The organism is uncultured Selenomonas sp. (assembly GCF_963528755.1).
Taxonomy (GTDB): Bacteria; Bacillota; Negativicutes; order Selenomonadales; family Selenomonadaceae; genus Selenomonas.
This window is the reverse complement of sequence record NZ_CAURXA010000003.1, coordinates 115344-170793: the sequence shown is the minus strand read 5'-3', so window position 1 is coordinate 170793 and position 55450 is coordinate 115344. Positions and strand designations below refer to the sequence as shown.

At 58.7% G+C, this 55450-nt stretch carries 59 protein-coding genes and 1 tRNA gene (2 of these 60 only partly in view); 47 read left to right on the top strand and 13 right to left on the bottom strand.

Annotated elements, in window-relative coordinates; translation table 11 throughout:
• The 5 genes from RWS31_RS04775 to RWS31_RS04755 all read left to right on the top strand — a co-directional run.
• Positions 1–1115: the 3' portion of a phosphoribosyltransferase domain-containing protein gene (locus tag RWS31_RS04775; RefSeq protein WP_314596461.1), read on the top strand. 10 nt of this gene lie to the left of the window's left edge; the window shows 1115 of its 1125 coding nt (coding positions 11–1125); its start codon lies beyond the left edge, outside the window; it ends in the stop codon at positions 1113–1115.
• Positions 1112–2185 carry a cysteine protease StiP family protein gene (locus tag RWS31_RS04770; RefSeq protein ID WP_314596460.1) on the top strand — a complete coding sequence of 358 codons (1074 nt, stop codon included), beginning with the start codon at positions 1112–1114 and terminating at the stop codon, positions 2183–2185. The genes RWS31_RS04775 and RWS31_RS04770 overlap by 4 nt, the downstream gene beginning before the upstream one ends.
• Before the next feature lies 1 nt (position 2186).
• Complete coding sequence (locus tag RWS31_RS04765) at positions 2187–2939, top strand: HAD hydrolase family protein (RefSeq protein ID WP_314596459.1); 753 nt, start codon at positions 2187–2189, stop codon at positions 2937–2939.
• A 109-nt stretch (positions 2940–3048) separates the two neighbouring features.
• Positions 3049–3582: a GNAT family N-acetyltransferase gene (locus tag RWS31_RS04760; protein ID WP_006192741.1), complete on the top strand. Its 534-nt coding sequence runs from the start codon at positions 3049–3051 to the stop codon at positions 3580–3582.
• Positions 3579–4772 carry a phosphopentomutase gene (locus RWS31_RS04755; RefSeq protein WP_314596458.1) on the top strand — a complete coding sequence of 398 codons (1194 nt, stop codon included), beginning with the start codon at positions 3579–3581 and terminating at the stop codon, positions 4770–4772. Before RWS31_RS04760 ends, RWS31_RS04755 begins: the two co-directional genes overlap by 4 nt.
• On the opposite strand, the gene RWS31_RS04750 is transcribed toward RWS31_RS04755, so the two are convergent.
• Positions 4769–5044, bottom strand: coding sequence for a type II toxin-antitoxin system YafQ family toxin (locus tag RWS31_RS04750; protein WP_314596457.1), 276 nt, complete (start codon positions 5042–5044; stop codon positions 4769–4771). The genes RWS31_RS04755 and RWS31_RS04750 overlap by 4 nt on opposite strands.
• Entirely contained in the window at positions 5037–5264 is a 228-nt protein-coding gene (locus RWS31_RS04745) for a hypothetical protein (RefSeq protein WP_314596456.1), read from the bottom strand. The genes RWS31_RS04750 and RWS31_RS04745 overlap by 8 nt, the downstream gene beginning before the upstream one ends.
• 268 nt (positions 5265–5532) lie before the next feature.
• On the opposite strand from RWS31_RS04745, the gene RWS31_RS04740 reads away from it, so the two are divergent.
• The 11 genes from RWS31_RS04740 (at position 5533) to RWS31_RS04690 (ending at position 15239) form a co-directional block, all read left to right on the top strand.
• Positions 5533–6918 (top strand): S-layer homology domain-containing protein, encoded by a 1386-nt coding sequence (locus RWS31_RS04740; protein ID WP_314596455.1) that lies wholly within the window; start codon positions 5533–5535, stop codon positions 6916–6918.
• A gap of 135 nt (positions 6919–7053) precedes the next feature.
• On the top strand, positions 7054–7278 hold the full coding sequence (locus tag RWS31_RS04735) for a DUF1659 domain-containing protein (protein WP_009646611.1): 225 nt from the start codon (positions 7054–7056) through the stop codon (positions 7276–7278).
• A 69-nt stretch (positions 7279–7347) separates the two neighbouring features.
• Complete coding sequence (locus RWS31_RS04730) at positions 7348–7560, top strand: DUF2922 domain-containing protein (protein ID WP_006192745.1); 213 nt, start codon at positions 7348–7350, stop codon at positions 7558–7560.
• A 149-nt stretch (positions 7561–7709) separates the two neighbouring features.
• A complete protein-coding gene (locus RWS31_RS04725; RefSeq protein ID WP_314596454.1) occupies positions 7710–8852 on the top strand; it encodes a hypothetical protein in 1143 nt (380 codons plus the stop codon).
• A gap of 228 nt (positions 8853–9080) precedes the next feature.
• Positions 9081–9467 (top strand): response regulator, encoded by a 387-nt coding sequence (locus tag RWS31_RS04720; RefSeq protein WP_006192748.1) that lies wholly within the window; start codon positions 9081–9083, stop codon positions 9465–9467.
• On the top strand, positions 9457–10314 hold the full coding sequence (locus RWS31_RS04715; protein WP_314596453.1) for a hypothetical protein: 858 nt from the start codon (positions 9457–9459) through the stop codon (positions 10312–10314). The genes RWS31_RS04720 and RWS31_RS04715 overlap by 11 nt, the downstream gene beginning before the upstream one ends.
• A 139-nt stretch (positions 10315–10453) precedes the next feature.
• On the top strand, positions 10454–10855 hold the full coding sequence (locus tag RWS31_RS04710) for a hypothetical protein (RefSeq protein ID WP_314596452.1): 402 nt from the start codon (positions 10454–10456) through the stop codon (positions 10853–10855).
• Between the two features lie 239 nt (positions 10856–11094).
• Positions 11095–12606, top strand: a complete 1512-nt coding sequence (locus RWS31_RS04705; RefSeq protein ID WP_314596451.1) for a Na+/H+ antiporter NhaC family protein — start codon at positions 11095–11097, stop codon at positions 12604–12606.
• Between the two features lie 93 nt (positions 12607–12699).
• On the top strand, positions 12700–13362 hold the full coding sequence (locus RWS31_RS04700) for a TatD family nuclease-associated radical SAM protein (protein WP_314596450.1): 663 nt from the start codon (positions 12700–12702) through the stop codon (positions 13360–13362).
• Between the two features lie 707 nt (positions 13363–14069).
• The gene (locus RWS31_RS04695) at positions 14070–14918 is read left to right on the top strand and encodes a fumarylacetoacetate hydrolase family protein (RefSeq protein ID WP_314596449.1); all 849 of its coding nucleotides are present in this window, start codon (positions 14070–14072) and stop codon (positions 14916–14918) included.
• Between the two features lie 180 nt (positions 14919–15098).
• The gene (locus RWS31_RS04690) at positions 15099–15239 is read left to right on the top strand and encodes a YvrJ family protein (protein WP_006192773.1); all 141 of its coding nucleotides are present in this window, start codon (positions 15099–15101) and stop codon (positions 15237–15239) included.
• 10 nt (positions 15240–15249) lie between these two features.
• Here RWS31_RS04690 and RWS31_RS04685 read toward each other — a convergent pair whose 3' ends face one another.
• Positions 15250–15708, bottom strand: coding sequence for a nitrous oxide-stimulated promoter family protein (locus RWS31_RS04685; RefSeq protein ID WP_314596448.1), 459 nt, complete (start codon positions 15706–15708; stop codon positions 15250–15252).
• A gap of 199 nt (positions 15709–15907) precedes the next feature.
• Between RWS31_RS04685 and RWS31_RS04680 the strand changes: the two genes are divergently transcribed.
• The 6 genes from RWS31_RS04680 (at position 15908) to RWS31_RS04655 (ending at position 21236) form a co-directional block, all read left to right on the top strand.
• Entirely contained in the window at positions 15908–17185 is a 1278-nt protein-coding gene (locus RWS31_RS04680) for a sensor histidine kinase (protein ID WP_399553739.1), read from the top strand.
• Positions 17182–18714: an aminotransferase class I/II-fold pyridoxal phosphate-dependent enzyme gene (locus tag RWS31_RS04675; protein WP_314596592.1), complete on the top strand. Its 1533-nt coding sequence runs from the start codon at positions 17182–17184 to the stop codon at positions 18712–18714. Before RWS31_RS04680 ends, RWS31_RS04675 begins: the two co-directional genes overlap by 4 nt.
• A gap of 46 nt (positions 18715–18760) precedes the next feature.
• Positions 18761–19600, top strand: a complete 840-nt coding sequence (gene rfbD / locus RWS31_RS04670; RefSeq protein WP_314596446.1) for a dTDP-4-dehydrorhamnose reductase — start codon at positions 18761–18763, stop codon at positions 19598–19600.
• Positions 19601–19671: 71 nt separating this feature from the next.
• Entirely contained in the window at positions 19672–19953 is a 282-nt protein-coding gene (locus RWS31_RS04665; RefSeq protein ID WP_313972939.1) for a type II toxin-antitoxin system RelB/DinJ family antitoxin, read from the top strand.
• Positions 19934–20191: a Txe/YoeB family addiction module toxin gene (locus RWS31_RS04660; RefSeq protein ID WP_264917965.1), complete on the top strand. Its 258-nt coding sequence runs from the start codon at positions 19934–19936 to the stop codon at positions 20189–20191. The genes RWS31_RS04665 and RWS31_RS04660 overlap by 20 nt, the downstream gene beginning before the upstream one ends.
• Positions 20192–20303: 112 nt before the next feature.
• Positions 20304–21236, top strand: a complete 933-nt coding sequence (locus RWS31_RS04655; RefSeq protein ID WP_314596445.1) for an NAD-dependent epimerase/dehydratase family protein — start codon at positions 20304–20306, stop codon at positions 21234–21236.
• 115 nt (positions 21237–21351) lie between these two features.
• Here RWS31_RS04655 and RWS31_RS04650 read toward each other — a convergent pair whose 3' ends face one another.
• On the bottom strand, positions 21352–21696 hold the full coding sequence (locus RWS31_RS04650) for a cupin domain-containing protein (RefSeq protein WP_314596444.1): 345 nt from the start codon (positions 21694–21696) through the stop codon (positions 21352–21354).
• 104 nt (positions 21697–21800) lie between these two features.
• Between RWS31_RS04650 and RWS31_RS04645 the strand changes: the two genes are divergently transcribed.
• From RWS31_RS04645 to RWS31_RS04590, 12 genes are all read left to right on the top strand, one after another.
• Complete coding sequence (locus tag RWS31_RS04645; RefSeq protein WP_314596443.1) at positions 21801–22559, top strand: YdcF family protein; 759 nt, start codon at positions 21801–21803, stop codon at positions 22557–22559.
• Between the two features lies 1 nt (position 22560).
• Entirely contained in the window at positions 22561–23898 is a 1338-nt protein-coding gene (locus RWS31_RS04640) for an MATE family efflux transporter (RefSeq protein WP_314596442.1), read from the top strand.
• A gap of 133 nt (positions 23899–24031) precedes the next feature.
• Positions 24032–24823, top strand: coding sequence for a hypothetical protein (locus RWS31_RS04635; protein WP_314596441.1), 792 nt, complete (start codon positions 24032–24034; stop codon positions 24821–24823).
• 364 nt (positions 24824–25187) lie between these two features.
• Complete coding sequence (locus RWS31_RS04630) at positions 25188–26303, top strand: trypsin-like peptidase domain-containing protein (RefSeq protein ID WP_314596440.1); 1116 nt, start codon at positions 25188–25190, stop codon at positions 26301–26303.
• Positions 26300–26779 carry a 23S rRNA (pseudouridine(1915)-N(3))-methyltransferase RlmH gene (rlmH, locus tag RWS31_RS04625; RefSeq protein ID WP_314596439.1) on the top strand — a complete coding sequence of 160 codons (480 nt, stop codon included), beginning with the start codon at positions 26300–26302 and terminating at the stop codon, positions 26777–26779. The genes RWS31_RS04630 and rlmH overlap by 4 nt, the downstream gene beginning before the upstream one ends.
• A gap of 431 nt (positions 26780–27210) precedes the next feature.
• Positions 27211–29223, top strand: coding sequence for a penicillin-binding transpeptidase domain-containing protein (locus RWS31_RS04620; RefSeq protein WP_314596438.1), 2013 nt, complete (start codon positions 27211–27213; stop codon positions 29221–29223).
• A 171-nt stretch (positions 29224–29394) separates the two neighbouring features.
• Positions 29395–31098: an EAL domain-containing protein gene (locus tag RWS31_RS04615; RefSeq protein ID WP_314596437.1), complete on the top strand. Its 1704-nt coding sequence runs from the start codon at positions 29395–29397 to the stop codon at positions 31096–31098.
• Between the two features lie 6 nt (positions 31099–31104).
• On the top strand, positions 31105–32217 hold the full coding sequence (locus tag RWS31_RS04610; protein WP_314596436.1) for an aldose epimerase family protein: 1113 nt from the start codon (positions 31105–31107) through the stop codon (positions 32215–32217).
• Positions 32218–32305: 88 nt separating this feature from the next.
• Complete coding sequence (locus tag RWS31_RS04605) at positions 32306–33874, top strand: ClC family H(+)/Cl(-) exchange transporter (RefSeq protein WP_314596435.1); 1569 nt, start codon at positions 32306–32308, stop codon at positions 33872–33874.
• 238 nt (positions 33875–34112) lie between these two features.
• Positions 34113–35150 carry a methionine ABC transporter ATP-binding protein gene (locus tag RWS31_RS04600; protein WP_314596591.1) on the top strand — a complete coding sequence of 346 codons (1038 nt, stop codon included), beginning with the start codon at positions 34113–34115 and terminating at the stop codon, positions 35148–35150.
• On the top strand, positions 35140–35793 hold the full coding sequence (locus RWS31_RS04595; protein ID WP_006193884.1) for a methionine ABC transporter permease: 654 nt from the start codon (positions 35140–35142) through the stop codon (positions 35791–35793). Before RWS31_RS04600 ends, RWS31_RS04595 begins: the two co-directional genes overlap by 11 nt.
• 74 nt (positions 35794–35867) lie before the next feature.
• Positions 35868–36668, top strand: coding sequence for a MetQ/NlpA family ABC transporter substrate-binding protein (locus tag RWS31_RS04590; protein WP_314596434.1), 801 nt, complete (start codon positions 35868–35870; stop codon positions 36666–36668).
• Positions 36669–36748: 80 nt separating this feature from the next.
• Here the strand turns inward: RWS31_RS04590 and RWS31_RS04585 are convergent, their stop codons facing one another.
• Complete coding sequence (locus RWS31_RS04585) at positions 36749–37456, bottom strand: response regulator transcription factor (protein WP_314596433.1); 708 nt, start codon at positions 37454–37456, stop codon at positions 36749–36751.
• Positions 37453–38955: a HAMP domain-containing sensor histidine kinase gene (locus RWS31_RS04580; protein WP_314596432.1), complete on the bottom strand. Its 1503-nt coding sequence runs from the start codon at positions 38953–38955 to the stop codon at positions 37453–37455. The genes RWS31_RS04585 and RWS31_RS04580 overlap by 4 nt, the downstream gene beginning before the upstream one ends.
• 232 nt (positions 38956–39187) lie before the next feature.
• Between RWS31_RS04580 and RWS31_RS04575 the strand changes: the two genes are divergently transcribed.
• Entirely contained in the window at positions 39188–39871 is a 684-nt protein-coding gene (locus tag RWS31_RS04575; RefSeq protein ID WP_314596431.1) for a hypothetical protein, read from the top strand.
• Between the two features lie 36 nt (positions 39872–39907).
• Here the strand turns inward: RWS31_RS04575 and RWS31_RS04570 are convergent, their stop codons facing one another.
• Both RWS31_RS04570 and RWS31_RS04565 read right to left on the bottom strand, forming a co-directional pair.
• Positions 39908–40489: a GNAT family N-acetyltransferase gene (locus RWS31_RS04570; protein ID WP_314596430.1), complete on the bottom strand. Its 582-nt coding sequence runs from the start codon at positions 40487–40489 to the stop codon at positions 39908–39910.
• Between the two features lie 108 nt (positions 40490–40597).
• Positions 40598–41428: a hypothetical protein gene (locus RWS31_RS04565; RefSeq protein ID WP_314596429.1), complete on the bottom strand. Its 831-nt coding sequence runs from the start codon at positions 41426–41428 to the stop codon at positions 40598–40600.
• Between the two features lie 295 nt (positions 41429–41723).
• On the opposite strand from RWS31_RS04565, the gene gap reads away from it, so the two are divergent.
• The 5 genes from gap to RWS31_RS04540 all read left to right on the top strand — a co-directional run bounded on the left by gap (position 41724) and on the right by RWS31_RS04540 (position 47362).
• The gene (gap, locus tag RWS31_RS04560; RefSeq protein ID WP_264917544.1) at positions 41724–42737 is read left to right on the top strand and encodes a type I glyceraldehyde-3-phosphate dehydrogenase; all 1014 of its coding nucleotides are present in this window, start codon (positions 41724–41726) and stop codon (positions 42735–42737) included.
• Between the two features lie 163 nt (positions 42738–42900).
• Positions 42901–44118: a phosphoglycerate kinase gene (locus RWS31_RS04555; protein WP_314596428.1), complete on the top strand. Its 1218-nt coding sequence runs from the start codon at positions 42901–42903 to the stop codon at positions 44116–44118.
• Between the two features lie 143 nt (positions 44119–44261).
• Positions 44262–45014 carry a triose-phosphate isomerase gene (gene tpiA / locus RWS31_RS04550; RefSeq protein WP_314596427.1) on the top strand — a complete coding sequence of 251 codons (753 nt, stop codon included), beginning with the start codon at positions 44262–44264 and terminating at the stop codon, positions 45012–45014.
• A 118-nt stretch (positions 45015–45132) separates the two neighbouring features.
• Positions 45133–46665 carry a 2,3-bisphosphoglycerate-independent phosphoglycerate mutase gene (gpmI, locus tag RWS31_RS04545; RefSeq protein ID WP_314596426.1) on the top strand — a complete coding sequence of 511 codons (1533 nt, stop codon included), beginning with the start codon at positions 45133–45135 and terminating at the stop codon, positions 46663–46665.
• Positions 46666–46738: 73 nt separating this feature from the next.
• Complete coding sequence (locus RWS31_RS04540) at positions 46739–47362, top strand: DUF5105 domain-containing protein (RefSeq protein WP_314596425.1); 624 nt, start codon at positions 46739–46741, stop codon at positions 47360–47362.
• A gap of 96 nt (positions 47363–47458) precedes the next feature.
• On the opposite strand, the gene fliD is transcribed toward RWS31_RS04540, so the two are convergent.
• The 3 genes from fliD to RWS31_RS04525 form a co-directional block, all read right to left on the bottom strand.
• Positions 47459–48271: a flagellar filament capping protein FliD gene (fliD, locus tag RWS31_RS04535; RefSeq protein WP_314596424.1), complete on the bottom strand. Its 813-nt coding sequence runs from the start codon at positions 48269–48271 to the stop codon at positions 47459–47461.
• A gap of 112 nt (positions 48272–48383) precedes the next feature.
• Entirely contained in the window at positions 48384–48656 is a 273-nt protein-coding gene (locus RWS31_RS04530) for a DUF4160 domain-containing protein (protein WP_009646633.1), read from the bottom strand.
• Positions 48628–48906 carry a hypothetical protein gene (locus RWS31_RS04525; protein WP_314596423.1) on the bottom strand — a complete coding sequence of 93 codons (279 nt, stop codon included), beginning with the start codon at positions 48904–48906 and terminating at the stop codon, positions 48628–48630. The genes RWS31_RS04530 and RWS31_RS04525 overlap by 29 nt, the downstream gene beginning before the upstream one ends.
• A 195-nt stretch (positions 48907–49101) precedes the next feature.
• Between RWS31_RS04525 and rpsF the strand changes: the two genes are divergently transcribed.
• Genes rpsF through RWS31_RS04505 form a run of 4 tightly spaced genes read left to right on the top strand, consistent with a single transcriptional unit; the run spans position 49102 to position 50928 of the window.
• Positions 49102–49440, top strand: coding sequence for a 30S ribosomal protein S6 (gene rpsF / locus RWS31_RS04520; protein WP_314596422.1), 339 nt, complete (start codon positions 49102–49104; stop codon positions 49438–49440).
• An 18-nt stretch (positions 49441–49458) separates the two neighbouring features.
• A complete protein-coding gene (locus RWS31_RS04515; protein ID WP_006193907.1) occupies positions 49459–49896 on the top strand; it encodes a single-stranded DNA-binding protein in 438 nt (145 codons plus the stop codon).
• A gap of 18 nt (positions 49897–49914) precedes the next feature.
• Positions 49915–50148, top strand: coding sequence for a 30S ribosomal protein S18 (rpsR, locus tag RWS31_RS04510; RefSeq protein WP_013741033.1), 234 nt, complete (start codon positions 49915–49917; stop codon positions 50146–50148).
• Positions 50149–50205: 57 nt separating this feature from the next.
• Complete coding sequence (locus RWS31_RS04505; protein ID WP_314596421.1) at positions 50206–50928, top strand: thiamine phosphate synthase; 723 nt, start codon at positions 50206–50208, stop codon at positions 50926–50928.
• Between the two features lie 847 nt (positions 50929–51775).
• On the opposite strand, the gene RWS31_RS04500 is transcribed toward RWS31_RS04505, so the two are convergent.
• Both RWS31_RS04500 and gltX read right to left on the bottom strand, forming a co-directional pair.
• Positions 51776–51850 (bottom strand) — tRNA-Glu (locus tag RWS31_RS04500).
• Positions 51851–51871: 21 nt separating this feature from the next.
• Positions 51872–53332: a glutamate--tRNA ligase gene (gltX, locus tag RWS31_RS04495; protein ID WP_314596420.1), complete on the bottom strand. Its 1461-nt coding sequence runs from the start codon at positions 53330–53332 to the stop codon at positions 51872–51874.
• 205 nt (positions 53333–53537) lie between these two features.
• Between gltX and RWS31_RS04490 the strand changes: the two genes are divergently transcribed.
• The 3 genes from RWS31_RS04490 to RWS31_RS04480 form a co-directional block, all read left to right on the top strand.
• Complete coding sequence (locus RWS31_RS04490) at positions 53538–54254, top strand: SIMPL domain-containing protein (protein WP_314596419.1); 717 nt, start codon at positions 53538–53540, stop codon at positions 54252–54254.
• 346 nt (positions 54255–54600) lie between these two features.
• Positions 54601–55206 carry an AAA family ATPase gene (locus tag RWS31_RS04485; protein ID WP_009646647.1) on the top strand — a complete coding sequence of 202 codons (606 nt, stop codon included), beginning with the start codon at positions 54601–54603 and terminating at the stop codon, positions 55204–55206.
• Between the two features lie 12 nt (positions 55207–55218).
• On the top strand, positions 55219–55450 hold the 5' portion of the coding sequence (locus RWS31_RS04480; RefSeq protein WP_314596418.1) for a glycoside-pentoside-hexuronide (GPH):cation symporter. It continues 1190 nt past the right edge of the window; the window shows 232 of its 1422 coding nt (coding positions 1–232); its start codon is at positions 55219–55221; its stop codon lies beyond the right edge, outside the window.

Sequence of the window (55450 nt, the reverse complement as noted above, 5' to 3'; positions counted from 1 at the left end):
CGGCAGACGAAGTGCTGCGCGTGGCGAGGCGGCACAGGAACGAAAAGCGCGGCTATCTGCTCGTCAACCCGCTGCAGGGAAAGCACATGCCCGTCGCGCCGCACGAAGCGCTCGACCTCATGGAAGCGCTCGGCGAGAAGGTCAAGGCAGCCGTGCCTGCGGCAAGGATCGTCATCGGCTTCGCCGAGACGGCGACCGCCATCGGCGCCGTCGTCGCGAAGTCGCTCGCGGATTCGTGCCTCTACGTGCAGACGACGCGCGAGGAATTGCCGTCCGGCGTGCGCACGATCGAGTTTTTGGAGGAGCACAGCCATGCACCCGAGCAGCGACTCGCCGTCGATGTGCTCGAAGCGCAGCTCGCCGAGACGGATACGGTCGTCTTCGTCGACGATGAGATCTCGACGGGCAGGACGCTCTCTAATATCGTCGAGCAGATGAAGGAGAAGCTGCCCGCGCTCCGCGAGAAGAGGCTCGTTGCGGCGTCCGTCTTGAACCGCCTGACGGCGTCCGATCGTGAGCGGCTCTTGGCATGCGGCGTCGAGTGCGTCGCACTCGTGGAGCTTGCGCCCGAAGACTACGAGGCGCGCGCGGCGGCGTTTCAAACGCGCGGGGCGGCGGACTGCTGCGTGCCGTCGCGGCGTTACCCCTACCGCACGCTTGCGCTCGGCGAGTACGCGACGCCGCGCACGGGCGTCGCGATCGGCGACTATACGATCCTCTGGCAGGGCGCGGGACTCGTCCTCGCCGAGCGCATTTCGTGGGCGAAGCACGAGTCGATCCTCGTGCTCGGCACGGAGGAATGTATGCTGCCGGGTCTTATGGTCGGCAGGGTCTTGGAGCGGAAGGGCTGGGAGAACGTCTTCTTCCATGCGACGACGCGAAGCCCCATCGGCATCTCGGAGGAAGCGGGCTATCCCATCGAAGCGGGCTGGCAGGTCAAGAGCTTCTACGGCGATGAGCGTGCGACGTACATCTACAACTTGCGGCCCTATCACCATGCCGTCATCGTCTCGGACACGGCGCACGAGGCGCATGAGGCGGTCGAGAGTATCGCCCGCGCCCTGCGCGAGAGCGGCTGCACGGACATCGTCTATCTGATGAGCCGCGACGAATGACGAGGAAGGAGCGGGCGATGTTCAGTACATACAAGAAGGACGACGTGACGATCCTTTTGAAAGACATCACGGGAAAGCTCGATCCTCTGCCGACGGCAGAGAGGGAAAAGCTCATTCAGTCGGGCAGGCATTATTCGGAGATGCTGCCCTTGGAATACGAGCCGTCGGAAAAGTACTTGAAGGCGTATTTCGATGCGCTCTCGCGCTATGCCGAGATCACAGCTCATGCGGCGGCGAGTCTCGCCGAGAAGATTTACGAGGAGAAGGGCGCATCCGCCGCGCTCGTCTCGCTCGCCCGTGCGGGTACGCCCATTGGCATTCTGCTCAAGCGCTATATCAAGAGGCGCTTTGGCGCGGACGTCGCGCACTACACGATTTCCATCATTCGCGGCAGGGGCATCGACAAGAACGCCATGGCGTACATCCTCGCGCGTCACGCGCCCGAGGCTCTGCAGTTCGTCGACGGCTGGACGGGCAAGGGCGCGATCGCGCGCGAGCTCGCAAACGACGCGGCAGAGTTTCGCGGCGTGAGCGCGGGGCTTGCCGTCCTGTCCGATCCCGCCTATGTGGCGGAGAAATGCGGCACGCACGAGGACTTCCTCATCGCGAGTTCATGCCTGAACTCGACGGTGTCGGGGCTTCTGAGCCGCACGGTGCTGCGTGATGATTTGATCGGCGAGGCGGACTTTCACGGCGCGGCCTTTTACGAAGGACTGCGCGATAAGGATCTGACGTATGACTTCATTGAGGCGGTGGAAAGGCGCTTCTCTGAGGAAGCGCCGCCGGTGCGCGAGGAGGGCGCGGTGCATCGGTCGGGGCTTGCCGAGGTCGAGCGCATCGCGGGCGATTTCGGCATCCGCGACATCAACCTCGTGAAGCCCGGCATCGGCGAGGCGACGCGCGTCCTCCTGCGCCGCCTGCCGTGGAAACTTCTCGTCAAGAGCCGCACGGACGAAGCGCGGCTCGGTCATCTCTATCAACTGGCAAAGGAGAAAGGCGTCGAGGTCGTGGAGTACCCGCTGGAGAATTATCTCGCATGCGGACTCATACGCTCGCTCGCCGACAACTGAAATGAAAGACATCGTATTCGCTTCCGATCTCGACAACACGCTGCTCTACTCGCGCAGTCACAAGCGCGAGGGCGATATTTGCGTTGAGCATATCAAGGGCAGGGCGCACGGCTTCATGACACCGCTCGCTGTCGAGCGTCTGCGCGAAGTCTCGCAAAAAGTGCGGTTGATTCCCGTGACGACGCGCTCGATCGAGCAGTATCGGCGCATCGAGTGGCCGGAAGGCACAGCGCCCGAATACGCCGTGACGACGAACGGCGCGGTGCTTTTGCACGGCGGCGAGGTCGATGCCGCGTGGTGCGAGGCGCACGACGCTTTGATCGCCCCTGCACGAGAGGAGATCGCGCGCTGTCACGCGCTCTATCTGGGCGATGCCGCGTTCATCCGCTGCCGCATCGTCGACGACGCCTACCTCTTCGTCTACTGTGCCGACAGCGTGGACGCGCAGGCGATGGCGGACGAGTGCCAAAAGCAGACGAGCCTTCGCGTCGAGCCGTCGGGCAGGAAGATCTACTTCTTTCCGCCGAAGCTCACGAAGGGCGCGGCGCTCCGTGAGCTGCGCCAGCGCTTCTCGCCGCGCAAAGTTTACGCCGCCGGCGACACGGCAATTGACGCGCCGCTCCTCGCCGCAGCCGACCGCGCCTTCGCCGCCAAGACACTCGCGATGGAAGACGCCGCGCACATCCGGCGGCACACAGGCGAAGGCGTATTCGCCGAATGGCTGCTCGGCGAGATCTTGCGCGAGCTTGACTGAAAGAAGCGGCTTCTTGTGGTATAATAAAGGAAGAGCAGCGAAAGGAGCACACGCATAGGAGCTTGGCCGCATGCACAGTCTGCTTTGACACGATAGAAAGGAGCATCGTATGCAGGGCATTGTGAAGAAAGGACCGCGTCTGCAATTTCGACAGGCGGAGGAGAAGGATCTCGACTACATCCTCGAAGTGGAATTTCGCCCCGAGAACGGCAAATTCGTCATTCCGTGGGAGCGCGAGGTGCATAGCCAGACGCTCAACACCGAGGGCGCGATTCATCTCGTCATCGAGCGCATAGACACTTTGGAGCCGGTCGGCTTTCTGATGATCGCAGGGCTCAACAATCCGTCGAAGGAGATCGAGTGGACGCGCATCATCCTCGACAAGAAGGGCGAGGGATACGGGCACGAAACGCTCAAGCTCCTGAAGTCGTGGGCATTCGATGACCTCAAGTTTCATCGCGCTTGGCTCGACTGCAAGGACTACAATGCGCGCGCGCTGCACGTCTACGAGTCGGAAGGCCTCGTGCGCGAGGGACTGATCCGCGAGACGATTCTGACGGACGGCGTCTACGAAAACCTCGTGATCCTCGGCATCCTCGACCGCGAGTACTTCGCACGCAAGGAAAGGGGCGAAGAGCTTTGAAAAAGATCAAGCGCGTATTCCTCATCGTGCTCGACAGCCTCGGCGTCGGCGCCGCACCCGATGCCGCCGACTTCGGCGACGGCGCGTGCAACACGCTCCTGAGTCTCGTGCGTTCGGAAGGATTTTCTGCGCCGCATCTCGCCTCGCTCGGGCTCTTCTCTGTCGACGGCATCAAGGACGCAGCGGAGGCAGCCGCGCTTCGCGTGCCTGCGCCGCGCGGCGCGTTTGCACGGCTGCAGGAAAGCTCGCGCGGCAAGGACACGACGACGGGGCATTGGGAGCTGGCGGGCGTCGTCGGCGAGCACCCGATGCCGACGTATCCCGAGGGATTCCCGCCCGAGATCATCGCCGCGCTTGAGGCGAGCATCGGCAGGAAGCTCATCTGCAACAAGCCGTATTCGGGCACGCAGGTCATTCATGACTACGGGCGCGAGCACATCGAGACGGGAGCGCTCATCGTCTACACGTCGGCGGACAGCGTGCTGCAGCTCGCGGCGCACGAGAATGTCGTGCCGCGCGAGGAGCTTTACGAGGCGTGCCGCAAGGCGCGTGCCATTATGCAGGGCAAGCACGGTGTCGGCAGGGTCATCGCGCGTCCCTTCATCGGCGAGTATCCAAACTACGAGCGCACGGCAGGACGGCACGACTTCTCGCTTGAGCCGCCGGCGACCGTGCTCGACGCCTTGAAGGATGCGGGATTCGCCTCCATCGGGGTCGGCAAGATCTCCGACATCTTTGCAGGGAAAGGGCTCACAAAGAGCCTTGGCACGAACGAGGACAATGCCGACGGCATGAAAAAGACGAGATCGCTCCTCGGCGAGGACTTTACGGGTCTCGCCTTTGTCAATCTCGTCGACTTCGATATGGTCTTCGGCCATCGCCGCGATACGGCAGGATATGCACGCGCCGTCATGGAGTTCGACGCATGGCTCGGCGGCTTCCTCGCGGCGATGAAGGAGACGGACGTGCTCATGATCACAGCCGATCACGGCTGCGATCCCGGTGCGCCCGGCACCGATCACACGCGCGAATACGTGCCTCTCCTAGCCTATGGCGCGGCGGTACGCGCGGGCTGCGATCTCGGCACGCGCCCCGCATTCGCCGACGTCGGCGCGACCATCGCCGAGATCTTCGGCGTGGAGTTTGTGACGCGAGGGCGGAGCTTCTGGCGTGAGATTGCGAATTCCTAAAAGAGGTCGCTGTGTGACACTGTGCGGGTCAACGTCAGGGTGAGGATATCGGATTCGATTTTGTAAATCAAAAGCCAATCGGGAAGAATGTGGCATTCCCTGTGTCCGATATAGTTTCCCGTCAGGGCGTGGTCACGGAATTTTTCGGGCAGCGGCGCTTCTTCTACAAGCAAGGACAGCACTTCTTGGAACCGTTCTTGCGTATGTCCCGGTTGCTTAAGGGCACGCCGAAAATCCTTCTTGAACTGCTTACGGTAGCGAACCCTAAGCATTGAGTTCCTCCATGAGCTCTTCTATTGTATTGAACGTGCGGCTGAGATTTCGTCCGTTGTTTACATCGTCGATGGCCTGCATGGTTTCTGCATTATAGCAGCCGGCTTGTTCGACCAGGATGTTGCGCGCAAATTCTTCCAGGGAGATATGTTGGCTTGCAGCGCACGCAGCGAGGGCTTCTTTTGTAGGCTCTTCCAGCTCGATGGCAAGAGTGGTCATGAAAATCGACTCCTTTCTGTCTGAGATGGTCGAGGGACTTGGCTCTTTGCTATCAGTTTAGCATAGGAAAAATGTGATGTAAAGACGGTGCAGGGAGCAGGTTGAATGCCGCACGCGAAGGAGCGCGTCCCTGCAACAAGTTTCATCGCATGTACCCCTTTACGACTTGCGTACATAGAGCCTGAACGCCTCGAAATCGTTGTATTCGAGGCGTTTTTTTCGTATGATGAAAGAGGAGGATGCATCATACGGAAAGGAAGGGACAGGGATGAGATTCTACAAGAAGAGGACGGCGCTCCTCGCCTTGGCGTTCACTGCGCTGAGCGCGACTGCATTCGCCGCCGATGGTGCGGACAGCTTCAGCGATGTGCCCAAAGATCATTGGAGCTACGAAGCGCTCGACTACCTCGCGAAGAACGGCGTCATCGAAGGCTACACAGATGGCACGTTCCAAGGCAACCGCACGATGAGCCGCTACGAGATGGCGGCGATCACCGCACGCGCCATGCAGGCGTCGAACCTCGATATCGGCGCGAGGTCGGTGCTCGAAAAGCTGGAAAAGGAGTATGGCTCGGAGCTTGCCACGCTGCGCGCCCAAGTCGAGCAGAACACGGAGGACATCCGCAAGAACCGCGAGGCGATCGAACGTTTCAAGGTGCACGGCTTTGTGCGCACGCAGTACGACTACGACAAGAACACCGATGCCGATACGCTCGACCGCAGTGCGAACCGTTTCTACATGGATCTGCGCCTCGACATGAAGGTCAACGACATCTGGACGGTCAAGGCGCAGAGCGAGACGAACCGCCACTACAACAATGGCCACCTGCGCAGTGAAAATGCCCTGGGCACGGACACTTGGCAGCAGACATGGTCGGGGCACGACGGCAACTTCCAGCGCATCTGGGTCGAAGCGCAGCAGGACGGCAGGTGGCTGAACCTCGGACGTGCGTGGCGCGGTCTCGGCTTTCAGAATGTGCTCTTCGGCAATGAGTCGGACGGTTTCCAGTTCGGCATTCCCATCAAGGGAACGAATCTCACGGCGAGCGGCTTCTGGATGGCGTCGACGGGCGCAGGCAACAAGGAGAGCCTTTACGGCGTCGGCCTTTGGGGCGCGGTCGGACACAACTTCGACATCAACGTCGCCTATGCGAGGAGCAGCCTTGGCAAGAACGAGAGCTATACCTCGGGTCTTATCGACCACTACGAGGCGGATCCGGTGACGCACCGCGTCTTCCCTGTCTACAGGGACAACGACAGGACGAATCCCAGGAGCTACGGCTACGTCGTCAGCGCGGCGACGAACGTCGCGAAGAACGTGCGCGTTATCGGCGACTACGTCCAGACCGACGCCGACGAGCAGAACAAGAGCGTTGCGCTGCGTCTCAACTACAAGGGCACAAAGCTTGACGACGTCGGCAGCTTCGGCGTCTACGCGCGCTATGTGCGCTACGGCGCGAACGGCTGGCTCGCGGGCGACGACGAATGGGGCTCGACGTGGAACGGCACGAAGGGCTGGATCGTCGGCTTCAAGTATGTGCCGTGGAAAAACGTCGAGTGGGAGACGCTCTTTTCCAGGCAGAAGCGCGACTATGGCACGAGCGCGGAGTACAACCGCTCGCTCCTGCGCACCCAGTTTGACTATCACTTCTGACGGATGAGGAAAACAGAATAGAAAACGAGGGCAGCCGCACGGGATTCCTGTGCGACTGCCCTCGTTTTCTATTGAATCTGCATGATATATCGCGCTTCCTCGCCGCATGTATAGGGGCGAAAGGGGGTGAGAGACATGGCAGTCAAGAAAACGGGAGCGGCGACGAAGCTGATTCTCAAGGTTCAGACGGGCACGGACAAGAAGGGCCTGCCGACCTACGGCCAGCGCATGGTGCAGAACGTGAACCCGGCGCTCGGCGACGAGGACTTCCTCGCCATCGGCAAGAGCCTCGGCGGCCTCCAGTCGCACACGCTGAAGGACGTCATGCGCCAGGACGCAGCCGCGCTGACGGAAGAGTAAAGGAAGCGGTTTCGCGGGCGGCCTTGCCGTCGCTCCGAAACCATCGCTTGCAGGGAGGAGGTGAAGGAAATGGCAAAGGCGCTGAAGATGGTCTTCAAGCTCTCGGATACGCAGACGGCGACCGTGAGCCTCGCCGATCCCAAGGCGGGACTGACGAAGGCAGAGGCCGAAGCGGTCATGACGGACATGATCGCGAAGAATGCGCTCGTCGTCAAGGGCGTCAATCCCAAGGCGATCAAGGCGGTCTACATCCGTTCGAGCGAGGATCAGGAGCTTGCCTGAGTAGGGCGAAAGGACGCGGAGCGACACAGCTCTGCGTCCTTTTTTGCGTTTGTGTCTGACCAATACGCGTATTTAAGAAAAAAGACGATGATTCGATATAAGAAACGAAGGGTTTCAACTTGAATTTCAATTCCAAGGAGGGAAGCTGCATGAAGATCCAAGGAAACGGCGATGCATCCATCGGGATGAAGAAAGGCTTGCTGCAGGGTGAGCGGCTTGTTGGAAATAAAGGGCATGAGTCAACGATTGTCGCACCGCAGAAGCAAAAGGAATATGTGGGCGAGCCGGAAAAATCCGCTGGATCGCCGGCTTATCATGTATCGATCAGCAAGGAGGGCAGGGGGCTTGCCGCCTTGCATGGAACAGCGGCGCAAAGCGGCAGCGAGACTGCTATGCAGGATGCTGTGGCGAAGCAGAGTGTAGAGCAGCTGGACATGTCCGGCACTGTCCCGTTGAAGCCGCTTCGAGCGGAGGATCTTGACTGGGCGACCGAATATGAACGGGCTTCGCTGGCAGAAACCATGAGAGGAATCGAGAGCGGCATCGGCGCCGTCTTGCGTGGCGCGGCTGAAAATCCCCTCGCCGTTGGCGCCGACATCCAGATGTATCTCGTTCGTCAGCTCAACGCCTATGGTCATCACCAGAAGGCCTTGGGGCACAGCTTGGCAGGCGATCCATATCTGAGCAGCGTTCTTGAGCGCTTGGACGCACTTGACCCCAAAGGCGAAAATCCTCTGGTAAGCGAGATCCGTTCTCTCGTCAGCACGACGATGAGCGGCAAGAACATCGAGCTTTTTGAAAAAGATGGACACAGCGATCTCGTCCGGCGATATTGCGCCTACCTTGGCATCCACATGGGCGATGCAATGAAGGTCAAGGACAAGGCGGGCGATTATTTCAACGATAAGACAGCGATATACGCCTTCTTTCAGGAAATGAGCCGCAAGGCGAAGTGTACGGAAGAGCTGCTTGAAGCCATGCTTGGAGATCGTGCGGGCGAGAAAGAGGAGGAGGGGGAACGTTCTTCAGACCTTTCGCAGCTGATCACCGAGAGGAAGAGCGACCTTGAGGATGGCATGACCGTGTACAAGGAGAGCCTGCGCAAACTGCATCGTACCGATGGCGACGCAGGCGAGGGCGCAGATGGCAAACTTTCGGAGAGGGAGAGAGCGGAAGAGAAAAAAAGTCTGATTCCGAGCGTCACAGCCTACGACTGGCAGCGCATTTCAGAGAAGTATTTGCATGAAAATCCGGAACTTGCCGCCATTTTTGCCGAGAACGACATGGGTTGAGTGAAGGGCGTACATCTGCGCTTGCAAGGTGCTGCCTGCTGTAACAGCGGGCAGCACCTTTTCCTTTACGAGATTGTTTCAATGACTAAGAGAAACTTCTTGCAAACTTTACCGTAGAATATTCTCATATAAGAGAAAAATATGCTATAATGATAGAAAAGTGGTTTCATGGGAAGAGCCTTCCTGCCCTTTCGGGTGCGGCGGGCGGACTGATGGGAGGCGTTTTGATTGGCAAGAAAGTGCAAGATCCTCATTTCCGATGATTCCAAGCTTCTGCGCAAGCAGCTGCGCGAGGAGCTTGAGGCGCTCGATTGTGAGGTCATAGAGACGGAGAACGGCAAAGAGGCGATCGCCGAGAGCCTTGGCGACCGTCCCGACGGCGTGATCTTGGACATCGTCATGCCCGAGGTCAACGGCGTCGAGGTGCTGCGCGTCATCAAGGAAATCGACGATACGATTCCCGTCGTCATGCTGTCGTCAGCGGGCACGCCCGAGAAGCTTATGGAGACGCTGAAGCTCGGGGCGCTGGACTTCATCCAGAAGCCCTATACGCCCGAGCAGATCAAGAATGCCATCACGCGCATTCGAAAGAAAGCAGGGCTGGATGAGCAATGATCTGCTTTTCCCACAATTTCTCCTGAATCGCGGTGTCTTAGATGCGGCTGAGGTTCGCATCTTCCTCGAAAGGATGCTCACGGCGAAGGTCGACGTGCCTGTGCAGGCGCTCTTCCACGGCGTGGCGACGGCGGTCGACCTGGCTTCGCTCGGCGCGCTTTCGGGCGCGGAGTTTCGCGCGTCTGCGGAGAGGGAGGGCGTCCTCACGGCATCGCAGCTTTACAACCTCGGCGAGGCGATCGCAGGCGAGGGCTGCCGCTTCGCGCAGGCTTTGTTGGACGCCGGAAGGCTCGACTACAAGGAGTTGGAGAGGCTCTTGGGAGACTTCAAGCGTGCGGGCGAGCATCCTTTGTCCGAGGCGATCCAGCGTGCGGCAGAAGGCAGGCTCGCCGAGGAGCTGCCGCTCTACACGGAGTACGTTGGCGTCGCTATGCTCGCTTTCAAGCGCTTTATGAAGATCGCCTGCGTCGTCGTGCCGCAGACGGAGTCTTTTGCCGAGGGCGTGTCGTGCCGCATCGTCTCGCAGGCCATCACGGGCGGCGTCTCGCTCGTCGCGGGGCTTGAAGCGCCCGATGCGGTATTTCTGGCGCTCGCTCGTCGCTACAGTCACGAGGATTTTTCGGAGCTTGACGATCTCGCGGTGGATAGTCTCGCGGAGTTCCTGAACGTCTTGGACGGCTTCTTCGCCGTGCGTCTCGGCGAGCGTGATCTGGAGCTTGATCTGGAGATCCCGCGGACGGCGCACGCCTTGAATGCGAAGGCATGCCCGAGCAAGTTCCTGCGGCTGCATCTCGAAAGCCCCGTGGGCGCGTTCGGTCTTCTTCTGGCGACGGATGAGTTCCTCTGAGGTGTGGACGTAGTTTCATTGAAATTTCACCTCTCATTGAAAGGGGCGGAATGATTCCAACCAGCCCTTGACGAATCTCTGTCTATTCCCTATAATAAGGAAGTATTTTTATTCTTGAATTTAGGAAAGAGACGATTCGATGCGAGAATTTACCTTGATGTTGAGCATGACAGCGTTGCTCCTTCTCCTCGCAAACTCCGTGTGCTTTGCCGGGGACGAGGGGCGGCGTTTTGTGGATGCTCGCGGTGATACGGGATATTTCGTGGATGTCACGACGATTTCCATCGACAGCAATCATGAATATACGGCGGATGTCGCCATCATCAAGGCGAAGGAGAACCGTCTCTTTTCCTATCGCATGCATTTCGACTTTGCCGCGCGCACCTACCAGATTCTTCGCTCTGCAACAATGACCTATGATACACGTGAGGTGTCCCAGAGCGTGAAGACGCCCTTGCCTGCAACACAGTACGTGCCGGGATCGCCGATTGCAGCCATCGTTGACTATCTCTACGCATGGCAGCGAGGTCTTGAAAAATGAGCGGTGCGCCCGCCTGCTTTTCTTCTGCGCGTGCGCGGGCTGCTGCAGCCGCCTTGTGGAGAGGCTGATCGGGTGCAGTTGGGATCAGAGAGAGCTCTGTTGGGGCGAAGCGGCTATTCGCCCCGTGACTGCATGCAGGAGAATAGGGCGGTGGGAAACCACCGCCTTTTTTGATTGCCACGGAAAATAATCTGTATTATAATGAAGAACATAATTGCCAATGGAAGGGAAGGGATTTTATGGCAGAAACGGCATGGGCTGTTCTTCCGCCCGTCATCACCATCGTGCTGGCGCTCGCGACGAAGGAAGTCTATATGTCGCTGATCATCGGCATTTTCTCAGGAGCCATGCTCTACGCGAATTTCAATGTCCTCGAAGCGATCCTCACGATGTTCGCAGTCATGGAGACGAAGGTCGGGGCGAATGTCAACATCCTCGTCTTTCTTGTCATTCTCGGTATTCTCGTCGCCGCCATCACGCGCTCGGGTGCGACGAAGGCTTATGGCGACTGGGCGGTGCGCACGATTCAGGGTAGGCGCAGTGCGCTCGCGATCACGGCGCTCCTCGGCATCGTCATTTTCATCGACGACTACTTCAACTGCCTGACAGTCGGCACGGTCATGCGCCCTGTGACGGACAAGTTCAAGATCGCACGCACGAAGCTCGCCTACATCATCGACGCGACGGCGGCGCCTGTGTGCATCCTCGCGCCCATATCGAGCTGGGCGGCAGCCGTCGGCTCGTCTCTGCCTGAAGGCAGCAGCATCGACGGTTTCGGTCTCTTCCTGCAGACGATCCCGATCAATCTCTACGCATGGCTGACGCTCATTTTCATGTGCTTCCTCGTGTGGTCGGAGAAAGATTTTTCCGAGATGGGCGCCTCTATCCGGAAGAATGAGCGAGAGTTCTACGTTCCGCCCGAGTATGCCGATGTCAAGGAGGAGAAGATCGAGGGCAAGGGCAAGATCTACGACCTCTTGCTTCCGCTGGCAGTGCTCATCGCCGCGTGCATCTACGGCATGCTCTACACGGGCGGCATCCACGATGGACTGAGCATCGCTGAGGCTTTTGCGAACTGTGACTCGTCGAAGTCGCTCGTGCTCGGTTCTTTCATCGCTTTCATCTTCACGGGACTTCTCTACTTGCCGCGCCGCGTCGTTTCCTTCAATGATTTCTGCACGAGTTTCATCCTCGGGTTCAAGGCGATGTCGCCCGCGCTCTTCATCCTGTGCCTCGCGTGGACGCTCTCGGGCATCTGCAGCGACAAGTACCTCGACCTCGGCGGCTACGTCGGTCAGCTAGTCAGTGCAAATGCGGGCGTCATCACGTTCCTGCCCGTCATCTTCTTCCTCGTCGGCGCAGGCCTCGCCTTTGCTACGGGAACGTCGTGGGGCACGTTCGGCATCCTGATCCCGATCGCTATCGCCATCGTCGGCACGGACAGCCCCGTACTCGTGCTTTGCGTCGCGGCGATCCTCTCGGGCGCTGTCGCAGGCGATCATGCGTCGCCGATTTCCGATACGACGATCCTCGCGTCTGCGGGTGCACAGTGTCACCATATCGACCATGTATCGACGCAGATTCCTTATGTGCTCGTCGTCGTCGGTGTCTGCGTCGTCGGCTACATCGTCGATGGCCTCACGATGAACGGATGGCTGGGACTTGCTGTCGCGATGGTGATCCTCGCCGTCGTCATGGCCGTCGTCTATTGGAAAGTCCCCGTGCCGCTCAAAGACCGCAGTGCGGACTGAGAAAGCTGCAAAGCAAACAGCTGCCGTACGTTTGCGGCAGCTGTTTGCTTTACGGAGTGGAATTTATCCACATTTTTGGAAAGGAAAATATCTATGCTTGTCTACATGGTCGATCGCGGCAAGTACCTCTTGCCCGAAGAAAGCCTCAAGCGCCGCCCCGAAGGGAAGCGCGGCCTCTACGTCAATATCACGAATGAATGTCCGTGTGCGTGCACCTTCTGCCTGCGCACGATGAAGGATATGCCCGAGGACATGAGCCTGTGGCTCGGCGGCAAAGAGCCGACGGTCGAGGAAGTCAAGGCGGCTCTCCTCGCCGCGCCTTGGGACTCGGTGAAGGAAGTTGTCTTCTGCGGCTTCGGCGAGCCGACGATGCGCCTTGCCGACCTCATTGAACTGCTGCGCTTCGTCAAGGAGCAGCATCCCGACTTGCCGACGCGCGTCAATACGAACGGCCTCTCGGATCTCGTCTACGGACGTGACACGGCGGCGGACTTCGCGGGCGGCATCCTTGATACCGTTTCCATCAGCCTCAATGCGTCGAACGCCGAACGCTATTTGGCGCTGACGAGAAGCGAGTTCGGTATCAAATCCTTCGAAGCGATGCTCGCTTTCGCTGAGAAGATGAAGGCCTATGCGAGGCACGTCGTCTTGACGATCGTCGAAAAGGTCGAGGGCGCGGAAGAAATCGCAAAGTGCCGCGCACTGTGTGAGGCGCGGGGGCTTGATTTGCGCGTGCGCACGTATGAGGGAAGCTGACAGCAATAAACCCGCCGCAGGAGTCTCACGGGACTTCTCTCGGCGGGTTTATCTTTTGATCGTCATATACCCTTTTTCCTTCGTATTCAATTGTCTTGCATGGCGCTCCGCGATGAAGCCTCCATGCTGTATGAAGCGGTTCGATCGAACGGTTGTGATGGAATATCACAGATTGATGCATCACTCGTCATCGTTCAAAATCCCGGGCTCGGCAGGTATCTCGGTTCCGATCTGGGGACTGCGCAATCTACTGAATGACCCTCGCGTACGCATCGACAAGGTGAAAGTTGCCACGGGCTTCTCCACGCTGTTTCCGACGTTGTGCCTTTTTCCGCAATGCCTTCGGAGCTGCCAGGCCGCTGCCCATTCGTCAGTCCGTCGTTGCGGGATTCGTATGCAAAGTGTGCACTTCCTAGCCGGAAACCCTCAGGTGGAGAAGGAAAAGCTTATTCCTCAATAAACCTCACACCTTTCGTGTAACCACATTGAGAAGAGCCTGTTTCGGCTGACCGGCACTTGCCCTGCCCGCGGAGTCCGACCTGCATGCAGGCTTGTCCTCGTCGCTGGCGTTGCCCGTCCTTTCTCCTCTTTACGGCTTCATTATATCATGATAGGAGACAAAATACAATATCGGTTTTGAATTTTCTAAAATATTTTTTGCAGGAACGGGAAGAAGTCTGTCGTATATAGGAAGCAGGAAAGGGGAAATGATCGTGAAACTCTTGAATTTCTATGCCGAGGACGGCGCCGTGCATATCGGTGCGAGCGACGGAGAGAAGACTGTCGATGTCAGCGCCGTCGGCTATAGCTGGGGTTGGCAGGAAATCTTTGCCGATTGGGAGAAGATTCGGCCGCAGATCGAAAGCGTTCTGCAACACGCGAAGCCTTTGGCGCACGGACTGCGCTTTGCGCCCGCCGTGACGGCGCCGGGCAAGATCCTCTGCGTCGGATTGAACTACGCGAGCCACCGTGCGGAGGTTCCCTTCGGGGCGCCCAAATATCCGGCGCTCTTCAGCAAGTTCAATAACGCACTCAACGCTTCAGGCGGCGAGGTGCGCCTGCCCACGGGCGCGAAGGAGCTTGACTACGAGGCGGAGCTTGTCGTCATCGTCGGGAAAAAGGTCAAGGATGCAGCTGAGGAAGAGGCCGCCGCCGCCATCTTTGGCTATACGGCGGGTAACGACTTCACGGCACGGGACTTGCAGCGCCGCACCTCGCAGTGGCTGCTCGGCAAGACGCCCGACGGCTTCGCGCCGCTCGGCCCCTATATCGTGCCCGCCGCAGAGATCGATGTCTCGCATCTCGCTGTTCAGACGTTTGTCAACGGCGAGATGCGCCAGGATGGGACGACGGCGGACATGATCTTCTCGCCCGCCGCCATCGTCAGCTATATTTCGAAGTGCATGACGCTCGATCCCGGTGATGTCATCTTCACGGGCACACCGCACGGCGTGATCTTCGGTCTGCCCGAGAAGGAGCGGCGCTGGCTCAAGGCAGGTGACGAGATCGTCGTGAAGATCGAGGGCATCGGCGATCTTCGGAACGTGATCGCTTAGAAGGAGCGCCGTTTTATCCTTGCGTCCTCCTAAGCGAGAGGCGGCATGTGCCGTTTGGGAACGCGGGTGTGTCGGTGAGCTTTGCGCAATGCAGTCGGTTGGACATGCTGCGGATTCGCGCATCTGCAGTGATATGAAAAAGCCCCCTCGCCGCATGTATGCGTGCGAGGGGGTGATGAGATGAACGATCTTCTGGCGGCGTTCGGCAGCTACGGTTTCCCGATGGCGGTCACGGCTTTTTTGCTCGTGCGCATCGAGGGTAAGCTCGGAGCCTTGAACGACAGCGTGCGGGAGCTTTCGGGCATCATCGCGAAGAAGTGAGGGGAGATCCTCACTTCTTTTTTTTGCTGCGCGCTTCCTCGCGGCGCTTCGCCGCCTTCTCCTTCGCATCGACCTTCTGCTGCTCCTTCTTCGCGCGTTCCTTGAGCGCATAGTCGACGCCCATGCTCGCGAGCTTGTGCTTGATCGTCATGATCGGGTGGCGCAGCAGCATGCTCTTTTGGTTCGCCGTCATGATCTTGCGGAATTCGATGTTCTGGCTCTTCGAGAAGCACGGGTTTTCGCAGCGGTCGCAGATCGGCTTTGTGATGCCGTAGGGACAGCGGTTCATCTTCATCAGCACGGTGGCAAGGAGCGCCGTGCACTTGGGGCACAGCTTGTCGCCCTCCGTGCCGTGCTCCTTGTGACAGTAGATGCCGAACGTCTTCTTGATGTTCGCCTTTTCCTTTGGAATATTGTTCTTGATTTCCGGCTGCTTCTTCTTGGGCAGGAATCTGGAAAAAATGCTCATATCTGATCTCCCTCGCGATTTTTATAATAGATTAGATAAATAGAAAAGCGCTTCTTCTTAGTTTAACGGCAACAGGATGGAAAATCAAGCGATTTGTGCTATATGCGTTGATGTTTGCATCAAACTCCTTGAATATGAGGCCGCGTCTGTTATATAATGAAATGAATATCTTTAGTGGAAAAAGGGGGCGGCGATGTTTATGGAGCAGGAGAAGAGCGGATCGGAGTTTCCTCGCACTCAGATCGACAAGCTCAGCGCCAAGTCGCTGGATAATATTCTCAAGAGTACGGTCAGCACGATCGAGACGAATAAGACGCAGATCTTCGATATCTACGAGGCGGCGCGCGGCGAGGTCGAGTCGAGCCGGCGCACGCTTGAGGATCTGCGCGAACTCACGCGCCAGACGATCGAGAAGGTCGATGAGCTTTCGGAAATCGAGCAGAGAGAGAAAAAGAAGCTCGCCGAGACGAGCAGTGACTTCGGCAATTATTCGGAGGAGCGCATACGCGAGCATTACGAGTCGGTCAAGGACATTCAGATCGAGCTGAGCGTGGCACGGGAGAAGGAGAACCAGCTTCGTGCGCAGCGCGACGCCTTGGAGCTTCGCCTGCACGGTTTGAAGGAGATCTTGAGGACGGCGGAGCATCTGGCGATCTGCATCGGCTCGGTCTTGAGCTATCTGAGCGATCAGATCAACGGCGTCGTCTGGCAGATCGAGGAAGCGCAGAAGAGCAAGTTCGTCGGTGCGCAGATCATCAAGGCGCAGGAGGAGGAACGCCTGCGCGTTTCTCGTGAGCTGCACGACGGCCCAGCGCAGGACATTGCGAACCTCATCTTTCAGACTTCGATCATCGAACGCATGGTCGACCGCGATCCCGAAGAGGCGAAGCGCGGTCTGCAGGAACTTCGCCAGCACATTCGCGGCTGCCTGACGGATATGCGCCAGATCATTTTCGACATGCGCCCGATGTCGCTCGACGATCTCGGCCTTGAGCCAGCGCTGCGCCAGCTGATCAGCAAGATGCGCGAACGCGGCATGCTCGATGCTTCCATCGCCGTGGAGGGCGAGGAGCAGAAGCTCGCGAAGTATGCTGAGGTCAGCATCTTCCGCATCGTGCAGGAATCCCTGAACAACGTCAGCCGCCACGCGGGCGTCAAGAAGGCTGAGGTGCGCATTCTCTACACGGCTTCGGCACTCGCCATCACGGTCAAGGACGAGGGCAAGGGCTTCGATCCCGATGCGGAAGAGGACGCCGTGCCGAGCGAAGAAGAGCAGTTTGACGACGACCGCGATGTCAACGATCCCATATCGAGGAACGCTTACGGCCAGTACGGACTCCTCGGCATGAGAGAGCGCGCCGCCATCATCGGCGCGGAACTCAACATCATTTCGGAGATCGGCAAGGGAACGTGCATCCATCTGCGCATGCCGTTCCGCCCGAACGTGCTCGCGCCCGAAAAGGCTGCGAAGAAGTGACGGCGGACGAAAGACAAAGACGCGCGCCGCTCGCCGCCGCCATGTGTGCGTATCGGGAAGCAGGTGCTCTCGCCTTTCATACGCCCGGACACAAGCAGGGTGCAGGGGCGCATGCGCTCTTGCGCGAACTCGTGACGGAAACAGGCCTTCGAGAAGAGGTCTCTCTGATGGAAGAGCTTGACGATCTGCACGATCCTACGGGCTGCATCGAGGAGGCGCAGGATCTCGCCGCCGCGCTCTATGGAGCGGATGCGGCCTTTTTCGCCGTCAACGGCACGACGGGCGCGATCCATGCGATGCTCGTGGCCGCTCTCTCACCGGGCGACGCCGTGCTTGTGCCGCGCAACGTGCATCGCTCCGTTTTCGGCGGTCTCGTGCTTGCCGACGCGCATCCCGTCTACATCGAGCCGATCGTTGACGAGGCGCTTGGCATAGCGCACGGGCTTAGTACGGAAGCTGTGCGAGAGGCGTGCCGCCTGCATCCTGAGGCGAAGGCGCTGCTGCTCGTTTCGCCGACGTATTACGGTGTCGCCTCCGACGTGCGTGCCATCGCCGAGATCGTGCACGAGGCGGGCATGGTGCTCCTCGTCGACGAGGCGCACGGCGCGCATCTCGCGTTCTCTGAAGATTTGCCGGAGTCGGCGATCGCAGCGGGCGCCGATCTCGTCGCGCAGAGCACGCACAAGCTCCTCGGCGCGATGACGCAGGCCTCGCTCCTGTTGCTCCGCGAAGGGCGCATCGAAAAAGAGCGCGTGCAGCGGGCGATGAGCCTCCTGACATCGACAAGCCCGAACTACCTGCTGCTGGCATCCCTCGACATCGCCCGCCTGCAGATGGCAGAGGCGGGCGCGGCGCATCTTGCCCGTGCTGTGGGGCTGGCGCGGAAACTTAGGTGCGAGGTGAATGCGACGCCTGGACTCTTCTCTTTTGGCGAAGAGCGCATGGGAGGTGCAGGAGCATTCGCGCTCGACCCGCTGAAGCTCACGGTGACGGTCACGGGACTCGGCCTAACGGGTGCGGAAGCTGCGCATATCCTGCGCTATGAGCATAAGATTGAGGCGGAGCTTTTCGATGCACAAAACGTGCTCTTCCTCCTCACCTATGCCGATACGGCAGAAAGTGCAGGAAGGCTCTTAGCGGCATTGCGCTCTTTGGCACAGCGGCAGATGGTACACGGGGCGACTGCCGCCGCGGCGGTGGGCGCGTCCGCCATGCTGGATAACGGGAAAGCGCAGCCTTCCGTCGTGCGCCTTCCCGCCGCGCCGCCTGTGGCAATTCCGCCGCGCGAGGCGTTCTATCGCCGCTCTGTCCCCTGCCGCCTGTGCGAGGCGGCGGGGCGCATCGCGGCGGAGACCATCGCCTTCTATCCGCCGGGTATCCCTGTGATCTGCACGGGCGAGGTCTTCACGGCGGAGGTCTGCCGCTACATCGAGGTGATGGCGGCGGCGGGACTCAAGGTCACGGGTGCGGCGGACGCCTCGCTTCGGACGTTGCGCGTGCTCGCGGACGATGTGGGGCAGGAGGAATGAGTGTGCCGCGCGTCAGGCGTGCTCGCTATAGGGAAAGGGGATTTCTATGAAGGTGCTTGTCACGGGCGTGAGCGGACAGCTGGGCTTCGACGTCATGCGCGAGCTTCTCGCGCGCGGCGTCGAGGCGAAAGGCGCATCGAGGAGCGACTTCTCCTTGACGGACTTCGCGGCAATGCGCCGCTTCGTCGAGGTACATCGGCCGACGGCGATCATCCACTGCGCAGCGTATACGGCAGTGGACAAGGCCGAGGACGAGCCAGAGCTTTGCCGCGAGGTGAATGCGGCGGCGACAGGCGAACTCGCGCGTCTCGCGAAGGAGATCGGCGCGAAGTTCCTCTACATCAGCACGGACTATGTATTTCCCGGCACGGGCGAGGACTTCTACGAGCCAGAGGATGAGAAGGCGCCGTGCAACGTCTACGGCGAGTCGAAGCTTCTCGGCGAAGAGGCGGCGCAAAAAGAGATCGACGAACTCTTCATCGTGCGCATCTCGTGGGTCTTCGGCGAAAATGGCAAGAATTTCATCAAGACGATGCTGCGCCTTGCCGAAACGCACGAGGAGCTTTCCATTGTCGGCGACCAGATCGGCTCGCCGACGTACACACGCGATCTCGCGCGCCTGCTCGCCGACATGATCGAGACGCGAAAGTACGGCGTCTACCATGCGACGAACGAAGGCACATGCTCGTGGGCGGAACTTGCGGCGGAGGCTCTTCGTTGTGCGGGAAAGAAGACGCGTGTGAAGGCGATCAAGACGGAGGAATATCCGACGAAGGCGAAGCGGCCCAAGAATTCGCGCCTGTCGAAGAAATGTCTCGATGACGCGGGCTTCTCGCGTCTGCCCGATTGGCGCGACGCCGTGGCGCGGTATGTCGAGCTGATTTGACGCATCCGTGCGAGCGTCTGGCGATTTTATTTTTGCAGAATAATATTCTTTGCTTGAAGGAGGGGAATTTCATGGCGCAGGATGTAGTGATTCGTATGGATGAGGCGTTATCTTTGCAGTTTGGCAAGGTTTGTGATGAAATAGGTCTTCCGATATCCGCGGCGTTTTTGATTTTTGCAAAACGTGTAGTGCGCGACAGGAAAATTCCATTTGAACTTTCAGCTGACCCGGATCCGTTTTATTCAGAAAGCAATATGGCTCATATTCGTCGCGGCATTGCCGCCTTCAAGGCAGGGAAATTCGCAAAGCATGATTTGATCGAGGTTGAAGACGATGGAGAAGCGCTGGTTTGATGAGGCATGGGAGGATTACCTCTATTGGCAGATGCAGGACAAGAAGACTTTGAAAAGGATAAATATCTTATTGAGAGATATTGAGAGGAATCCTTTTGAGGGGATCGGCAAACCTGAGCCGCTTCGTGGTGAATTGGGTGGTCTGTGGAGCCGCAGGATCGATGAAAAGAATCGCTTGATTTATTGCATTTCGGATGATTCGTTACAGATTTTCTCTTGCAGGGGTCATTATGATTAAGGTTTGTTATATGCAGCTGATTCACGCTGATTTGACGCATCCGCATGAGTGGGCTATAATGGGTTCGCTGAGTCATGCGGCATGGCTGCATTTTGTTTAGGAGGTGCTGCATTTGAATATACTGGTGACCGGCGGCGCGGGCTTCATCGGCTCGCATCTCGTGCGCCATCTTCTCGCGAAGGGTGAGAACGTGACGGCGCTTGACAATTTGTCGACGGGGCTTGCCGAGAATTTGCCGCCCGAAGCGAAGCTCGTCGAGATGGACATCTTGGATGAGGAGCTGCCGAAGGTCGTGGCGGCGGGAGCTTTCGACGCCATCGTCCACCTTGCGGCGCAGACGATGGTCGACACGTCGATCAAAAATCCGCTTCTCGATACGCGCGAGAACCTCCTAGGAACGGTACAGGTCTTGGAAGCGGCACGCGCGGCGAACGTCAAGCGCGTCATCTTCGCTTCGACCGCCGCCGCCTATGGGGACGTGAAGGAGGACGACCTGCCCGTGCGCGAAGCGCAGCCGACGGAGCCGATGTCGTTTTACGGCCTGTCGAAGCTCTCGGTGGAGAAGTACCTTGAGATGTATCGTAAGATTTACGGCATGGAGTACGTCGTCCTGCGCTTTGCGAACGTCTACGGCGAGCGCCAGGGCGACGGCGGCGAGGGTGGTGTCATCAGCATCTTCGCCAAGGCGGTGGCCGAGGGGCGAGACATCACGATCTACGGTGACGGCGAGCAGACGCGCGATTTTGTCTATGCGGGCGACATCGCCGAGGGTATATGGGCGGCGCTTCGTACTGAGGAAGTGAATGCCGCCTACAACCTCTCGACGCAGACGGAAACGAGCCTTCGCGAGCTCGTGTCACTCCTCGCTGAGATTCGCGGGCGCGAGATTGTCCCAAAGTACGGCGCGGAGCGCGAGGGAGACATCTACAAGTCGATGCTCTCGAACAGCCGCGCCCGCCGCGGCCTCGACTGGCAGCCTGCCACAACGCTTGCCGATGGGCTTCGGCGCACATACGAGTACTTCTGCGGCAAGTGCGAGGGCTAGTAAAAAAAGAACCTGCCTTGGCAGGTTCTTTTTTTGGAGAGCGCGGATGAAATGAAGTCGCGCAGACATGCGAAGATGGGCGGCTGAATTTATCAGCGCTTCCCTAGAAGTATATTCAGCTGTTGATGATCAGAGCCATGAACACGAGATCTTCCGTGCCGTTTTCGTTCGACAGGCCATGATACTCGCCATCGGGACAGAAGGTCGTCGTTCCCGGGCCGACTTCGATCTCCGTGCCGTTGTCGTTGTAGACACCCTTGCCCTGCAGGATGAAGTATGTCTCGCTGTTTCCCTTGTGCTGATGGTAGCCAAGTGACGAGCCGGGCTTGATCGTGACGCGTGCGAAGGTCGAGCATTTGTCGCCCATCTGCTCCTTGCCGAGCAGGTGCTCAAGGCTGACTTCGCCTTTGCCGCCCGCAGCGTTCTTGCGGACTTCGATGTTTCCTTGCAGAATTGCCATGTGGTTCTCCCCTTTTCACCGTTTTATTCTACTTCGTTATACCTATTGCTTTTATTCGCGGATTCTTGCCGGAATCCTCTTTTCCAGGAAAGGGAAATTGTTCGATGATCCAGTTTCTGAAATTTGGGGCGAGTTTCTTTCTACCGCCCGGTATCTTTTTTCTCGCCTTTCTCTTCCTTGCTTATTTTGCATGGAAGAAGGGTGAGCGCTTCGCAGCGAAGGCAATCATGCTCATTACCGCAGTGTTCTACCTCCTGTCGACGTATCTCGTCGCCGACGTGCTCATGGGTGCGCTTGAAGGCGCCTACGCGCCGCCCGCGAAGCCCGAGGGAGACGTCGTCATCATGCTCGGCGGCGGCGCTTTCTCCGATGCGCCCGACGTTGACGGCGAGGGTGCGCTGACGGCAAGCCCGTCGACGCGCCTTCTGACCGCCGTGCGGCTCGCACAGAAGCTCGACCTGCCGATTCTCGTATCGGGCGGGCAAGTGTTCCAGGAGAGCGGCAAGGAAGCGCTGCTCGCCAAGCGCACACTCATTTCCCTCGGCATTCCCGAGAGCCGCATCCTCGTCGAGGGCGCGAGCCAGAACACGGTGCAGAATGCGGCCTATACGGCGAAGATCCTCAAGGAGCACGGCCTCGTGCGCCCGATCCTCGTCACGAGCGCCTTCCACATGAAGCGTTCCGTCTTGAACTATGAGAAACTTGGCATCGAGGTCGTACCGTATCCGACGGATTACATGGTCAGCCATCATCCGATCTTTCACGTTGTGAAGCTCGCGCCTTCGGCGGATGCGCTGCACACGAATGCCGTCGTGTTGCAGGAGAGTCTGCGCACTGCCGTCACGTACTGCTTGGGGAAATGACATGGCAAAAGATATGACCGAGGGAAGCCCCGCGAAGCTTCTCCTCTTCTTCACACTGCCGCTCATCGCGGGCAATATCATGCAGCAGCTCTACGCCTTCATCGACACGCTGCTCGTCGGGCGCTTCCTCGGGATCGAAGCGCTGGCCGCCGTCGGCTGCACGGGCAGCCTGATGTTTCTGATGCTCGGCTTCGTCATCGGCCTGACTTCGGGACTGGCCATCTGTACGGGGCAGCGCTACGGTGCGAAGGACGCCGCAGGCGTCAGAAAGAGCGCGGCGGCATGCGCTGTACTCTCCTTCTCAATCGCTATCCTCTTGAGCATCGTCGGATTCTTCTTCTGCCGCCCGCTGCTTGAATTCATGAACACGCCGCCTGAGTTATTGGACAATGCGACGGCGTTCTTTTCGATTATCTGCGGCGGAGCGGTCTTCGCCACTGCCGCATTGATGGCGGCGAATATCCTGCGCGCCCTCGGCGACAGCAAGATGCCGACCGTCATCCTCGGGGTCGGCATCGCCATCAACATTGCACTTGAAGTGCTTTTTCTGCTCGCATTCGGCTGGGGTATTCCGGGCGCGGCATTTGCGACCGTAGTTTCGTGGGCTCTTGCAACGGGGATCTTTTTCGTCTACATCGCGAGGCGTGTGCCTGAGCTTCATGTGCGGCGCGAGGATTGGCGCTTATCGTGGAGCTTTTTGCGCATGCATCTCGCCATCGGTCTGCCCATGGGTTTTCAAGCGACGATCATCGCCTTCGGAGCCGTGATCCTGCAGGTCGCGCTGAATGGTCTGGGGGCAGTGCCCGTCGCGGCATATGCGGCGGCGCAGAAGGTTGACACGATCGCCATGATGCCGATGATGTCGTTCGGCGCAGCCATGGCGGCGTATACGGCGCAGAATTACGGCGCGGGCAAGTTCAGCCGCATCCGCACGGGCGTGCAGGCGTGCTGTCGGATGTCCGTCGGCTTTAGTCTTGCAGCAGGTGCATTCGTCATTGCGGCAGGACCGTACCTGATGGAGCTTTTCGTCGGTGCAGGCGAAGCGGAAGCGATCCGGCTTGGGCAGACGTATTTCCTCGTCAACGGCCTGACGTACTGGATCTTGTCGCTGCTCTTCATCTTCCGCTACACGCTGCAGGGACTCGGACAGTCCATCGTGCCGACCGTCGCCGGCGTCATGGAACTCATCATGCGCGCGACGGCGGGCATCGTGCTTGTCGACGCCCTCGGCTTCCTCGGCGCCTGTCTGGGAAATCCCATGGCATGGCTCGGCTCATGCGTGCCGCTCGCCATTGCGTATTTTATGACGGTTCGACGTTTGCCGAAGGAAGTTAGGTGAGGGAAATGCTGATAAACTACACGTGTAAACGTCCACTTCGCTGCGTGATGCTTATTTTTTTCGTCAAAATGACGATATAAAAGAAAATGCCCATAGGACGGGGCGCTTTGAAGACAGAGTAGGAGGAACGAACATGGATGTAACAGCGATGAGCAAGATGGCGTATGCCATGAATCAGAGTGCGGCGAAGCTGCCGCAGACGGAGCGCGTGCAGACGGCGCAAATGCCGAAAGGCGGCGCGGCAGATGCGGCGAAGACGGCGCAGGATGCAGGCGCTGCTTTTGATGTGAAGATCTCTGACGCTGCGAAAAAGAAGGCGGCGGACGCGAAAGCTGCTGAGACGGACGAGCCGGCGAAGAACGGCAAGACAAAGGGCTTGACGGCAGACGAGGTCAAGGCTCTGCAGGATGATATCGACAACAGCTACAATATCCTCATCAAGACTATGACGGAGCAGAATGCACAGCTTCAGGCATGGCAGAAGGATGGCGTGGGTTTCCTAAATTTCGACGGGCGCAAGGTGCTGACGGCGCAGTTTGCTTTGCCTGATGTCGCGACGACGCCGGAGGAAGCGGCGAAGGCGGTTGCCGACGGCGGCGACTGGTCGGTCAAGGCAGTGGCTGACCGCATCATGAGCATGGCGACGTCGATCGCGGGCGACGATCCGAAGAAGCTTGAAGCCCTGCGCTCTGCCGTGCAGGATGGCTTCAAGCAGGCGGGCATCGACTTCAAGCAGATGACGGGCAAGAAAGATATGCCAGAGATCACGGGCAAGACCTACGACGAGATCATGGGGCGCTTCGACAAGCTCGTGAAGAAAGACGATGCGCCGAAAGCGGATGCGGCGAAGGATGCTGCACCGAAGGATGCCGTGGCAGCTGCGCAGGATGCACAGCAGAAGAAGGCAGCAGGCGCTGCGCTCTGAGCCGAAGCGGAAAAAGAGAAGAGCCGATGCATGGGAATCGTTCGTGCATCGGCTTTTGCATTGCAGTGTGTTTTTCCTCGGCAGGGCGCAGGGCAGCAAATTGTAATGTAGGCGGTGGAGCAGAGAAATGTCCCGTCGTTTACGTTACAGTTTGCTGAAACATGGCCGTGTCGCTTGCGAAAGATGCAAAGCGTGCTATAATGACTTTACTAAGGGCGGCGCACAATGTCCACAAAGTGGACGTTTGTGCGTGTAGTTTGTGATTCATTTTCCAGGGAAGTGCGGAAGGGTTCCATTCTTCCCGAAGAGTGGGCGATGTTGGCGAAGGTTTCGCTCGCGCCCCGAAATTGGAGGAGGGTTTTGCATGACTTGTTTTTGGAATAGGCAGAAGAAGGTTCTTTCGGGCGCGATTGGCGTCTTCGTCGTTGGTGCCGTGCTCTTCGCGGGCTGCTCGGACAGTACGGCGAAGGAGAAGGACAATTCCGTTGCGGGCGGCATTGCCGTAGAGCAGGCGGCGAGCCAGAAGCCTTTGTCGGATGCGCGCAACACGCCGGCAGTTCGTGCGGCACGCGCGGTAGGCCCTGCCGTCGTCGGCATCACGAACAAGACGGTCGTGCGCGACTGGTTCAATATGCCGGTCGAGACGGAGGGTGTCGGCTCGGGCGTCATCTTTAAGAGCGATGGTTACATCGTTACGAATAACCATGTGATCCAGGGCGCGAAGGAGATCACTGTCTCGCTTCCGGACGGGCGCAGCTTCAAGGGGAAGCTTGTGGGGGCAGACGAGCTTACGGACATCGCCGTTGTGAAAATCGAGGCCACGGGGCTGCCTACGGCGAAGTTCGGCAATTCCGATGATCTCGTCGTCGGCGAGCCGGCCATCGCCATCGGCAATCCGATGGGGCTTGAGTTTCAGGGAACAGTGACGGCGGGCGTCATCAGCGCTTTGAACCGTACGCTCGACATCAGTGAGCGCCGCTTGAAGCTCATTCAGACGGATGCAGCGATCAGCCCCGGCAACTCGGGCGGTGCGCTCGTCAATGCGGACGGAGAGGTCGTCGGCATCAACAGCGCGAAGATTGCGGCGAATGGCGTAGAGGGCATCGGCTTTTCCATCCCCATCAACACGGTGCAGGAGATCATCGATCAGCTTCTCTCGAACGGCTACGTCGTGCGCCCCTACCTCGGCGTTGGCATCTTTGACAAGGAGACGGCGGCACGCGCCGGCTACACGCTGAATGCGGACAAGGGCGTCTACGTTGAGCATCTCGAACTCGGCGGCCCTGCAAATCAGGCGGGCGTCATGCGCGGCGATCTGATCCTGAAGATCGACGACAAGGAGACGAACACCGTCGCCGATCTCCGCGCGGCTGTTGCGGAACATAAGGTTGGCGATCAAGTCAAACTCGTCATCGAGAGGGACGGCAAGAAGGAAACGGTGACGGTGACGCTCAAGGAAATGCCGCAGTCGAATCGATGAAGATCCGCATCGTCGCCGTGGGAAAGCTCAAGGAGAAGTACTTGAGGGAAGGCGTCGCTGAGTATGAGAAACGCCTCGCTCCGTTCGCTTCTGTGGAGCTTCGGGAAACGCGCGAAGAATATATGGCGGAGAATCCGTCCGAAGCACAAAGGCAGGAGACGCTCGCAAAAGAGGGCGAGCGTCTCCTGCGTCTCGTGCCGGAGAAGAGTTTCCTCATCGTGCTCGATGTCAAGGGGAAGCTCCTTTCGTCGGAAGTGCTGGCAAAAGAGCTTGCCTCGCTCGCGCTTCAAGGGCAGAGCGATCTCACGTTCCTCATCGGCGGCGCGTTCGGCCTGTCGCCAGCGGTGCGAGATCGCGCCGATCTTAGAATTTCATTTTCGCCGATGACCTTCACGCATCAGATGGTGCGGCTCTTGCTCTACGAGCAGATTTATCGCGCGTTCAAGATCAATCGCGGCGAGAAGTATCATTGGTGAAGAGTTTGACTTGGTCACGGTTCTGTCGTATAATAAAACTGGAAAAGGTGCTATCGGTAAACGGTCAGCCCCTGTCTCATGTGGAAGAGAATCCTCCGCCTAAGTTGGTCGCTCGTGGCGGGGGATTCTTATTTTGCTTTTAACGCAACGACGCAAATCGTCACGAGGAAAACCAACGACAAAAAATCGTACAGTTCCATAAGCAACGCCCCTGCTGAGCCATCCAAAAAGCAAGCCCGCAGGGCGTAGCTGATTGGCAAATGGCTCGTATGCGAAAACGTCCCGCAAATCAAGCTCGAAGAGCGCAGATGCGCGGATGACGTTGACCGCCTAGGGGCTAAGAATCGACCGCCTACCGCTTGGATAGCACCACTTACATTATACCATAACTATGCTATAATAGAAAACAAAAACGACAAGGGGTTTTCAGCTTGAACGTGAAAAATAAGGCGGAGCGCGCGGAAAAGCGCAGGCGGCGCGTGCGCGACAACGTGCAGATCGTGGTGCTGTTCGTGCTCTCCCTGTTCTTTTTGACGCTTTGCCGCTACGGCTGGGTGCAGATCGTCAAGGGATCGGAGATGTCGGAGCGTGTGCGCATGCAGTCGGGGGAGGAGCGCGTGGCGCAGTCGCCGCGCGGCGCGATTCTCGATGCGAACGGCAGGGAGCTTGCCGTTTCCTCGATGACGAAGTCGCTCTTCGTCGACCCGAGCCATGTCGGGGATGCGGCGCAGCTTGCCGCCGACCTCGCGCCGATCGTGGGCCTCAGCGAGGCAGACATTTTGGAAGACATCGAGCAGGGCGGCGGCTTCGTCTGGGTCAAGCGTCGCATGGAGCCGTACATGTCGGATGCCGTGAAGGCGCTCATCCGCGAAAAGTCATACGGCGACTGCCTGGGGTTTCGTGATGAGGCGAAGCGCTACTATCCGAACGACGTGCTCGCGGCGAACGTCCTGGGCTTCGTCGGCACGGACGACAAGGGACTCGACGGCATTGAGCAGCAATTCGATGGCTTGATCAAGGGCGTCGAGGAGGAAAATTTCATCCTCACGGACATGAAGAGCCGCCCGATTTTAAGCTCGCTCTTCATGCCGGACACGTATACGGGCGATCGCTGCAAGGCGGTGACACTGACGATCGACAGCAACATTCAGTTCATCGTGGAGCAGGAGCTTGACCGCGCGATGGCGGAGAACGCGCCGCAGCATGCGACAGCGATCGTCATGGATCCCAAGACGGGCAATATCCTCGCGCTCGCCATGCGGCCTTCGTACAACCCGAACGAGTTCGGCAAGTATTCGAGCGAGACGTGGAAGGACCTCGCCGTCTCCTCGATCTATGAGCCGGGTTCTACCTTCAAGTCCGTCGTGGCGGGCGCGGCGCTTGAGGAGAAGATTGTCACGCCGAACCAGATCTTCGTCGATCCTGGCTACGTCATGGTCTCGGGCAGGCGCATACAGAACTGGAACGGCGAGAGCTTCGGCACGGTGACGTTCACCGATGTCGTCAAGAACTCGCTCAATACGGGATTCGCGCTCGTCGGACTCGATCTCGGCGCCGAAAGGCTCACAAAGTACGCGAAGCTCTTCGGCTTCGGCGAGCCGACGGGCGTGGAGCTTCCGGCGGAGGAGGGCGGCATCCTCTTCGAGCCGGAGAACATGCGCGATTCGGATATGGCGACGATGGCGATCGGTCAGAGCATCGCCGTGACGCCGTTGCAGCTCGTGACGGCGATGGCGGCGATCGCCAACGACGGTGTCCTTCTGAAGCCGCATATCGTCAAGGAGATCCGAAACGCCGACGGCTCGACCTACCTGCAGACGAAGCGCGACGAGGTGCGCCGCGTGCTGCAGTCGGCGACGACGAAGACGCTCGTCGGGCTTCTGGAGCAGGTTGTCGCGGCGGGCGGCGGACAGAAAGCGCAGGTTAAGGGCTACCGCATCGGCGGCAAGACGGGCACGGCGCAGAAGATTCGTCCGAACGGTGCGGGCTACATGGACGGCCATTACATCGCGTCGTTCTGCGGCTTTGCGCCCGTCGATGATCCGAAGGTCGTCGTGCTCGTCATTCTCGACGATCCGTCAGGTGGCAACTTCTACGGCGGACAGATCGCAGCACCCGTCGCGGGTGCGATCTTTTCGCAGATTTTCCGCTACATGCACATCGAACCGTCGAGCGATCCCTTCGTCGAGATGGACGAGAAGCGTGCGCAGAAAGAAGCGCAGGCGCTGCCGAAGAAGAAGCCGCGCCTGCCCGATGTCGTGCCGAGCGGCAAAGTCGTCATGCCCGACCTCGACGGCCTGACGATCCGCGAGGCGGCGGAAAAGCTCGCCGAGATCGGCATGACGCTCGAAGCTGAAGGCTCGGGCAGGGCAAGCTACCAGAGTGCGCCCGCCTACAGCGTCATCGATCCGGGCGAGACGGTCACGGTCGTCTTTTCGCCATGAAGGAGGGGGCAGGTTGACCGGCTTGCCCCCTCTTTTTCCCTGCCTTTTGCACTAATGAAATAAAAAATAAGACCTTTTACTTATGCTCGCTTTGTGATAGAATATAGGAGAAAGGATTCCTATGGAAACATCGAGGAATCAGCGGCTCTTTGTGACAGGAAAGGTAGTCTCATGGAAAAGAAACCTGTGATGCTGATCGTGGACGATGTGGAGATGCATCGTGCCATTCTCGCGCAATTTTTCAAAGCGGAATACGATCTTCTGGAGGCGGCGGACGGCAATGAGATGATGGCGCTGCTCGCGGAAAAGACCGTTGACATCATTCTGCTCGACCTCGTGATGCCGGGACCGGACAGCTTCGACCTGCTCGCCCGCTTGAAGCACGACGAGCGTCTGTCGGCAATTCCCGTCATCGTCACGACGGCGCGCAATGAACGTACTGTCGAGGTGCGCGCGATGGAGATGGGGGCGGCAGATTTCATCACGAAGCCGTACAATCCGACAATCGTGCGATGCCGCGTGAAGAATGTCATGGCGCGCATGGAGAACGAGTGGCGCAAACTTGAACAGGCGGCGCGTGAGCGGCAGATCCTGGAGATGCGCCACCACATCGAGATCGACGCCCTGACAGGTGTGTACAACCGCGAGGCGTTTTACGAGAAGACGGTCGAGCTTTTGCAGCAGAACCGCAGCGTGCGCTACAATATCTTGTATTTTGATATCAACTGCTTCAAGATCATCAACGATCTTTTCCATATCGAAACAGGAAATCTGATCTTGAAGACGGCGGGCACGTATTTCAAGACGATCACTGAGGGCATCGGCGTTGCAGCCCACATGGAGGCCGACCATTTCGCCATCTGCATGCCCGAGGATATGCTTGATATCGACATTCTGCTCGAAGGCATAGACAGTGCGATCTTCTCCCTCGGCATCAAGAACAATATTCTCTTTTATGCGGGAATCTATCCGGTCGACGATGTCCTGGTGCCCGTCAATCAGATGTGTGACCGCGCCCACATGGCACTCAATACGGTCAAAGGGCTGTACAAGAAGCGCTATGCCTACTACGACGAGAAGATGCGCGAGACGCTGCTCGAAGAGCAAATGCTGCTCCGCGAGATGGAGCAGGCGCTTTCTTCGGGGCAGTTCTGCGTGTACTATCAGCCGATTTACAGCATCAAGGCGGGACGCGCCGTCAGCGCCGAGGCGCTCGTGCGCTGGCGTCATCCGACGGCGGGCATCATTCCGCCCGTGCGCTTCGTGCCGCTCTTCGAGCGCAACGGCTTCGTCGTGCGGCTCGACCGCTTCGCGTGGGAGGAGGTCTGTCGTATGCTCGCCGAGCGCATCCGCGCGGGACTTCCCGTCGTGCCGGTCTCCGTCAACGTCTCACGGCTGAACTTCTACGACAACGATTTCTGCGATACGGTCGTCAGTCTCTTGCAGAAGTACGGGCTTGATCCTTCGCTCCTGCGCCTGGAAATTACGGAGTCGGCTTATACGGACAATCCGGTGCAGCTTTTGAGCGTCCTGAAACGGCTGCACGACATCGGCCTCACGATCCTCATGGACGATTTCGGCAGCGGTTACAGCTCGCTCAACATGCTCAAGAATGTGACGGTCGATATTCTGAAGATCGACATGGGATTTGTGCAAAATCTCGAAGATTCTGAGCGTGCGCCCACCATCTTGCGGCGCGTCGTCGAGATGGCGCACGATCTCAAGATGAGCGTCGTCGTCGAGGGCGTGGAGACGAAGGCGCAGATCGATTTCTTGTCGAGCATCGATTGTGACAAAATTCAAGGATATTATTTTGCAAAACCTATGGCGAGGGAGGATTTTACGGCACTCATAGAGAAAGAAGCAGGGAGGTGATAGCAGATGGCGAAGATCACGAAGGAAGCGTTCGGCGAGCTGAAGAACGGCAGGCTCATCACGCTTTATACGTTGGAGAACAGCGGCGGCATGAGGGTTCGCATCATGGACTACGGCGCGCGCGTGCAGTCGCTCATCGTGCCCGACAGAGAGGGCAAGAGCATCGACGTGGCGCTCGGCTACGATGATCTCAAAGGCTACGAGGCGGACGACAAGTATTTCGGCGCGATCGTAGGGCGCTCCGTGGGGCGCATCGCTTTCGGCGATTTGCCGATCGACGACGAGAAGTACGTCTTAGAGTGCAACGAGGGCAGGAATCATCTGCACGGCGGCTCCTTGGGCGGCTATGACAAGAAGGTCTGGGCGGCGGAAGAAAAGGACGGGGCGCTTGTGCTTCGCTACCTGAGTCCTGCGGGCGAGGGCGGCTACCCGGGCGACTTGAAGCTCGCCGTGACGTATGCGCTCTCCGAGAAGAACGAGTTCGTTATTTCCTATGAAGCGGAGGCGGACGGCGATACGATCTGCAATCCGTCGCATCATACGTATTTCAATCTCGAAGGCTTCAGCTCCGGCTCGGTGCTCGACCATAAGATCCGCATCTTCGCCGAGAAGTACACGCCGACGGACAATGAGCTGATTCCTGACGGGCGCATCCTGCTCGTAGAAGGGACGCCGCTCGACTTCCGTGAGATGAAGGAGATCGGCGCACGCATCGACGCGCCGTTCAGCCAGATGCGCTGGGCGGGCGGCTACGACCACAACTTCGTGCTCGATCAAACGCCCGCTGAAGAAGAGGCGAAGAAACTGGGTCTCGGCGAAGACGCCGCGTGCCCTATCGACTACGCGAACCTCCATAAGCTCGCCCACGCCTATGCTGAAAAGACCGGCATCCACATGCACGCTTACACGACGCAGCCCGGCGTGCAGTTCTACTCGGGCAACCATCTCGACGGCGTGCTCGCGGGCAAGGCGGGCGCGGCATTCGCTCCGCGCGCAGGCTTCACGCTCGAAGCGCAGGTCTTCCCCGACGCCGTGCATCATGCGAACTTCCCGCAGCCGCTCCTGCGCTCGGGCAAGAAGTGGCAGGCGCGGACGGTGTTCGCCTTTGGCTTGGCGTGACGCCCATAAGCGAGCCGTTTTGAGCAAGCGTCAAGAGCCGCGCATCCTTTGAGGCTGCGCGGCTTTTCGCTTGGGAGGGAAAGATACGATGCCGGAAAATATTGAGCGTGCGCTTCTCTATGTGAAAAAGCCCGCGCACTTTCGCCTGCGCCTCTTCACGGACGGGCTTCTGATCGGCGCCCTCGTGGGCGCTGTCATCGCGCTCTATCACTGGCTCTTGGAAAGCGCCGATCATTTGCGCCCCGTGCTCTACGACTTCCTGCGCGACGCTTCGCCGCTCTGGACGGCGGGGTATTTCCTCGCTCTTCTTGCGCTTTCCGTCGTCGTTCGGTATCTCATGCAGTTTGACTCCATGGTCGGCGGTGGCGGCATCCCCGATCTCAAGGGCGTGCTGCGCGGCGACAGTCACTTGCGCTGGGCGCGCGTGCTCTTCGGCAAGTTCGCCAGCGTCGTGCTCGGCATCGGTGCGGGATTGTCGCTTGGGCGCGGCGGCCCGAGCGTGGAGATCGGCGCCTGTGTGGGGGCAGGCGTCAGCCGCACGGCCGGGCGTGCGCGTGCCGAGGAGCGATTCCTTCTGACGGCGGGCGCTGGCGCAGGCTTTGCCGCCATCTTCAACGCGCCTTTGGCGAGTCTCGTCTTTTCCTTCGAGGAGCTGGCAAAGAACTTCTCGCCGCAGATGCTCATGGGCGTCCTCGGCTCTGCCATCGCCGCGGGCTTCGTGACGCAGGAGATCTTCGGCGTTGGCCCGATGTTCGCCGTCGACTCCGTGCCCGCCGTGCCGCTCGGCAGCGCGTACCTGCTGCTCTTCCTGCTCGGCATATTCTCGGGTGCGCTCGGCAGGCTCTTCAACCGCGTGCTTTGCCTCGCGCTCGACACCTGGGGGCGCTTTGTGCCTTCTCTCGGTCTTCGCACGGCGATCCCGTTCCTCGCGGCGGGCGTTCTCAGTTTCTTGCTGCCTGAGATCCTTTCGGGCGGCAACTTTCTCGTCAACCGCATGGTGCAGGAACCGCTCGTCTTTGGCGCGATCCTCGTCATCTTCATCGGCAAGTTCCTCTTTACGGTCTTCTGCTATGGCTCGGGCGTGCCGGGCGGCATCTTCCTGCCCGTTCTCGTCCTCGGTGCGCTTTCCGGTGCGCTCTTCGCTGCGGCAGCGGCCGCGCTTGGCGCTCTGCCCGCGGCACTCTGCCCGACCTTCGTCGTCCTCGGCATGGCGGGCTTTTTCGCAGGAAGCATCAAGGCGCCGCTGACGGCGAGCCTCCTCATCATGGAGATCACCGGCTCCTTTGAGCACCTGCTTGCCGTCGTCTGCGTCTCCGCCTGCGCTGCGCTCGTCAACGATCTCACGGGCGGCCGACCCATCTACGACGAGCTTTACGAGCGTTCGCGCGGGCAGGGCGCGAGAGGCTCGCGCCGCCGCGTCATGGCGGAGCTTTGCGTCGCGGCGGGAAGCGCGATGGAGGGTCGATGCGTCTCTGCGATCGACTGGGGAGCGCACGGCTACGTCATGAATGTGCGGCGCGGCACGATCGAGCTTCTGCCGCAGGGCAGCCTCATGCTCAAGGCGGGCGACATGCTCTATGTGCTGACTGAGGAGGGCGAGCTTGGAGCGCTGGAAAGAGCGGCAGGGGAGGCAAGCGGCGGCTTTTCGCGCGACTGACGGAGATGTGCTTCTGCGTGCAGCATTTCGACGCTGCACGCGTTTTTTTGACTATACAAAAGAAGACGAATCGCGTAGAATAGAGTGTATGTGGCGGCAAAGACGCAGGCGATTTTTTGTAGTCGTCAGAAATGTTCTTGACAAGTCGCCTGCACTGTGATAACATGCAAATCATATAAATTTGGTATGAATTTTGCTGCTGCAAAAGCGGCAGTCACAAGGATGTGATTTTATGAGCATGATAAGGCTTGCTGCCATCAAGAAAAGCTATGAGAGCGCGGCGGGCGAGGTCACGGCGCTAAAGGGCGTCGACCTCGAAATCGAGCGCGGCGAGATCTATGGCATCATCGGCCTTTCGGGCGCGGGCAAGTCGACCTTGATCCGCTGCATCAACATGCTGGAGCGGCCGACCGAGGGCAAGGTCATCATCGACGGCAAGGATTTGACCGCGCTCAGCGAGGCCGAGCTTCGCGAAGAGCGCAAGGGCATCGGCATGATCTTCCAGCACTTCAACCTGCTGTCCTCGGCGACCGTCTACGACAACGTCGCCTTCCCCCTGCGCCTTTCCGGTACGGACGAGAAGCAGATCCGCACGAAGGTCGAGCCGCTCCTCGCGCTCGTCGGACTCGCCGACAAGGCGCAGCAGTATCCGTCTCAGCTCTCGGGCGGGCAGAAGCAGCGCGTCGGCATCGCGCGGGCGCTCGCGTCCGATCCGAAGGTGCTCTTGTCGGACGAGGCGACGAGTGCGCTCGATCCGCAGACGACGAAGTCGATCCTGCATCTCATCGCAGACATCAACAAGAAGCTCGGCCTGACCGTCGTCATCATCACGCATGAAATGCAGGTCATCAAGGATATATGCGACAAAGTCGCCGTCATCGAGGGCGGCGTCATCGCCGAAAAAGGCTCCGTGCTCGACATCTTCACGAAGCCGAAAGAAAGAATCACGCGCGAGTTCGTCAGCACGCTCCTGTCGAACGATCTGCCGATCAACTACCGCAAGAAGGAACTTTCGCCTGAGCCTGTCGAGGGCGGCGAGCTGCTCCTTCGCCTGACGTTCCTCGGCGAACGCGCTGACGATCCCGTCATCGCCGATGTCATCCGGCGCTTTTCCATCGAGGTGTCCATTCTTTACGGCACGCTCGACCAGATCAAGAGCGTGCCCTACGGGCGCATGATCGTCGGCATCAAGGGCGAGCAGGTAGAGATCGACCGTGCGCTCTCTTACCTCGATACGCGTGATCTTACGAAGGAGGTGATCGGCTATGTCCGCTGATATGCTGCCGCTCCTTACGAAGGCGCTCGGCGAGACGGTCTACATGGTCGTCGTCTCGATGATCGTCGCGAGCCTCATCGGCATCCCGCTCGGCGTGCTGCTCGCAACGACGGCGAAGGGGCAGATCCTCGAATGTATGCCTTTGAACCGCGCCATCGGCGCTGTTGTCAACGCGCTTCGTTCGATCCCGTTCATCATCCTGATGGTCGCGATCATCCCGTTCACGCGCTTCATTGTCGGGACATCCATCGGCACGACGGCGGCGATGGTGCCGCTCGTCCTCGCCTCGATCCCGTTCATCGGACGTCAGGTCGAGACGTCGCTTCGGGAAGTGCCAGCAGGACTCGTTGAAGCCGCGCTTTCGATGGGCGCTACGCCCTATCAGATCGTGCGGCGCGTGCTTTTGCCTGAGTCCATGCCGAGCATCGTCGCTCAGCTCACGACCGTCGTCATCGCCCTCGTCGGTGAGTCGGCGATGGCGGGCGCGATCGGCGGCGGCGGTCTCGGCGATCTCGCGATCCGCTACGGGTATCAGCGCTTTCGCCCCGACATCATGATCGCGACTGTCGTCATCCTCATCGTCCTCGTGCAAATCGTCCAGTTCCTAGGCAACCGCCTGGCGAACGGCTTGAATAAAAAGTAACTTTCATGAAAGCGGGCGAAGGTGCAGCCTCGTCGGCTTTCACCGAAGAGTCCCATTCACAAGGAGGAAAAATTATGAAGAAACTATTCGTCATCCTCGCGGCGCTCACGCTCTCCGTCCTTGCCCTTGCGGGCTGCGGCGGACAAAGTGCATCCAAGACCATCAAGGTCGGCGCGACGCCTGTGCCGCACGCTGAGATCCTTGAGACGATCAAGCCGCTCTTGGAAAAGGAAGGATACAAGCTTGAAATCGTCGAGTTCACCGACTATGTGCAGCCGAACATCGCGCTGAACGACAAGGAGCTTGACGCGAACTTCTTCCAGCATCTGCCATACCTTGACAACTTCATTTCCGAGCACAAGGAAATGAAGCTCGCGAACGCCGGCGGCGTGCACATCGAGCCGATGGGCGTCTACTCGCGCAAGATCAAGAAGCTCGACGAGCTCTCTGACGGCGCGTCCGTCGCGATCCCGAACGACCCGACGAACGGCGGCCGCTCGCTCCTGCTTCTTGAAAAGGCTGGCCTTTTGAAGCTCAGGGAAGGCGCGGGCACGAACCCGACGGTGCATGACATCACGGAGAACAAGAAGAACCTCAAGTTCCAGGAAGTCGAAGCCGCGCAGGTGCCGCGCACGCTCGATGACGTCGATGCCGCCGTCATCAACACGAACTATGCGATGCAGGCGAACCTCGTTCCGACGAAGGATGCGCTCTTCATGGAAGACAGCACTTCGCCCTACGTCAACATCGTCGCCGTGCGCACGGGCGACGAGAAGCGTCCCGAGATCCAGGCGCTGATGAAGGCGCTGAGATCCGAGGAAGTCAAGAAGTTCATCGACGAGAAGTACAAGGGCGCGATCGTCCCCGCGTTCTAAGATCGGAATCAAACACAAAGAAGGAGCTGCCGCGACGGTGCGGCAGCTCCTTCTTTGTGTTTGATGCGTTGTAAGACGTTTTAACTTGTATGCCCGGCGTCACCTCGAAAGCGGTAGCCGACGCCCCAGACGGTTTCGATGTAAATGGGCGTGGCGGGGTTCGGTTCGATCTTTTCGCGGATGCGGTTGATGTGAACCATGACGGTCGCCGTGTCGCCGAGGGCGTCCATGCCCCAAATGCGGTCGAAGAGCTTGTCCTTGCTGAAAGCGATGCCGGGATTCTCCGCGAAGAAGAGTAGGAGGTCGAATTCGCGGCGCGTGAGAGAGACTTCCTTACCGTCCGTGAAGACGCGGCGCGCTTCGGGGCAGATTTCGAGTCCGCCGGTGAAGATGCTGCCCGACTTTTGCACCGTCTTTTGCGTGAGGCGCTCGTAGCGTGCGATATGCGCCTTGACGCGAGCCGTGAGTTCATTGGGGCTGAAGGGCTTGACGATGTAGTCGTCGGCGCCGAGGCCGAGGCCGCGAACCTTGTCGATTTCCTCCTGACGTGCCGAGACCATGAGGATCGGCGTGTCTTTTTCCCGGCGGATGGCGCGGCAGATGGAGAAGCCGTCCGCACTTGGCAGCATGAGGTCGAGCAGAATGAGGTCGAAGTCTTCGTCAAGCGCCTTTTCTTCGCCCTTTTTGCCGTCGGCGATGATTTCCACGGAAAAGTCGTTGGCTTCGAGGTAGTCGCGCTCAAGCTCTGCAATCGCTTTGTCGTCCTCGATGATCAGGATGCGTTTCATGCGTCGCCCCTTCTTTCTTCAGTCGTGTCTTCTTGTCGCGGCAGGGTGATCTTGAGGATGAGTCCGCCCGCTGGATTCGCCTCAGCGCGGATCGTGCCGTGGCACGCGCAGATGATTTCGCGTGCGATGGCCAGTCCCAGGCCGCTGCCCTTGCTCGTGTCGGTGCGTGCGCGGTCGGTGCGGTAGAAGGTGTCGAAGAGCTTGCCCAAGGCTTCTGCCGGCACGCCCTGTCCGTTGTCGGTGAAGCTCAGGCGGACGGTTTCTCCCGCTTCTTCAATGTGGATGTGAAGCGCGGCGGGCACGTCTTCGCGGCGGTACTTGATGCTGTTTTCGAGGAAGTTTTCAAGGACGCGCGGGAACTGCGTGCGGTCGATGGCGGCGCGGCACGGCCTGCCGTCAGAAGAGAAGGAAAGCGCGAGGCCGCGCACGGCGAACAAGTCGCTTCGATCTCTTGCGAAGTCGGCGAGGTAGTCGGCGAGGGCGACGCTTTCCAGATGAAAGGGAATCTTCTTGAGGTCAAGCTTCGAGAAGAGAAAGAGGTTTTCAACCATGTTTTCCATCAGACAGGCGCTTTCGTGAATTTGCTCGATGTAGCGGCGTTCCTTCTCAGGGCTTTTGGCGATGCCGTCGAGGATGCCGCTCGCGTAGCCCTTGATGGCGGTCAGGGGCGTCGCTAGATCATGCGAGATGCCCGCGATGAGTTCCTTGCGATTCTCGTCATACTTTTCGCGCCGCGCTTTTTCCTCTTTGAGTGACTGCCGCATGAAGTCGAAGGAGCGACCGACCGCGCCGATCTCGTCCGCTGAATCGATGGCGGGGGAGGCGTCAAGGTTGCCGCGGCGGATTTCTTCGGCGGCGATCTTGAGCTTTTCCAAGGGCGAGAGGATCTGCTCGGAGAGCAGGCGTGCGAGATAGCGGCCGAGCGCCGTGATGACGATGGCCATGGCCGCGAGGAAGATGTAGGCGAGGATTTCCCATACATCGTGCAGCGGATCTTCTTCCTTTGGCGCACGCGCGTGGAACGGGATGGGGCCGCGCGCGATGACGACGGTGCGCGTTTTCTCTGCGCGATAGAGGAGTGCGAGACCGCGCTCATCCCAGCGCAGGAAGGAGCGAGAGCTGTCGGCGATCATTTGGACGTCTTGCAGGAGTTCCTGTGGGTCGGCGCCAGGGGAGGCGTAGACGGTCTCGCCGTTCTTGGCGATGAGGCTATCGATCCCCCATCGCTCAAGTGCACGGCAGTCCGCCTCCATCTCGCTGACCTTCTTGCCGCTATCGGCCTTCGCCTTGAGGGAGCTTACGGCAAGCTGTATGGAAAGTGCCTCGCGCTTGTCCTGCCACAGGAGCGCAAGCTCCGCGTCGCGGATCGTGCCCGTCGTCTTGAGCCCCGCGAAGAGCAGGCCGCCGAGTACGAGCAGGAAGCCGACGGGAAGCGCGATCATCAGGAAGTTGGTCAAGAGGATGCGCTTTTTGAGGGAAATGTCTCGGAGTTTAAGCATGGAGGCCTCCTTAGTTGCCACAAGGATGATGTTTGTCTCCCATTATACAGGAAATATCCGATTTTGTGTCGGCTCTTGCAACTGTTTCCCTTTTGTTTCGTTTTTGTTTAGCTTTCGTTTGTTGGGGATTTAAGCGCACGCCGTATACTTGAACCATGCAAGGGGCGAGCACATGAGCCGCCCAGCAGAGGCATTTATGACATGACGTTCAATGTAAAAGGAGGCTTTCCAAATGGAAAACAAAATCATGGAAACGGCGAAGGGTATCTTCTCGGCGAAGAATTTGAAGCGCGCAGGCGTCGTCGCCGCTCTCGGCGCGGTGCTCGCGGGCGGTGGCGCTTATTGGCATCACGGGCAGGAGGTCGCCGCCAAGGAGCGCGTCAGCGAGGCGCGCACGCAGATGGTTCGGACGCAGGCGGAGAAGGAAGGCTTCGCGCTCTTGTCGGAGGATGCGGTGCGCACGCTCGTCGCCGACGCCATCGGCGTGGATGAGACGGCGGTGACTTACCGAAGGATCGAGCTTACGGAGAATCGCGCGAAGGGGATGAAGCACGATGACGACAAGCACAAGGGGGGGCATCGTGAGGGGGATCATCGAGATCAGAAGGACAAGCACGAGAGAAAGGATCATCGCGGCGATCAGCCGAAGGATGTACATGACAGGCAGATGCCGGCGCCGGACGCTCCCGCGCCGCAGCAGAAGTCGCCTGCTCTGGTGCCTGATGCACAGCAGCCGCCTGCCCCTGCACCGGATGCTGCGAGTCCTGCTCCTGGCACGGCGTCCGCTGCTCCTGCGCCGAACCGCGCATTGTTCCAGCCCGTGTATCGCGTGAAGTGCTATGCAAACAATGTGAAGTATGAACTGATCCTCGATGCGCAGTCAGGCGCGGTGCTCTACCGCGAGATTGATGACTGAGGAGGAAGAAGGGACGTACCGCAAAGACGGTGAATATTATAGAAAACCCCGCCAAGGCTTCACGGGCTGCGGCGGGGTTTCGTGCGCCGCGAGGTCTTTTTCCATCCATATCATATCGTACCAGCGGTCGAACTTGTAGGCGCATTGGTGGAAACGCCCCGCGAGACGATAGCCGATATGCTCGTGGAATTTCCAGCTGTTTTCCGTCAGGTAGGGATCGTCCGTTGTACGCGGGACGGCGATGCAGGCATTGAGACTGACGATGTTCATGCGGCGAAGCTCGTCTTCCAAGACGAGGCAAAGTCTCTTGCCGAGACCTCTGGCGTGCGCTTCCTCTTTGATGTAGATGGTGCTTTCCGCCGCCCAAGCATAAGCGGCGCGCGGATGGAGCGGCGAAGCGTAGGCGTAGCCGAGCGCCTCGCCTGCGCGTTCTGCAACGATGTAGGGATAGTGCGCGAGCGTCCTCTCGATGCGCGTGCGAAATTCGTTTGCAGACGGCGCCTCGTACTCGAAGGAGATTGCCGTATGGAGCACGTAGGGGCGATAGATCGCCGAGAGCTGTGCCGCGTCTTCAGGCCGTGCGGCGCGAAGAGAGATACCGTCGATATATGTTGTCATCTGGGGAATGCCTCCTGCTCGGGTTGCTCGGGCTTCAAAAGAGAGCCTGCCGCATGACGAACATGCGGCAGGCTCTCTTCGTGGCTTCGGTATGTATTGGCGCATTGCTTATGCGCCGACATCGACCTTTGTGTTGCGCGTGGGGTTCTTCGCGGCTTCGGCGGCATTTTGCATCTGGCGTATGTAGGCGGCTTTCGCCTGCTGCAGCACAGACGGCGTATGGCGTGCGGCCGTCTCGACGATGCGCTTGTTCGCCTGCTGGAAGGCGGACGAGCCGACCTTCGTGTCGTTGCCGAAGGGCGAGGATTTGGAAACGGCGTTCGCGGCGCGTGAGGCACGCGATGCCGACTGCTGAGCGAGGACAAAAGCTTCTTCGTTTGCCTGCTGGAATTTCGATGAGCCGACTTTCGTGTCGTTGCCGAAGGGCGAGGCCATGTAGACGGCCTTTGCTTCGCGTGCCGACTTTGCAATCGAGCGGTCGGCGAGCTGTGCTGCTTCTTCGTTTGCCTGCTGGAACTTCGACGTGCCGAGCTTCGTATCGTTGCCGAGGATTGAGCCCATGTAGTACGCCTTGGCGGCTCGGGCGGAGCTGGCGATCGAGCGGTCGGCGAGGGCGATCGCCTCCTCGTTCGACTGCTGGAACTTTGACGTGCCGATCTTTGTGTCATTGCCGAAGGGCGAGGACATGTAGATCTCCTTCGCCGCGCGTGCAGACTGCGCGATCGAGCGATTGGCAAGCTGCTCTGCTTCCTTGTTTGACTGCTGAAATTTCGAGGTACCGAGCTTCGTATCGTTGCCGAAGGGCGAAGACTTGTAGACTTCCTTTGCCTCGTGCCATCCTTGGGCGGCCTTCTGGCGTCCTACTTCGGCGAGGTTCAAGTTGATCTTCTCGAACGTTGCCGAGCCGTAGGGGTTGACTGAAATTGAAGAGATGCTCATCGTTCTTTCCTCCCTGCTTCCCTGCCGGGTCATGCTGATGATTCACACGGAATCTTCCTAGGATATTCTCCCCATATTATAACAAATATTTCTTTTGCCTTCAATGTCTTCTCAGAATATTTCCTAACCTAGAATATCATTGACAATCGCTCCCGTTCTAGTGTAATATTAAAGAAGAATTGGCAGGGGCTTTTGCCCTTGCCGGAAGGTTTCGCAGACGGCGCACGAACTTTCTGTGCCTCGTCTGTATCGCCGCCGGGCAAAGCCGGGGGAAGGACTAGGGGGTATTTTACAAATGGCAGTAAAAGTAGCGATCAATGGTTTCGGACGTATCGGCCGCCTCGCGTTTCGTCAGATGTTTGATGCAGAGGGCTATGAAGTCGTAGCCATCAACGATCTCACGAACCCCAAGATGCTCGCGCACCTCTTGAAGTATGATTCGACGCAGGGCAAGTACGAATACGCGGACAAGGTGGAAGCCGGCGAGGACTCCATCACGGTCAACGGTAAGAAGATCAACATCTATAAGGAAGCCGATGCCTCGAAGATTCCTTGGGGCAAGCATGACGTCGACGTCGTACTCGAATGCACGGGCTTCTATACCTCGAAGGAAAAGGCTTCGGCGCATCTCGCCGCCGGCGCGAAGAAGGTCGTCATCTCGGCGCCTGCCGGCAACGATCTGCCGACGATCGTCTTCAATGTCAACCACAAGATCCTGAAGCCTGAGGACAAGATCATTTCGGCGGCTTCTTGCACGACGAACTGCCTTGCTCCGATGGCGAAGGGCCTCAACGACCTCGCGCCGATCCAGAGCGGCATCATGGCGACGATCCATGCCTACACGGGCGATCAGATGACTTTGGACGGCCCGCAGCGCAAGGGCGATCTGCGCCGCAGCCGCGCCGCTGCCGTCAATATTGTGCCGAACTCGACGGGCGCGGCGAAGGCGATCGGTCTCGTCATCCCCGAGCTCAAGGGCAAGCTCATCGGCGCTGCGCAGCGCGTCCCGACTCCTACGGGTTCGACGACGCTTCTCTTCGCTGTCGTCAAGGGTGAGGTCACGGTCGAGCAGATCAACGCGCAGATGAAGAAGGAAGCGACGGAGTCCTACGGCTACAACGAGGACGAGATCGTCTCCAGCGATATCGTCGGCATGCGCTACGGCTCGCTCTTCGATGCGACGCAGACGATGGTCAGCCCCATCGGTGACGGCAACACGCAGGTGCAGGTTGTTTCGTGGTACGACAACGAGAACAGCTACACGAGCCAGATGGTTCGCACGATCAAGTACTTTGCTGAACTGAAGTAAGGAAAGCACGAATAAATTCAGCGCTTTCTGAGAGCGAGAGCGGTCGGCGAAATACGGGAGAGGCGAAGCTAGCGCGCCTTTCTGAAAAAATCAGCTGAGTCAAGATCCATGAGGTCCGGCCGCGTTTGGGCCGGGCCTCTGTTCTTTTTATGGGAGGATTTTTATGAACAAGAAGACGATTAAGGACATCGACGTCAAGGGCAAGAAGGTCTTCGTGCGCGTCGATTACAATGTGCCGTTCGATGACAAGATGAATATCACGAATGACACGCGCATGGTGCGCACGCTGCCGACGCTCAATTATCTTCTTGACGGCGGCGCGGCGCTGATCCTCGCGTGCCACATCGGACGCCCGACGGAGGCGAAGGAGGAGAAGTTCTCGACGAAGCATCTCGTCAAGCACCTTTCGGAACTCCTGAAGAAGGATGTGAAGTGGGCGTCCGACTGCGTAGGGCCTGAGGCCGAGAAGGCGGCTGCGGACTTGAAGCCTGGTGAGGTGCTGCTCCTCGAAAACCTGCGCTATCACAAGGAAGAGAAGAAGAACGATCCCGTTTTCGCCAAGCAGCTTGCCTCGCTTGCGGACGTCGCCGTTGATGATGCCTTCGGCGTCGCGCACCGCGCTCATGCCTCGAATGTCGGCATCGCTTCTGATCTTGAAACGGTCGCAGGGTTCCTCATGGAGAAGGAGATCAACTACATCGGCAAGACGCTCGAAGCACCCGCGCATCCTTTCGTCGCTATCATCGGCGGCGCAAAGGTCTCGGATAAGATCGGCGTCATCAGCAACATGATCGAGAAGGTCGACACGATCATCATCGGCGGCGGCATGGCGCATACGTTCGATGCGGCCAAGGGGCTGCCGATCGGCGATTCACTGTGCGAGCCGGACAAGATGGATCTCGCGAAGGAGCTTCTCGAAAAGGCGAAGGCGAAGGGCGTCAAGGTCATCCTGCCGCTCGATGTCGCCGTCGCGAACATGTTCCCGCTCGCTGACGAGGCGAAGTTTGCTTCCGAGGGCAAGACGAAGGTCGTTGCGGTCGACAAGGTGGAGAACGGTTGGCAGGCGCTCGACAGCGGCCCGAAGACATCTGAGGCGTATGTCGAAGCGCTGAAGGGCGCGAAGACGATCATTTGGAATGGTCCGATGGGCGTCTTCGAGTGCGACGAGTTCGCCAAGGGCACGCTCGCAGTCGCGAAAGCCGTCGCCGATGCGACGGAGGCGGGCGCGACGAGCATCGTCGGCGGCGGCGATTCCATCGCGGCGCTGAAGAAGACGGGGCTTTCGGACAAGATTTCGCACATCTCGACGGGCGGCGGTGCGACGCTGGAGTTCCTTGAGGGCAAGGTTCTGCCGGGCATCGCGGCGATTGCCGAGAAGTAAGAGCTTCTGCGAGATGGCGTACAGCGTCCGCAAAGTTGGATGCTCGTGCTCGCCGCAAAAGAAGCAGGAGGAAGATAGAAGATTTGCGGGAGCGCGTGTCGCTTTGACGTGCTCCCGATGTTCCATACGAGGAGGAAGATTTTATGGCAAGAAGGCCCATCATTGCAGGCAACTGGAAGATGAACAATACGATCGCCGAGGGTGTAGCGCTCGTCAAGGAGCTTATGCCGCTCGTGAAGGATGCAAAGGACGTCGACGTCGTTGCTTGCCCGACGGCGACGGCGCTCGCCGCTGTGGCAGAAGCCGTCAAAGGCTCGAACATCCACATCGGCGCACAGAACGTACATTGGGAGAAGAGCGGCGCCTATACGGGCGAGATTTCGACGGCGATGCTCAAGGAGATCGGTGTCGACTACTGCGTGCTCGGCCACTCCGAACGCCGCGAGTACTTCGGCGAGACGGACGAGGGTGTCAACAAGCGTGCCAAGGCTGCCTATGCGGCGGGCATCACGCCGATCATCTGCTGCGGAGAACCACTTGAAATCCGCGAGGCGAACACCTACATCGACTTCGTGACGAAGCAGATCAAGGCGGCACTCGACGGCTTCTCTGCCGATGAGGTCGCTCATCTCGTCATCGCCTACGAGCCGATCTGGGCGATCGGCACGGGCAAGACGGCGACCTTTGAGCAGGCGGAGGAAGTCTGCGCCGCCATTCGCGCGACGGTTGCCGAGGTATTCAACCAGGCGGCGGCAGATGCCATCCGCATCCAGTACGGCGGCAGCGTCAAGCCCGCAACGATCGCAGGACTCATGGAGAAGCCGAACGTCGACGGCGCTCTTGTCGGCGGCGCGTCGCTCAAGGCGAAGGACTTCAGCGAGATCGTGAAGTTCTGACGAGAAGGAAACCTTTTGAGCGGCACTGCAGACGCGATGCCGCTCCTTTTGGGGAGCAGCCTCTATGGGCGGCTTCCTGCAATATTTGCAACATACTCCATAGGAAAGGGGTAGATCTATGGCAACTTTGAAACATGCACCGGTCGCGCTCATCATCATGGATGGCTGGGGAATCGGCGACCCGAAAGACCCGACGAACGCCATCGCCGTTGGAAAGACGCCTGTCTTGGACGGCCTCACGGCAAAATACCCGCATGCCCAGCTGCAGGCATCGGGTGAGTACGTCGGCCTGCCTGACGGGCAGATGGGCAACTCCGAGGTCGGGCATACGAACATCGGCGCAGGACGCATCATCTACCAGGAGCTCACGCGCATCACGAAGGCGATCGCCGACGGTACGTTCTTCGAGAACAAGGCGCTGCTCCATGCCATCGCGGGTGCGAAGAAGTCGGGCGGCGCACTGCACCTCCTCGGCCTCGTTTCGCCGGGCGGCGTGCACAGCCACGAAAAGCACCTCTACGGGCTTCTTGAAATGGCGAAGCGGAACGGTATCGAGAAGGTCTATGTGCATGCCTTCCTCGACGGCCGCGACGTGCCTCCGACGAGCGCGGCGGGCTATCTTGCCGAACTCGAAGAGAAATGCCGCGAGATCGGCGTCGGCGAGATCGCGACGATCGCGGGACGTTACTACGCCATGGATCGCGACAAGCGCTGGGAGCGCGTCGAGAAGGCGTATGACGCCATCGCCAAGGGAGACGGCGTGAAGAAAGCGACGGCGAAGGAAGCCATCGAGGCCTCGTATGCGGAGAAGGTGACGGATGAGTTCGTCGTTCCTGCCGCCATCGGCGGCTATGCGGGCATGAAGAAGGGTGACGGCGTCATATTCTTCAACTTCCGCCCCGACCGCGCGAGAGAACTCACGCATGCCTTCACCGACACGAAATTCGACGGATTCCCGCGCGTCGAAGGGCTTGATCTCGCGTTCACGACTATGACGCAGTACGAGGAAGGCATGAACGTTGAAATCGCCTATCCGCCCGAGAGCATCAAGAACACGCTCGGCTCGATCATCGAGCAGAAGGGCTTGACACAGCTTCGCATCGCCGAGACGGAGAAGTACGCGCATGTCACGTTCTTCTTCAACGGCGGCGTCGAAGAGCCGTACAAGGGTGAGGACCGCATCCTCGTGCCCTCGCCGAAGGTGGCGACATACGATCTGCAGCCCGAGATGAGTGCGCTCGAAGTCACAGACAAGGTCGTCGCTGCTATTGAGTCGGGCAAGTACGACTTCATCATTCTGAACTATGCGAACGGCGACATGGTCGGTCATACGGGCGTCATGGAAGCCGCCGTCAAGGCGGTCGAGACGGTCGATGCCTGCGTCGGCCGCTTCGTCGAAGCGGCGCAGAAGATGGGTGGCGAGGTTTGCATCATCGCCGATCACGGCAACGCTGACCGCATGGTTGACCACGCGACGGGGCAGCCCTTCACAGCGCATACTACGAATCCCGTGCCGTTTATATGCGTGTCCGACCGCGTGAAGAAGGCGCATAACGGTGCACTATGCGATATCGCACCGACGCTCTTGACGCTCGCAGGGCTCGAAATTCCGCCCGAAATGACGGGCAAACCCCTCGTGGAAATGAAGTGAGGTTTGTTTTGCGGCGGGGGAAGGCAAGGCTTTTCCCCGCTATGTTTTTGTCAACGAAAGGAGAACGCAAGATATGAAAAAATCCGTTTGGAAGTCCTTCACCGCCCTCCTCGGCGTCCTTCTCGTCACCCTTCTCATCGCAGGCTGCGGACAGAAGGAAGAGCCGGAAGTCAGCATGGAATCCCTCGGCAAGGCGCTCCTCCAGGAAGACAAGGCCGGCATGGAGAAGTTCGGCATCAAGGAAGGAGAAGTCCGCGGTGCCTTCATGAAATCCTTCGTCACGGCCTTTAAGGCTGCTTCAGGCGGGCTTTTCACGAACGATCAAGCGCAGCAGATCGGCGAGGCTTGCCTCAATGCATTGAAAAAATGCAATGTGAAGGCAAAGACGCTGGAAAAGAAGGACGACAAGGCGAAGGTCGAACTGACGATCGATACGATCGACGCAAGTTCGATAGATATGGATAAGATTGCGGAAGAGACGCAGGCGGGCGCTGCGAAAGATGCTGAGCTGGATACGCTCATGGACGCGTTTATGAAGAACTTTGCCAAGGCGATCGAGGGACTCCAACCGAAGGGCACGAAGACGATCCAGGTGGAATGCACCTATGACAGCTCTAAGGGCGTATGGCTGCCGAACGATATGGTGGGCACGTCGGATAAGATTCTCGAAACCGCAGGAGGAGATCTGATGAAATAACAGCATAAGCGTGACTTCTTGGAATTTCATAGTAAAAAACGGTCGGAACTCAAAAGCTCCGGCCGTTTTTGGTATCGTTTTGTATTAAGAGAGGCTTCAGAAGAACATCGACAGCAGCGTTCCGACATTGGCATAGGAATTCATGCTCGTCAAGGAGCCTGCCGATGTATAGGCGAGCGCGCGCTGGTAGTTGGGGCCGAGCATCTGCTGCGCCGACGGGAAGATCTTGTCACGCTGCGTCTTGGCGAAGTCGACCTTCTTTTCTGTCGCACCCGCAAGGCCGTTTTTGCCAAGGATGTTCTCGACGCGGTTCGGCTCTTCCTTGAGCGCCTTCGTCAGCGCCGCGTCATTGACGGAGAGCGTGCCCGACGACGAGTTCACCGTTATGCCGACTTGGCGCAGGGTGTCCGCCTTGTATGAAGCGTCGCCGAAGAGCTTTTCCATGCCCGAAGCACGACTTGAGACGTCGGAGTAGTCGCCGAACATCTTGATCGTGTCGTTGTAATCCGAGACGAAATCTTTGACGTTCTTGATCGCGGCTTCCGTGTTCTTCTTCGTGTCCGCTTCGGTCGCGCCCGTGACGTTGAAGTTCGTGTTCTTCAGTGCCGCAGATGTCTTGGAAAGAGAGTTCATCGCCGTATCGAACGTTTTGTAGAAGCCGTCGGAGGCTTCGTGGTAAGACTTCAGTACGGCGCGCGTGTTCGCCTTGAGGTTCATCAGGGCGTAGGCGTTCGAGCCGAAGCCCTGCGAGTTTAAGAGCGAGGAAAGCCCCTTGGAAGCGCGGGAGGACTGCGTTCCAAAAAGCGAATTGCCCGCAGTGCCCATTCCGCCGAAAAGCGAGTAGCCGCTCTTCTGTGCAAAGCGGTACATGCCGTAGTTCGCTTGCGTCATGGAATATATCGTTGGCATGATGACCAGCTCCTTTCGAGAATGTAAGATAGCATTGATTCTTCACGAGAAAATATACCGTTTCATTGAGTATATCGAAAGGTGGGAGGAATTTCTTTAGTATCTGGATTGCTCACAAGCGACCAAAATGCTGGTACCAGCTGTAGACGATGCTCTCTTTGTTCGCTGCGATGCCTTTGAGCAGACGGTTCAAATCTTTTGTCGGAATGCCGCTGTGATTATGTGCAACGATGGGATTGCCCGTTGGCGGAATCCAAATTTTTGTGGCGTTTGGTGTTGGTACACCTTTACAAACATGTATGTGTACAGGTTCGTCATTTTCGTTTGACCAGAAAAAGAGACGGTAACCGAATAACTCACCCCACGTCGGCAATGATTTCACCATCCTCGCGTGCGATCTCCCAGATTAGAGCGCTGTTTCGCTGAACGAAATTGAGCAGCTCGGTGCGCTCGTCCTCGCTAAAGCCGCTGTAGCTTACGAACGAGATGCTTGGCAGCAGGATTTCTGCCGTATCAAAGCCGTTTTCTGCTGCACGCTCCATATAGACCAAGATGCTTTCGCCCTTTTGAGCGGATTGGTGTATATCGGAAAATGTTGTGACGATGCCGTTGATCGTGCTGTAATGATGCTTCATGACGCACCTCCTCTTCTGAATATCTGCTACATCAAATATAGAGGAGGTGCCGCGCTTTGTCAAATGGGAATTTCTCCTTGCCCCAAGGCTTTTCTTATGATATAATCATTCAGTCACAGGACAGTTGGTTCGAATATTTTAGTTTGAGCCTTCCCTGCTCCCGAGGGAGCCACAGACCATAGAGGAGGTGTTTTTGTGAGAAAATACGAGGTTATCTTTATCGTGAAGCCGATGGAGGAGGAAGCGACGAACGCTGTTATTGAGAAGTTCGTCAAGCTGATTCAGACGAACGGCGGCACGATCGACAAGGAAGACCGTTGGGGCAAGAAGCGTCTGGCGTATGAGATCAAGGATTACACGGACGGCTACTACTGCTTGCTCAATGTCACGGCTGAGCCTGCCTGCATGAAGGAGTGTGACCGCGTCATGAAGATCACCGACGATCTTCTGAAGCACATGATCGTGCGCGCGGAGGAGCTCATCGCGGCCGGCGAGAAGGCTGAGGCCGAGACGGAAGCCGGCGAGGCAGAGTAAGCTGAGGGAGGAAATGCCATGAACAAGGTGCTTTTGACCGGAAATCTCGCCCGCGATCCCGAGGTGCGCTACACGCAGAGCGGCAAGGCGGTCGCTTCGTTTTCGCTCGCCGTGAACCGCCGCTTCGGCAAGGCGAACGACGGGCAGCAGCCGTCGGCAGACTTCATTTCCATCGTCGCATGGGAGAAGCTCGCGGAGTTCTGCGGTAACTATCTGACGAAAGGCAGCCGCATCCTCGTCGAGGGGCGTCTGCAGGCGAGAAGCTACGATGCACAGGACGGCTCGAAGCGCTATGTGACGGAAGTCGTCGCAAACGACATCGAGTTCGCCGGCTCGCGTCCGCAGGGCGCGGGTGCGCCGGGCACACCGATGCAGAGCAGTGCGCCGAGCCATCAGCCGCCTGCCGGACAGGAGTCCTTCGGCCCTTCCATACCCGATGAGGAGATCCCATTCTAAACAGGGGAGGGAATTGATTTGATCAGACGTGACAGAGGCAGACGTTCGCGCCGCAAGGTTTGCACGTTCTGCGTGGACAAGGTGGATGTCATCGACTATAAGGATGTCGCGAAGCTGCGCCGTTTCATCACGGAGCGCGGCAAGATCCTGCCGCGCCGCATTTCGGGCAACTGCGCGAAGCATCAGCGCCAGGTGACGCTTGCGATCAAGCGCGCGCGCAACATTGCGCTTTTGCCGTTCACTGCGGAGTAAGGAAGAGAGAGCCGAAAGGCTCTCTTTTTGTATGGATAAGGGATGGGAGGCGCTCCTATGGGCTTTTCCGTGAGCGATATGACTTTGCGCTCGCATCTCGCGGTCACGGCGTATCTCGTCATCGGGCCTCGTGATACGAAGGGGCGGCGCGTCGGCGAGATCGTCAAGGCGGCGGTGTGCGCGGGCTTCACGGCGGTGCAGCTTCGCGCGAAGGAGGAGAGCGCACGCGAGCAGATCGCGCTGCTCGGCGAGGCGGCGCGGGCGATCGAGGCGGCCGGCGCGGCAGCAAGCGTGCCGCTTCTCGTCGACGATCGGCTCGACGTCGCGCTCGCGGCGCGGGAGATGGGCGTCGCCGTCGCGGGCGTGCATGTGGGGCAGAAGGACGTGCCCGCGCATATTTGCCGCCGCCTTCTCGGGGAAGCGGCGATCGTCGGCCTGTCGGCGCATCCGCAGGATCTTCCTCGGCTTGCGCCTGAGGATTTGGCGGCTGCCGACTACATCGGCACAGGTCCTTTGCACGCGACGGCGTCAAAGCCCGATGCCGGCATCGAGGCAGACGGCAGCTTCCGTACGCGCAGCCTGGCGGAAATCGCCGCCTTCGCCCAAAAGAGTCCCGTGCCCGTGATCGTCGGCGGTGGCGTTAAGGCGGCGGATCTTCCCGCTGTCAAAGCGGCGGGCGCCGCCGGCTTCTTCGTGATCTCCGCCGTGGCAGCGGCGGCAGATGCGGAAGGTGCAGCAAGGGAAATGGTGGCGCGATGGAAGGACCGAGGCTGCCATTGAGGAATGACTTGCATATCACTGGGTAAATGTGCTATACTGAGTGCGGCAGGAAAGTAGTGGTGACACCATTTCTACATGCGGAAAGCCCCCCGAGGTTACAGCTTGGGGGGCTTTCCTGTTCCCATGATGCGAGCAGGGACTAACGCTCAGGCTTGTTGCCGGTTTCTCTCTCGTCAAGCCATCTGCAGAGATAGTGGCAGACTATTCCTGCCGCGACGGAGATAAGGAAGTTAGTAGTGACATTTTCCATATTCTACATGCACCTCCTTCCTGTGCCAGTCTGGAGGCGGCAACGAGCAAAGTATACCATATTCTGGGGAAAAAGAGAAGGTGCGGTCAACGTCAGCCGTTCGTTTGCGCCCTTTGGGCTTGACTTACGGGACGTTTTCGCATACGACTTGTTACCCGTTCAGCTTCACCCCTTCGGGGTTCGCTTTACGGACAAGTCAGCAGCGGTCAACGTCAGCCGTTCGTCTGCGCCCTTTGGGCTTGACTTACGGGACGTTTTCGCATACGACCTATTTGCCAATCAGCTGCGCCCGTTGGGCTTGCTTCTTGGATAGGTCAGCAGCGGTCAACGTCGACCAATCACGCTTCGCCGTTGGCTCGCGTTCTTGGGACGTTTTCGCATACGACTTGTTACCCGTTCAGCTTCACCCCTTCGGGGTTCGCTTTACGGACAAGTCAGCAGCGGTCAACGTCAGCCGTTCGTCTGCGCCCTTTGGGCTTGACTTACGGGACGTTTTCGCATACGACCTATTTGCCAATCAGCTGCGCCCGTTGGGCTTGCTTCTTGGATAGGTCAGTAAAAAGGGCTGAAGCCAATGGCTTCAGCCCTGAAAATTCTTGGTGACTCCTATGGGATTCGAACCCATGAACCCGCCGTGAGAGGGCGGTGTCTTAACCACTTGACGAAGGAGCCGCATGAACACGACTTATTATATTACATATTCTGCAGTTTGGCAAGACTTTTTTTGAGACGATCGAGAGAATTTTTTTTGCCGAGCAGGAAGAGTACTTCCGTGAGGCCGCCCGGCGTGACTTTCTGCCCTGAGACGGCGATGCGAAGCGGCCACATGACGGCGCCCTTCTTTTCGCCGCGCTGTTCTGCGAAGGCGTCGAGCGCCGCGTTGATGGCGTCGGGAGTCCACGGCTCTATGCTTTCGAGCATCGGCAGCGCTTCGGGAAGGAGAGTGCGCGCCTTTTCCGGGTTCGTCTTGTTGCGCTTGTTCGTGTAGCAGTCGAGGTCGTAGTCGGGCATCTCGATGAGGAAATGGATCTGCTCTTTGATTTCGCCGAGGCGGCTGAGGCGCGGGCGCAGGACTTCGGCGGCGTAGTCCCACTTCTCGGCAAGTTCTGCTGGTAGGTCGCCGGCGAAGGGACGCGCGAGTTTGGCGAAGGCGTCGGACTCCATCGACTTGAAGTATTCGCCGTTCATCCAGTCGAGCTTCTTGTAGTCGAAGATGGCGGGCGACTTGCTGATGCCGTCTAGGGAGAACGCCCCGATGAGCTCTTCCATCGTGAAGATTTCCTGATTCGTGTCCTTGGGCGACCAGCCGAGGAGCGCGACATAGTTCGTGACGGCTTCGGCGAGGTAGCCTTTGTCGAGAAGCTGGCCGAAACTCGCTGCGCCGTGACGCTTCGAGAGCTTCGACACGGTGCCGTCTTCGCTCTTTCCCATGACGGGCGGCAGGTGGATGAACTCGGGCAGCTGCCAGCCGAAGAATTCGTAGAGCAGCACATGCTTGGGCGTCGAAGTGATGTACTCGTTGCCGCGGATGACGTGCGTGATCTCCATGAGGTGATCGTCTACGACGTTGGCGAAGTTGTACGTCGGCATGCCGTCGCTCTTCAAGAGAATCTGGTCTTCGAGTTCGCTGTTCTCGATCGTGATGCTGCCGAGGATCAGATCGCGGTACGTCGTCGAGCCGGTGAGCGGCATCTTCTGGCGGATGACGTAGGGCGTTCCCGCCGCAAGCTGGCGCTCGATTTCCTCGGGGGCGAGGTCGCGGCAGTGGCGGTCATAGCCGCCGAACTTTTCGGATTCCGGCTCGTGCGCATGATCTTTCGCCGAGCAGAAGCAGCGATAGGCGTGGCCGCTGGCGACGAGTTTTTCGGCATATTCCTTGTAGATCGCCTTGCGCTCGCTCTGCACATAGGGGCCGAAAGCGCCACCCTTTTCAGGGCTTTCATCGGCGATGATGTGTGCGGCGGCAAGACTCTCGTTGATGACCTCGCGTGCGCCTTCGACGAAGCGCTCCTGATCCGTGTCCTCGATGCGCAGGATGAAGTCGCCGCCCTGGGACTTCGCGAAGAGATAGCCGTAAAGCGCTGTGCGCAGATTGCCGATGTGCATGTAGCCCGTGGGACTGGGCGCGAAGCGCGTGCGTATACGATTGCTCAAGATGATTCCTCCCGATGCTCTTTTTGTGTCTATTCTAGTTTCTTGTTGTAGTATATCAGCAATGCAGGCGATGTGCAAACCACATACGGGGGTGAGAGAGTTCTAACTCGTATTCCTGAGGAGTCATGCTATAATGGACATATCCACAGAGGGGAAACACACCGAGTGAAAATTTTCTATTTAGGAAAGAAAAGGAGAGATCGAGATGAACAAGATGAAATCCATCCTCGCTGCAATCGCAACGGGACTCTTCCTGTGCGCACCGCAGGCGGCAGAGGCAGCAGCACCGCAGACTTCAGAGCCGCCCGTCCTCATGGTCGACGGCACGGGCAGGGCGGAGGCGGCGCCCGACTGCGCGACGATCTCGGTCGGCGTCGTCACGCAGGCAGCGGACGCGAAGACGGCGCAGGAGGAGAATGCAAAGAAGGCGCAGGCGGTGCAGCAGGCGCTTGTCGCAGCCGGCATCCCCGAGGCGAACATCCAGACACGCGGCTACTACTTCCAGCCGCTTTATGAACGCGAGACGCGCGAGAATGAGATCACGGGCTATCGCGCGGAGAACAATGTGACGGTGCGCATCGATGATCTCGCTGATGTCAGCCGTGTCATCGACCTCGCGCTCAAGAATGGTGCGAACAGCATATCTTCGCTGGATTTCGGCGTGAAGAATGCGGACAAGGTTCGCAAGATTGCCTTGACTGCTGCTGTCAATGACGCACGAAAAAAGGCGGACGAGCTTGCCGCCGCTTTGGGCAGGCGCGTCGTCGGACTGAAGGCCGTCTCGGAGAACACCTATCCGTTCGCTGAGCGCAGCGCGGGCGCGAAGATGCTCATGGCCGCCGATGCAGCTCCGACGCCGATTGCACCGGGCATGTTGGAGACGAGCGCCGAGGTGCATATCGAGTATTACTTGAGTGAGTGAGCGAGATTGGCGAGGAGTACCTGCTGGTAGACGTAAGCGTAAAAGGGGGAGGAGGCGATGGTCTCCTCCTTCTTTTATGCTTGCGATTAAGTCTATAATCCTAGAGCGAGATTGGCCGCATACGGCAGGGGACGCTCGCGGATGAATAATCATCAGGAACGTTCGCATTCTTATAGAGAAAAAAGTTTTGCATTTCAAAAAGAAAACGTTTGCTTTTCTGAAACCTGTAGAGTATAATAGAAAACGTAAGAAAGAAAACGTTTACTATATTCCCCGCTCCTATTATTTTCAAGGTTTGTTTACGGGAGACGCATAGCCGTTTCCCAATGATGAAGGAGGAAGTCACATGGAGGAGAAGAAATTCATTCTCACCATCAGCCGCCAATATGGCTGCGGCGGACGGGAGCTTGCCGGGCTGCTCGCGGAGAAGTTGGGCGTCCATCTCTACGATCGTCAGATCGTGCATCTTGCCGCGGCGAAGCTTGGCATCAACGATCTGAATGAGAAGGAGCTGCTTGAGTTTGAGAATACAGTGAAGCCACTGTCCTCGCGCTTCATCCCGTTTCACTCATTCGGCATGGCGATGGGGGAGTCGAGCCAGGGGATGTTTATGGCGGAGTCGAACGTTGTGCGCAAGCTCGCCGCCGACGGTCCCTGCATCTTCCTCGGACGCTGCGCGGACTATGCGCTCCGAAAGCGCGACGATGTATTTTCCGTCTTCGTTTGTGCGGACGACGACTACCGCGAGGAGCGCGGGCGCACGGTCTACGAGGGCAAGACGCTCAAGGAGCTGAATCGCGAGAACGAGAAACGCGCGCGCTACTATGACTACTATACGGGGCGCAAGTGGGGCGACGGAACGCACTATGATCTCGTTGTGAATACGAGTAAAGAACCGCTCGGAAAGATTGCGGACGGCATCATCGCCTACATCCGCACGGTCAAAGGCTGAGGAGGGCTTCCCATGTCGGACAAAAAGAGCAAATTCTGGCCGCGTATTGCGTATTCCTGCGGCACCTTCGGACATGATGTGTTCTATGCCATGCTCGCGACGTATTTCATGATCTTTGTCACGAGCAATCTGTTTCACTCCGAAAACCACGAACACGATGCTTATATGATCGGCATTGTGACGACGATCATCCTCGTCTTGCGCGTGGGCGAGCTCTTCCTCGATCCGTTCATCGGCAATACGA

Bases quoted from the DNA above. Each gene is read 5' to 3' on its own strand.
- RWS31_RS04730 (WP_006192745.1), top strand. From the start codon at position 7,348: ATGGCAAAGGCGCTGAAGATGGTCTTCAAGCTCTCGGATACGCAGACG.
- RWS31_RS04610 (WP_314596436.1), top strand. From the start codon at position 31,105: ATGGCGAAGATCACGAAGGAAGCGTTCGGCGAGCTGAAGAACGGCAGG.
- RWS31_RS04770 (WP_314596460.1), top strand. From the start codon at position 1,112: ATGACGAGGAAGGAGCGGGCGATGTTCAGTACATACAAGAAGGACGAC.
- RWS31_RS04525 (WP_314596423.1), bottom strand. From the start codon at position 48,906: ATGAAGCATCATTACAGCACGATCAACGGCATCGTCACAACATTTTCC.
- RWS31_RS04735 (WP_009646611.1), top strand. From the start codon at position 7,054: ATGGCAGTCAAGAAAACGGGAGCGGCGACGAAGCTGATTCTCAAGGTT.
- RWS31_RS04725 (WP_314596454.1), top strand. From the start codon at position 7,710: ATGAAGATCCAAGGAAACGGCGATGCATCCATCGGGATGAAGAAAGGC.
- fliD (WP_314596424.1), bottom strand. From the start codon at position 48,271: ATGCCAACGATATATTCCATGACGCAAGCGAACTACGGCATGTACCGC.
- RWS31_RS04490 (WP_314596419.1), top strand. From the start codon at position 53,538: ATGAACAAGATGAAATCCATCCTCGCTGCAATCGCAACGGGACTCTTC.
- RWS31_RS04680 (WP_399553739.1), top strand. From the start codon at position 15,908: ATGGAGCAGGAGAAGAGCGGATCGGAGTTTCCTCGCACTCAGATCGAC.
- RWS31_RS04690 (WP_006192773.1), top strand. From the start codon at position 15,099: ATGAACGATCTTCTGGCGGCGTTCGGCAGCTACGGTTTCCCGATGGCG.
- RWS31_RS04710 (WP_314596452.1), top strand. From the start codon at position 10,454: ATGCGAGAATTTACCTTGATGTTGAGCATGACAGCGTTGCTCCTTCTC.
- RWS31_RS04585 (WP_314596433.1), bottom strand. From the start codon at position 37,456: ATGAAACGCATCCTGATCATCGAGGACGACAAAGCGATTGCAGAGCTT.
- RWS31_RS04760 (WP_006192741.1), top strand. From the start codon at position 3,049: ATGCAGGGCATTGTGAAGAAAGGACCGCGTCTGCAATTTCGACAGGCG.
- RWS31_RS04660 (WP_264917965.1), top strand. From the start codon at position 19,934: ATGGAGAAGCGCTGGTTTGATGAGGCATGGGAGGATTACCTCTATTGG.
- tpiA (WP_314596427.1), top strand. From the start codon at position 44,262: ATGGCAAGAAGGCCCATCATTGCAGGCAACTGGAAGATGAACAATACG.
- RWS31_RS04570 (WP_314596430.1), bottom strand. From the start codon at position 40,489: ATGACAACATATATCGACGGTATCTCTCTTCGCGCCGCACGGCCTGAA.
- RWS31_RS04650 (WP_314596444.1), bottom strand. From the start codon at position 21,696: ATGGCAATTCTGCAAGGAAACATCGAAGTCCGCAAGAACGCTGCGGGC.
- RWS31_RS04605 (WP_314596435.1), top strand. From the start codon at position 32,306: ATGCCGGAAAATATTGAGCGTGCGCTTCTCTATGTGAAAAAGCCCGCG.
- rlmH (WP_314596439.1), top strand. From the start codon at position 26,300: ATGAAGATCCGCATCGTCGCCGTGGGAAAGCTCAAGGAGAAGTACTTG.
- RWS31_RS04750 (WP_314596457.1), bottom strand. From the start codon at position 5,044: ATGCTTAGGGTTCGCTACCGTAAGCAGTTCAAGAAGGATTTTCGGCGT.
- RWS31_RS04685 (WP_314596448.1), bottom strand. From the start codon at position 15,708: ATGAGCATTTTTTCCAGATTCCTGCCCAAGAAGAAGCAGCCGGAAATC.
- RWS31_RS04565 (WP_314596429.1), bottom strand. From the start codon at position 41,428: ATGAGCATCTCTTCAATTTCAGTCAACCCCTACGGCTCGGCAACGTTC.
- RWS31_RS04515 (WP_006193907.1), top strand. From the start codon at position 49,459: ATGAACAAGGTGCTTTTGACCGGAAATCTCGCCCGCGATCCCGAGGTG.
- RWS31_RS04555 (WP_314596428.1), top strand. From the start codon at position 42,901: ATGAACAAGAAGACGATTAAGGACATCGACGTCAAGGGCAAGAAGGTC.
- RWS31_RS04705 (WP_314596451.1), top strand. From the start codon at position 11,095: ATGGCAGAAACGGCATGGGCTGTTCTTCCGCCCGTCATCACCATCGTG.
- RWS31_RS04645 (WP_314596443.1), top strand. From the start codon at position 21,801: ATGATCCAGTTTCTGAAATTTGGGGCGAGTTTCTTTCTACCGCCCGGT.
- gpmI (WP_314596426.1), top strand. From the start codon at position 45,133: ATGGCAACTTTGAAACATGCACCGGTCGCGCTCATCATCATGGATGGC.
- RWS31_RS04695 (WP_314596449.1), top strand. From the start codon at position 14,070: ATGATCGTGAAACTCTTGAATTTCTATGCCGAGGACGGCGCCGTGCAT.
- RWS31_RS04600 (WP_314596591.1), top strand. From the start codon at position 34,113: ATGATAAGGCTTGCTGCCATCAAGAAAAGCTATGAGAGCGCGGCGGGC.
- RWS31_RS04635 (WP_314596441.1), top strand. From the start codon at position 24,032: ATGGATGTAACAGCGATGAGCAAGATGGCGTATGCCATGAATCAGAGT.
- RWS31_RS04745 (WP_314596456.1), bottom strand. From the start codon at position 5,264: ATGACCACTCTTGCCATCGAGCTGGAAGAGCCTACAAAAGAAGCCCTC.
- RWS31_RS04630 (WP_314596440.1), top strand. From the start codon at position 25,188: ATGACTTGTTTTTGGAATAGGCAGAAGAAGGTTCTTTCGGGCGCGATT.
- RWS31_RS04590 (WP_314596434.1), top strand. From the start codon at position 35,868: ATGAAGAAACTATTCGTCATCCTCGCGGCGCTCACGCTCTCCGTCCTT.
- RWS31_RS04715 (WP_314596453.1), top strand. From the start codon at position 9,457: ATGAGCAATGATCTGCTTTTCCCACAATTTCTCCTGAATCGCGGTGTC.
- RWS31_RS04575 (WP_314596431.1), top strand. From the start codon at position 39,188: ATGGAAAACAAAATCATGGAAACGGCGAAGGGTATCTTCTCGGCGAAG.
- RWS31_RS04485 (WP_009646647.1), top strand. From the start codon at position 54,601: ATGGAGGAGAAGAAATTCATTCTCACCATCAGCCGCCAATATGGCTGC.
- RWS31_RS04595 (WP_006193884.1), top strand. From the start codon at position 35,140: ATGTCCGCTGATATGCTGCCGCTCCTTACGAAGGCGCTCGGCGAGACG.
- RWS31_RS04665 (WP_313972939.1), top strand. From the start codon at position 19,672: ATGGCGCAGGATGTAGTGATTCGTATGGATGAGGCGTTATCTTTGCAG.
- RWS31_RS04530 (WP_009646633.1), bottom strand. From the start codon at position 48,656: ATGGTGAAATCATTGCCGACGTGGGGTGAGTTATTCGGTTACCGTCTC.
- RWS31_RS04640 (WP_314596442.1), top strand. From the start codon at position 22,561: ATGGCAAAAGATATGACCGAGGGAAGCCCCGCGAAGCTTCTCCTCTTC.
- RWS31_RS04615 (WP_314596437.1), top strand. From the start codon at position 29,395: ATGGAAAAGAAACCTGTGATGCTGATCGTGGACGATGTGGAGATGCAT.
- RWS31_RS04540 (WP_314596425.1), top strand. From the start codon at position 46,739: ATGAAAAAATCCGTTTGGAAGTCCTTCACCGCCCTCCTCGGCGTCCTT.
- RWS31_RS04505 (WP_314596421.1), top strand. From the start codon at position 50,206: ATGGGCTTTTCCGTGAGCGATATGACTTTGCGCTCGCATCTCGCGGTC.
- RWS31_RS04765 (WP_314596459.1), top strand. From the start codon at position 2,187: ATGAAAGACATCGTATTCGCTTCCGATCTCGACAACACGCTGCTCTAC.
- gap (WP_264917544.1), top strand. From the start codon at position 41,724: ATGGCAGTAAAAGTAGCGATCAATGGTTTCGGACGTATCGGCCGCCTC.
- rfbD (WP_314596446.1), top strand. From the start codon at position 18,761: ATGAAGGTGCTTGTCACGGGCGTGAGCGGACAGCTGGGCTTCGACGTC.
- RWS31_RS04580 (WP_314596432.1), bottom strand. From the start codon at position 38,955: ATGCTTAAACTCCGAGACATTTCCCTCAAAAAGCGCATCCTCTTGACC.
- RWS31_RS04700 (WP_314596450.1), top strand. From the start codon at position 12,700: ATGCTTGTCTACATGGTCGATCGCGGCAAGTACCTCTTGCCCGAAGAA.
- RWS31_RS04740 (WP_314596455.1), top strand. From the start codon at position 5,533: ATGAGATTCTACAAGAAGAGGACGGCGCTCCTCGCCTTGGCGTTCACT.